The sequence below is a fragment of the Acetoanaerobium noterae genome (genome assembly GCF_900168025.1).
In the GTDB taxonomy this organism is placed as follows: Bacteria; Bacillota; Clostridia; order Peptostreptococcales; family Filifactoraceae; genus Acetoanaerobium; species Acetoanaerobium noterae.
In genome coordinates this window covers 1-45,107 of record NZ_FUYN01000009.1, presented here as the reverse complement: position 1 = coordinate 45,107, position 45,107 = coordinate 1, and the positions used below count along the sequence as shown (strand labels likewise).

49 protein-coding genes and 1 pseudogene are annotated in these 45,107 nt (G+C 36.7%); 41 read left to right on the top strand and 9 right to left on the bottom strand.

The window, feature by feature from the left end; translation table 11 throughout:
• The coding region (locus B5X47_RS12880) for a transposase (RefSeq protein WP_079590636.1) at window positions 1–237 on the bottom strand (237 nt) is incomplete at its 3' end.
• Between the two features lie 72 nt (window positions 238–309).
• Here B5X47_RS12880 and B5X47_RS12875 point away from each other — a divergent pair.
• The 12 genes from B5X47_RS12875 (at window position 310) to B5X47_RS12820 (ending at window position 11,450) form a co-directional block, all read left to right on the top strand.
• Window positions 310–1,347: a recombinase family protein gene (locus tag B5X47_RS12875; protein ID WP_200805125.1), complete on the top strand. Its 1,038-nt coding sequence runs from the start codon at window positions 310–312 to the stop codon at window positions 1,345–1,347.
• A 309-nt stretch (window positions 1,348–1,656) separates the two neighbouring features.
• Window positions 1,657–3,789, top strand: a complete 2,133-nt coding sequence (locus B5X47_RS12870; RefSeq protein ID WP_143215831.1) for a heavy metal translocating P-type ATPase — start codon at window positions 1,657–1,659, stop codon at window positions 3,787–3,789.
• Between the two features lie 272 nt (window positions 3,790–4,061).
• Window positions 4,062–4,271 (top strand): helix-turn-helix domain-containing protein, encoded by a 210-nt coding sequence (locus tag B5X47_RS12865; protein WP_456297815.1) that lies wholly within the window; start codon window positions 4,062–4,064, stop codon window positions 4,269–4,271.
• Between the two features lie 15 nt (window positions 4,272–4,286).
• Complete coding sequence (locus B5X47_RS12860; RefSeq protein ID WP_079590632.1) at window positions 4,287–4,967, top strand: hypothetical protein; 681 nt, start codon at window positions 4,287–4,289, stop codon at window positions 4,965–4,967.
• Between the two features lie 27 nt (window positions 4,968–4,994).
• Window positions 4,995–5,981: a hypothetical protein gene (locus B5X47_RS12855; protein WP_143215830.1), complete on the top strand. Its 987-nt coding sequence runs from the start codon at window positions 4,995–4,997 to the stop codon at window positions 5,979–5,981.
• A 4-nt stretch (window positions 5,982–5,985) separates the two neighbouring features.
• Complete coding sequence (locus B5X47_RS12850; RefSeq protein WP_079590630.1) at window positions 5,986–6,465, top strand: Csac_0668 family 2Fe-2S cluster-binding (seleno)protein; 480 nt, start codon at window positions 5,986–5,988, stop codon at window positions 6,463–6,465.
• Between the two features lie 703 nt (window positions 6,466–7,168).
• On the top strand, window positions 7,169–7,537 hold the full coding sequence (locus tag B5X47_RS12845) for an ArsR/SmtB family transcription factor (RefSeq protein ID WP_003762650.1): 369 nt from the start codon (window positions 7,169–7,171) through the stop codon (window positions 7,535–7,537).
• 126 nt (window positions 7,538–7,663) lie between these two features.
• Window positions 7,664–7,885, top strand: coding sequence for a cation transporter (locus B5X47_RS14120; RefSeq protein WP_079590628.1), 222 nt, complete (start codon window positions 7,664–7,666; stop codon window positions 7,883–7,885).
• A 15-nt stretch (window positions 7,886–7,900) separates the two neighbouring features.
• The gene (locus B5X47_RS12835) at window positions 7,901–9,742 is read left to right on the top strand and encodes a heavy metal translocating P-type ATPase (RefSeq protein ID WP_079590626.1); all 1,842 of its coding nucleotides are present in this window, start codon (window positions 7,901–7,903) and stop codon (window positions 9,740–9,742) included.
• A 122-nt stretch (window positions 9,743–9,864) separates the two neighbouring features.
• Window positions 9,865–10,344: a Csac_0668 family 2Fe-2S cluster-binding (seleno)protein gene (locus tag B5X47_RS12830; protein ID WP_003762641.1), complete on the top strand. Its 480-nt coding sequence runs from the start codon at window positions 9,865–9,867 to the stop codon at window positions 10,342–10,344.
• 42 nt (window positions 10,345–10,386) lie between these two features.
• Complete coding sequence (locus B5X47_RS12825; RefSeq protein WP_003762639.1) at window positions 10,387–10,989, top strand: CadD family cadmium resistance transporter; 603 nt, start codon at window positions 10,387–10,389, stop codon at window positions 10,987–10,989.
• Between the two features lie 146 nt (window positions 10,990–11,135).
• On the top strand, window positions 11,136–11,450 hold the full coding sequence (locus B5X47_RS12820; protein WP_200805124.1) for a cupin domain-containing protein: 315 nt from the start codon (window positions 11,136–11,138) through the stop codon (window positions 11,448–11,450).
• 178 nt (window positions 11,451–11,628) lie between these two features.
• Here B5X47_RS12820 and B5X47_RS12815 read toward each other — a convergent pair whose 3' ends face one another.
• Genes B5X47_RS12815 through B5X47_RS12805 form a run of 3 tightly spaced genes read right to left on the bottom strand, consistent with a single transcriptional unit; the run spans window position 11,629 to window position 13,728 of the window.
• Window positions 11,629–12,636 carry an NADP-dependent oxidoreductase gene (locus B5X47_RS12815; protein WP_079590624.1) on the bottom strand — a complete coding sequence of 336 codons (1,008 nt, stop codon included), beginning with the start codon at window positions 12,634–12,636 and terminating at the stop codon, window positions 11,629–11,631.
• A 22-nt stretch (window positions 12,637–12,658) separates the two neighbouring features.
• Entirely contained in the window at window positions 12,659–13,333 is a 675-nt protein-coding gene (locus B5X47_RS12810; RefSeq protein WP_079590622.1) for a DsbA family oxidoreductase, read from the bottom strand.
• A complete protein-coding gene (locus B5X47_RS12805) occupies window positions 13,333–13,728 on the bottom strand; it encodes a pyridoxamine 5'-phosphate oxidase family protein (RefSeq protein WP_079590620.1) in 396 nt (131 codons plus the stop codon). Before B5X47_RS12805 ends, B5X47_RS12810 begins: the two co-directional genes overlap by 1 nt.
• Before the next feature lie 151 nt (window positions 13,729–13,879).
• On the opposite strand from B5X47_RS12805, the gene B5X47_RS12800 reads away from it, so the two are divergent.
• The 7 genes and pseudogenes from B5X47_RS12800 to B5X47_RS14055 all read left to right on the top strand — a co-directional run bounded on the left by B5X47_RS12800 (window position 13,880) and on the right by B5X47_RS14055 (window position 22,605).
• The gene (locus B5X47_RS12800; protein WP_079590618.1) at window positions 13,880–14,413 is read left to right on the top strand and encodes a TetR/AcrR family transcriptional regulator; all 534 of its coding nucleotides are present in this window, start codon (window positions 13,880–13,882) and stop codon (window positions 14,411–14,413) included.
• Between the two features lie 188 nt (window positions 14,414–14,601).
• Complete coding sequence (locus tag B5X47_RS12795) at window positions 14,602–16,095, top strand: multicopper oxidase family protein (protein WP_079590616.1); 1,494 nt, start codon at window positions 14,602–14,604, stop codon at window positions 16,093–16,095.
• 107 nt (window positions 16,096–16,202) lie between these two features.
• Window positions 16,203–16,667, top strand: a complete 465-nt coding sequence (locus B5X47_RS12790) for a helix-turn-helix domain-containing protein (protein ID WP_079590614.1) — start codon at window positions 16,203–16,205, stop codon at window positions 16,665–16,667.
• A gap of 49 nt (window positions 16,668–16,716) precedes the next feature.
• On the top strand, window positions 16,717–19,149 hold the full coding sequence (locus tag B5X47_RS12785) for a heavy metal translocating P-type ATPase (RefSeq protein WP_278278455.1): 2,433 nt from the start codon (window positions 16,717–16,719) through the stop codon (window positions 19,147–19,149).
• A gap of 24 nt (window positions 19,150–19,173) precedes the next feature.
• Entirely contained in the window at window positions 19,174–19,596 is a 423-nt protein-coding gene (locus B5X47_RS12780; protein ID WP_079590610.1) for a SoxR reducing system RseC family protein, read from the top strand.
• 158 nt (window positions 19,597–19,754) lie between these two features.
• Window positions 19,755–21,437 carry a methyl-accepting chemotaxis protein gene (locus B5X47_RS12775; RefSeq protein ID WP_159446484.1) on the top strand — a complete coding sequence of 561 codons (1,683 nt, stop codon included), beginning with the start codon at window positions 19,755–19,757 and terminating at the stop codon, window positions 21,435–21,437.
• Between the two features lie 112 nt (window positions 21,438–21,549).
• Window positions 21,550–22,605: pseudogene (locus B5X47_RS14055) on the top strand (HD domain-containing phosphohydrolase).
• Window positions 22,606–22,772: 167 nt separating this feature from the next.
• Here B5X47_RS14055 and B5X47_RS12760 read toward each other — a convergent pair.
• A complete protein-coding gene (locus tag B5X47_RS12760; protein ID WP_079590602.1) occupies window positions 22,773–23,075 on the bottom strand; it encodes an ArsR/SmtB family transcription factor in 303 nt (100 codons plus the stop codon).
• Between the two features lie 174 nt (window positions 23,076–23,249).
• Entirely contained in the window at window positions 23,250–24,611 is a 1,362-nt protein-coding gene (locus tag B5X47_RS12755) for an ISL3 family transposase (RefSeq protein WP_079590600.1), read from the bottom strand.
• A gap of 401 nt (window positions 24,612–25,012) precedes the next feature.
• Here B5X47_RS12755 and lgt point away from each other — a divergent pair, with 401 nt between their 5' ends.
• From lgt to B5X47_RS13830, 12 genes are all read left to right on the top strand, one after another.
• Window positions 25,013–25,876 (top strand): prolipoprotein diacylglyceryl transferase, encoded by an 864-nt coding sequence (gene lgt, locus B5X47_RS12750; RefSeq protein ID WP_079590598.1) that lies wholly within the window; start codon window positions 25,013–25,015, stop codon window positions 25,874–25,876.
• Between the two features lie 19 nt (window positions 25,877–25,895).
• On the top strand, window positions 25,896–26,159 hold the full coding sequence (locus B5X47_RS12745) for a hypothetical protein (protein ID WP_079590596.1): 264 nt from the start codon (window positions 25,896–25,898) through the stop codon (window positions 26,157–26,159).
• Between the two features lie 123 nt (window positions 26,160–26,282).
• Entirely contained in the window at window positions 26,283–27,275 is a 993-nt protein-coding gene (locus B5X47_RS12740) for a hypothetical protein (RefSeq protein ID WP_079590594.1), read from the top strand.
• A 9-nt stretch (window positions 27,276–27,284) separates the two neighbouring features.
• Window positions 27,285–27,674 carry a NusG domain II-containing protein gene (locus tag B5X47_RS12735; protein WP_079590592.1) on the top strand — a complete coding sequence of 130 codons (390 nt, stop codon included), beginning with the start codon at window positions 27,285–27,287 and terminating at the stop codon, window positions 27,672–27,674.
• A 196-nt stretch (window positions 27,675–27,870) separates the two neighbouring features.
• On the top strand, window positions 27,871–28,050 hold the full coding sequence (locus tag B5X47_RS12730) for an SHOCT domain-containing protein (RefSeq protein WP_079590590.1): 180 nt from the start codon (window positions 27,871–27,873) through the stop codon (window positions 28,048–28,050).
• Between the two features lie 29 nt (window positions 28,051–28,079).
• A complete protein-coding gene (locus B5X47_RS12725; protein ID WP_079590588.1) occupies window positions 28,080–28,322 on the top strand; it encodes an SHOCT domain-containing protein in 243 nt (80 codons plus the stop codon).
• Between the two features lie 6 nt (window positions 28,323–28,328).
• Entirely contained in the window at window positions 28,329–29,093 is a 765-nt protein-coding gene (locus B5X47_RS12720) for a hypothetical protein (RefSeq protein ID WP_079590587.1), read from the top strand.
• Window positions 29,094–29,128: 35 nt separating this feature from the next.
• Window positions 29,129–29,812: a response regulator transcription factor gene (locus B5X47_RS12715; protein ID WP_079590586.1), complete on the top strand. Its 684-nt coding sequence runs from the start codon at window positions 29,129–29,131 to the stop codon at window positions 29,810–29,812.
• Complete coding sequence (locus tag B5X47_RS12710; protein WP_079590585.1) at window positions 29,812–31,194, top strand: sensor histidine kinase; 1,383 nt, start codon at window positions 29,812–29,814, stop codon at window positions 31,192–31,194. Before B5X47_RS12715 ends, B5X47_RS12710 begins: the two co-directional genes overlap by 1 nt.
• Window positions 31,195–31,265: 71 nt before the next feature.
• Entirely contained in the window at window positions 31,266–31,775 is a 510-nt protein-coding gene (locus tag B5X47_RS12705; RefSeq protein ID WP_079590584.1) for a DUF2318 domain-containing protein, read from the top strand.
• Window positions 31,775–33,049 carry an urease accessory protein UreH domain-containing protein gene (locus B5X47_RS12700; RefSeq protein ID WP_079590583.1) on the top strand — a complete coding sequence of 425 codons (1,275 nt, stop codon included), beginning with the start codon at window positions 31,775–31,777 and terminating at the stop codon, window positions 33,047–33,049. The genes B5X47_RS12705 and B5X47_RS12700 overlap by 1 nt, the downstream gene beginning before the upstream one ends.
• 45 nt (window positions 33,050–33,094) lie before the next feature.
• Window positions 33,095–33,241: an LDCC motif putative metal-binding protein gene (locus tag B5X47_RS13830; protein WP_159446481.1), complete on the top strand. Its 147-nt coding sequence runs from the start codon at window positions 33,095–33,097 to the stop codon at window positions 33,239–33,241.
• A 52-nt stretch (window positions 33,242–33,293) separates the two neighbouring features.
• Here the strand turns inward: B5X47_RS13830 and B5X47_RS12695 are convergent, their stop codons facing one another.
• Complete coding sequence (locus tag B5X47_RS12695; protein WP_079590581.1) at window positions 33,294–33,800, bottom strand: ImmA/IrrE family metallo-endopeptidase; 507 nt, start codon at window positions 33,798–33,800, stop codon at window positions 33,294–33,296.
• Between the two features lie 39 nt (window positions 33,801–33,839).
• The gene (locus B5X47_RS12690; RefSeq protein ID WP_242951059.1) at window positions 33,840–34,247 is read right to left on the bottom strand and encodes a helix-turn-helix transcriptional regulator; all 408 of its coding nucleotides are present in this window, start codon (window positions 34,245–34,247) and stop codon (window positions 33,840–33,842) included.
• A 182-nt stretch (window positions 34,248–34,429) separates the two neighbouring features.
• Here B5X47_RS12690 and B5X47_RS12685 point away from each other — a divergent pair, with 182 nt between their 5' ends.
• The 10 genes from B5X47_RS12685 to B5X47_RS12640 all read left to right on the top strand — a co-directional run bounded on the left by B5X47_RS12685 (window position 34,430) and on the right by B5X47_RS12640 (window position 44,826).
• Window positions 34,430–34,732: a hypothetical protein gene (locus tag B5X47_RS12685; RefSeq protein WP_079590579.1), complete on the top strand. Its 303-nt coding sequence runs from the start codon at window positions 34,430–34,432 to the stop codon at window positions 34,730–34,732.
• A complete protein-coding gene (locus B5X47_RS12680; protein WP_456297813.1) occupies window positions 34,729–36,033 on the top strand; it encodes a recombinase family protein in 1,305 nt (434 codons plus the stop codon). The genes B5X47_RS12685 and B5X47_RS12680 overlap by 4 nt, the downstream gene beginning before the upstream one ends.
• A gap of 216 nt (window positions 36,034–36,249) precedes the next feature.
• On the top strand, window positions 36,250–36,624 hold the full coding sequence (locus B5X47_RS12675) for an ArsR/SmtB family transcription factor (protein ID WP_079590577.1): 375 nt from the start codon (window positions 36,250–36,252) through the stop codon (window positions 36,622–36,624).
• 14 nt (window positions 36,625–36,638) lie between these two features.
• Window positions 36,639–39,233, top strand: a complete 2,595-nt coding sequence (locus B5X47_RS12670; protein ID WP_079590575.1) for a heavy metal translocating P-type ATPase — start codon at window positions 36,639–36,641, stop codon at window positions 39,231–39,233.
• Window positions 39,234–39,476: 243 nt separating this feature from the next.
• Window positions 39,477–40,865: a phenylacetate--CoA ligase family protein gene (locus B5X47_RS12665; protein WP_079590573.1), complete on the top strand. Its 1,389-nt coding sequence runs from the start codon at window positions 39,477–39,479 to the stop codon at window positions 40,863–40,865.
• Window positions 40,866–40,918: 53 nt separating this feature from the next.
• Window positions 40,919–41,428 carry a signal peptidase II gene (gene lspA / locus B5X47_RS12660; RefSeq protein WP_278278450.1) on the top strand — a complete coding sequence of 170 codons (510 nt, stop codon included), beginning with the start codon at window positions 40,919–40,921 and terminating at the stop codon, window positions 41,426–41,428.
• Window positions 41,429–41,460: 32 nt separating this feature from the next.
• Window positions 41,461–41,661, top strand: a complete 201-nt coding sequence (locus B5X47_RS12655) for a hypothetical protein (RefSeq protein WP_143215827.1) — start codon at window positions 41,461–41,463, stop codon at window positions 41,659–41,661.
• Window positions 41,662–41,752: 91 nt separating this feature from the next.
• Window positions 41,753–42,640 carry a DegV family protein gene (locus tag B5X47_RS12650; protein WP_079590638.1) on the top strand — a complete coding sequence of 296 codons (888 nt, stop codon included), beginning with the start codon at window positions 41,753–41,755 and terminating at the stop codon, window positions 42,638–42,640.
• Window positions 42,641–42,668: 28 nt separating this feature from the next.
• A complete protein-coding gene (gene cls / locus B5X47_RS12645; protein WP_079590569.1) occupies window positions 42,669–44,195 on the top strand; it encodes a cardiolipin synthase in 1,527 nt (508 codons plus the stop codon).
• Window positions 44,196–44,346: 151 nt separating this feature from the next.
• Window positions 44,347–44,826 (top strand): Csac_0668 family 2Fe-2S cluster-binding (seleno)protein, encoded by a 480-nt coding sequence (locus tag B5X47_RS12640; RefSeq protein ID WP_079590567.1) that lies wholly within the window; start codon window positions 44,347–44,349, stop codon window positions 44,824–44,826.
• Window positions 44,827–44,978: 152 nt separating this feature from the next.
• On the opposite strand, the gene B5X47_RS14115 is transcribed toward B5X47_RS12640, so the two are convergent.
• Window positions 44,979–45,107, bottom strand: a 129-nt coding sequence (locus B5X47_RS14115) for an IS3 family transposase (RefSeq protein WP_143215826.1), incomplete at its 5' end; no start/stop codon positions are given.

The following is a 45,107-nucleotide window of genomic DNA, read 5'->3' as shown; positions in this document are numbered from 1 at the left end:
ATTTTCCTTTTCAAGTTCCTTGATTTTCTTATTTAAAGCTCGTATTTCTTCACTTGAAGCATTTTTTTCTTTATTATGTGGTTTAATATATTGGCATTCTTCACTGTATTTTTTAATCCATCCTGCTATTGTAGATTTTGCTACTCCATAGGTCTGGTAAAGATTATTTAATGATTTACCATCTAAATATTCTTTAACTAATTCTTTCTTAAAATCTATATCGTAATATGTTTTCATTTGCAATCCTCCTAGTCCGATTTTATTATATATTTTCGTACTAGATGTTACAACTTTATTATACTATTACAGGTGCAAGTCAACCACAATTGGTTTTTAGGCTACACCAAGGACGAAGATGGACGCCTCATCATCGATCAGGAGCAAGCCGAGGTCGTAAAACGAATCTACCGCGAGTACCTAAGTGGCGATGGCTTTTTAAAGATAAAAAGATCACTTGAAGCAGACGGCATTCTAAATGGTGCTGGGCACAAAAAATGGCACGAAACGAATATCAAGCAGATATTAACCAACGAGAAATACATCGGCGACGCACTACTTCAAAAGACGTACACGGTAGACATTCTAGAAAAGAAGCGTGAAGCCAATACGGGCCAGGTGCCGAAGTACTATGTTGAAAATAGCCACGAAGGGATTATTCCAAAAGACATCTTCCTAAAAGTCCAAGAGGAGATTGCACGACGCGCGAACCTCACCAAAGGCAGCACAGAGCGTAGACGAGTTTACTCCGGTCGGTATGCATTATCGGGAATGGTTTTCTGCGTACATTGTGGGGACATATTCCGCAGAATCAAATGGAACAATCGCGGTTGCAAATCTACGGTTTGGCGCTGCACCAGCAGAGTTGATAAAGATGGGCCTGACTGCCCGGCAAGAACCGTTCGTGAAGAAAACCTTCACGAAGTGGTGGTAAAAGCAATAAATGAAGCCTTCCGTGAAAAAGAAAGCATCCTGCCGCTTTTACGAGAAAACATCGAAAGCAGTCTGACAGAGGATGTAACGGATCGCATGGCAGCGCTTGATGAGCAAATAAAAACGCTTCAGCACGAGCTTTTAGCAAAAGCCGATTTGAAGAACCCGGGTGATGACCTTGGCATGGAGGTCAGAAGATTGCGCAATGAAAAGCAAGCACTCCAGGCCGAGGAGGCATCCCATCAGGACCTTAAGTTACGAATAGATGATATGATGACTTTTCTCGATGGTCAGTCTTGCGAGCTTACCGAATACGATGAGCAGTATGTCAGGACACTCATAGAAAAGATAACGGTCTATGATGATTACTTCGTTGTAGAATTTAAGTCCGGAATCGAAATCCAAATAGACGAGTAGTCAGTTATACAATTTTACCCGCCGCTCTTATGAGTTGCGGGTTTTTCTATATGTAAACATTCAATTGTTATTTGAAACCAAATGGTTTATAATTATCTCATTGAAGTATAGAGGCGCTCAACAGTCTTTCAAGTTCACGGAATGTATGATTTTACAAGGAGGCCAATAATGAATAAAAAAGATAACAATCTTAAAGATGGAAATATGGACCACAGTAAGATGGATCACAGCAATATGGATCACAGCAATATGGATCACGGCAAGATGGACCACAGTAAGATGGATCACAGCAATATGGATCACAGCAATATGGATCACAGCAATATGGATCACAGCAATATGGATCACAGCAATATGGATCACGGCAAGATGGACCACAGTAAGATGGATCACAGCAATATGGATCACAGCAATATGGATCACGGCAATATGGACCACAGCAAGATGGACCATAGCAAGATGGACCATAGCAACATGGATCATGATCGTGGTGCAATGGGAGGGCACGCCCACCACCATCATGGTAGTTTCAAGGAGATTTTCTTGAAGTCACTCCCATTAGGAATTGCAATCTTGCTCATTACTCCTTTGATGGATATTCAGTTGCCTTTCCAAATCATCTTTCCTTATGCAGACGTTGTAGCAGCTGTATTGGCAACAATTCTATACATTTATGGCGGAAAACCATTCTACATGGGTGCGAAAGATGAGTTTAATTCAAAAGCTCCAGGCATGATGTCCTTGATTACTTTGGGAATAACGGTTTCTTATGCCTATAGTGTTTACGCAGTGGCCGCTCGATATGTGACCGGAGAACATGTCATGGACTTCTTCTTTGAGTTTGCAACGTTACTTTTAATCATGTTATTAGGACACTGGATTGAAATGAAGGCATTGGGTGAAGCAGGGGATGCGCAAAAAGCTCTAGCAGAATTATTGCCAAAAGACGCTCATGTTGTTTTAGAAGATGATTCGATTGAAACTCGTCCTGTGTCTGAACTTCAGGTTGGAGATGTTATCCGTGTTCAAGCAGGAGAAAATGTTCCAGCTGATGGTATCATTATTCGCGGAGAATCCCGTGTAAACGAGGCCCTCTTAACAGGTGAATCTAAGCCAATCGAAAAGAATGTTAAAGATCAAGTCATTGGTGGATCAACAAATGGTAGTGGTGTCCTATATGTAGAAGTAACAGAAACAGGGGATAAGTCCTTTATCTCACAAGTACAAACATTAATTAGCCAAGCACAAAGCCAACCATCTCGAGCAGAGAATGTGGCTCACAAAGTAGCTAGCTGGTTGTTCTACATTGCCGTTGTAGTAGCTTTAATCGCTCTAGTAGCCTGGATGATCATTGCAGATTTACCTACAGCCGTTATCTTTACTGTGACTACGTTAGTTATTGCCTGCCCACATGCTTTGGGTCTTGCTATTCCCTTGGTAGTATCACGTAGTACTAGTTTGGGTGCAAGCCGAGGATTACTGGTTAAAAATAGAGAAGCTTTGGAATTAACTACTAAAGCGGATGTTATGGTATTGGATAAAACAGGTACTTTAACAACTGGTGAATTTAAAGTGTTGGACGTCACTGTTTTGAGTGATAAATATTCTGAAGAAGAAATTACAGGCTTGTTGGCGGGTATAGAGGCGGGCTCCAGTCACCCGATTGCCCAATCGATTGTGAACCACGCTGAAGCAAAAGGCATTAAGTCAGTTTCCTTTGACTCCATTGAAATCGTTTCGGGAGCAGGAATAGAAGGGGAGGCGAACGGCCACCACTATCAATTAATCAGCCAAAAGGCATACGGAAAAGCATTGCGTATGGATATTCCGAAAGGCGCTACTTTAAGTATCCTTGTAGAAAATAATGAAGCAATCGGCGCTGTCGCATTGGGAGATGAACTGAAAGAAACCAGCAGAAACTTGATCGAGGTGCTGAAAAAATACGGAATTGAACCACTCATGGCTACTGGTGATAACGAGGAAGCTGCACAAGGAGTTGCAGAAGTTCTAGGTATTCAATACCAAGCCAATCAATCTCCGGAAGATAAGTACAAGCTGGTCGAGTCCATGAAAAACCAAAACAAGACGGTTATCATGGTGGGAGACGGGGTCAATGACGCACCTTCCCTTGCCTTGGCAGACGTAGGTATTGCAATCGGAGCTGGAACGCAAGTAGCTTTGGATTCTGCGGATATTATCCTTACTCAGTCTGATCCAGGGGATATTGAATCCTTTATCGAGTTAGCAAACAAGACGACACGTAAAATGAAACAAAACTTGGTATGGGGAGCAGGCTACAATTTTATCGCGATTCCAATTGCTGCTGGCCTCCTTGCTCCTATCGGCATTACCTTGGGTCCGGCCTTCGGCGCCGTCCTCATGTCCTTATCGACCGTTATTGTTGCGATCAATGCAATGCTTTTGAGATTAGACCCGAAATAAAACGAAGCAGGAACAAAAAAACACTGGCTGGTGTGCTGCACAAGGATATACGTACACCCACGGATTTCCGAGAAAAAACAGGACTCCATCATTTTAATCTGGACCTGATTTCAAGGACAATATCGGATAGTAATTCTTAACACAATTTTACCCGCAGCTCTTTTTATTGAGTTGCAGGTTTTCAATTTGTAAACATTCAATTGTTATTTGAAACCAAATGGTTTACAATATTTCTATTGAGGCATGGAGGGACTATTATGAAAACCTCGGACATGATACGACGGCTATGTGAACAAATGAATATCAGTGTCTCCGAACTGGCTAGACGCTTAGGTCAGTCGCCACAGAATTTTGGAAAGAAGCTGAAACGTGAAACCATAACCTTAGAAGAGCTTAAGGCCATAGCAGATGTGATGGATGTTAAGTTTGAACAGTCTTTCATTCTATCTGATGGCAAGGAAATAAAGACTGGAAGCGAGTAAAGGAGGCGGCCTACTATGATGATCAGCCCGGAAGGATACTATGAAGAGCATCTTAAAGGTAAAACGAAAGAGCAGATTATGACCGCTATACGTGGTCTTAAACAAGAAATAGGTCATCTAAAGAATACGATGGAAAGCCCGGACTATGGCAAAGAGCTTATTATGCATCCGAGCGAAGATACGCGCCTCCACTGGACTCGTGAATACTTGGAGCGAGCCAAGCAAGCTTATGCTGAAGCCGGTGGCACTTATACCTTATCTAAATTAGAAGAAAAAGTTGCTGACTTTGATGCAAATATAGATGCCATCTTAAAGATTACTTTCAGCTTTGGCGGTTTCTTTGGCGGCTACCGTAGTTATGTTGTAGAACTATCAGATGGATTGAAGGCCTATACAAAATTATGGGAAGACGAAGAACCACTCGCTCTGATGGATGTTGATAAAGAAGAACCCTTCACAAGAGACACTTTCATGGCTGCTCTTATGGATCTTCATATTGGTGAATGGCGCAGACGGTATTCAACTCAGCGCTTCGGATATACGGTGTGTGATGGTACACAGTGGGAGCTGGAATTTGAATATAGCAATGGACATAAACCGGTAAGAATCGATGGTGACAACTCCTACCCGTATAACTTCAATAAGTTCCAGATGTTATTTGGCATTGACGAAACTGAGGAGGACGAGGATGAGTAAAATTGATTGTGTGAAGGAGGTTCAAAATTGGATACAAACAAATTGAAAGCTTTATCCTATGATGAGCTGCGCGCTTTGTATAGGAACTTCCTACATAGCCAAGACATTTCAAAATTAACAATCGATACTGCTTATAGTGACACCTTCTACCTTTGGAGAAAAGGCAGCAAAGAACTTTTCTGGAATACAGTGATGGATACTGGTTTTGAAAATGTGGCAAAGAATGAACTAATAAAGGCTCTTTCTGAGAACTCGACCGGAAACGTTAAATCGCTTGCGAGTAGTTACTTGTCTCATCTGAGAAGATTCCGTTTATTCTTAGCTTCTGATGGAACTGCAGATCTGACTGCGCCTAAGCAGGAAAAGACAGCAAGACCTACGCATATACGCAAGAAGAAAGTAAGCGTTATCGTCCCCGATCCATCAAGCGATCAGGTTGAGCTTTATCTTAAAAAATGGGATGGCCTTGAGAACTACCGACTTCAGGAGGATGCACTTAATAAACTGTTCTTTGAGCTATGCCCGAAGAATAAAGACATAACTGATATTCTTTTGAAAGCTTCAACACTTAACAACTTTTATAGCACAAACATTTTTTCAATCTATCCAGTAGCAAAGCATATCTGCGCTCTGGATATTGATGCGAGACTTAAAGCCGGTGATGTTACCCTGGTTGGAGATATCCAGTATGTAACAATCGGTGAGACATTGAAGAATTTTTACTCCTTTGCCACAAAATATTGTAGCCATCACAATCCGATCGACTATCCAATTTATGATAGCTACGTGGATGAGGTGCTTCGCTATTTTAGAAAGCGTGATGGCTTTTCAGATTTTCAAGATGTTGATTTGAAGGACTACGCAAAATTCAAAAACATTCTGATTGAATTCCGTGCCTTCTATGGCTTGGAAAAACATAAACTTAAGCAAATCGACCAGTATGTTTGGCAGCTTGGGAAAGAGTACTTCCCGAAGAACTATGGAAAGAAAAAGGAAAAAACAATTGGAGGCTAACTATATGAGTATCAATAATGAATGTTGTTGTGGAAGCAAAACAGAAAAGCCAGATCAAATAAATGGCTATTGTCCTGTATGTAATAATGAAGGCATTTCCGTTAGCAAAGTAACTGTAGAACATCTAGTGGCAGATGATTATCGTAATGCCGTTGACGGAGATCAATATATGATTTGCATGAATGAGGACTGTGACGTTATTTACTATAACCTAGATAAAGAAATAAAATTCTTAAAAGCCCAAGTTAGGGTGCCTATCTGGTTTAAGAAAGATGCAGATCCTAAGTATGCTTGTTATTGCAACAAAGTCACAGAAGATCAGGTAATTGAAGCAGTTGTAAAGCACGGTGCGAAAACCGTTAAAGAAGTAAATGTCATAACTGGAGCAATGAGAAATTCTAATTGTAAAGAAAAAAATCCTTTGGGGGTATGCTGCCATAAGATTATTCAGGAAGCCATTGATAAGGGATTAACCATGAAATGATATGAGTTGATATGTTCTCACGAACAGACAAAACCATTGATATGTTTCCTCATACCCCGAAAACGCTAAAAAGCCGTTGACCTGTTCCCACTAACGTAAGATACGAGAATTGGTAACTGACATCATAAACCTGGACTCGGGCCACGTTGAGAGTATAATTCTGATGACGTATTGTGGTTCAGGGGGAAAAAGTAGGGGTTGACCACAACATATAGTGGTTTAAGGACGGTTTTGGAGCAAAAAAAGAGCGGAAAAACACTGTTTTTTGTCCCCTGTTTTTGAGGTGATTTATAGATGACATAGGGTAAAAAGAGTGCTGACATTATAAAGGTGGAAAAATTGATGGCTCAGAAAGATGGAGAAAAAATCCTCTGGGATGATAAGAATTCTATATAATCTAATGTAGTGGTAGTTGTTTTGAAACAGCTACCACTATAGTTTTTTAATAGTTTGAAATTTTATTTCAAACTATTATAGAACCTACAATAATTGTGTTTTTTAAAAAAGTTTGTATTTAAATCACCCTTTTATGGTACTAAAGTCGTAATAGATGGTTTTGAGATATTTCAAATAATATAAAAAACACTTGAATAAATGCTCATATAACTATTGACACATGAGAAAAAAGATAATATAATAAATACACAACGTATGAATACCTGCTCAAGCATTCAGATGAAATGATTTAAAAAGAGGTGATAATATGACTGAAAAATTTAATTCAATTGAAAGATGTGACTGCAATGTAATTCATGAGGATATTGTAAATCAAGTTAGAGATAAAATGCCTCAAGAAGAAATCCTTTATGATCTAGCAGAATTATTTAAAGTATTTGGAGATTCAACACGAATCAGGATATTATGGGCTTTACATGAAGCTGAAATGTGTGTTTGTGATATCGCTGTATTACTTAACATGACACAATCAGCAATTTCCCATCAGCTGAGAGTTTTAAAGCAAGCTAATTTAGTGAAAAACAGAAAAGAAGGCAAAGTAGTATATTATTCCTTAGTTGATGATCATGTAAGAGAAATATTTGATCAAGGTCTAATTCATATCAACGAAAAGTAGCAATACGGTAGAATAGAATGTTTTTTGAAGATTAGTATTCATATTAGATGAGCAATGCTTCAAGTAAATTTAAAAGACTTGTAGTATGCAAAATAAAATTATAAATGATATTTAGGAGGACTTAAAATGAAAAAGAGATTTAAACTTGAAGGTTTAGAGTGTGGAAATTGTGCAGCAAAAATGGAGAGGGCTATTAATGAGCTTGATGGTGTGAAGGAAGCCACTGTAAACTTTATGACGCAAAAACTTGTTATTGAAGGCGAAGATGAAAAAATGCCTACAATTATACAAGAAGCAGAAAAAATAGTTAAAGATATTGAATCACATGTTATCATGAAAAAGGCCTAAAGGAGTTGAGGTAGCATGAAAAAACGTTTATGGAGAATAATTATTGCTGCATTAGTATTTATTGTAGCACTGCTAATTAATAATATTGAATGGTTGCAGATTGCTATGTTTGTAATCAGTTATATTATTGCAGGTGGAGATATTGTAAAAAGAGCTGTTACAAATATTCTTAGAGGTAAAGTTTTTGATGAGAATTTTTTAATGAGCGTCGCCACAATTGGAGCATTTTTAATAGGTGAGTATCCAGAAGGTATTGCAGTTATGCTGTTTTATCAAGTTGGAGAGCTATTCCAAAGTTACGCAGTTGATAAGTCAAGAAGGTCAATTGCAGATGCTATGGACATACGACCAGATTATGCAAATGTTAAAAGGGGCGATGAAGTTATAAAAATTGACCCTGATGAAGTAAAAATTGGTGATATTATTGTAATAAAACCAGGGGAGAGAGTTCCGCTTGATGGTAAGGTAATTGAGGGAAATTCAATGGTTGATACATCAGCACTTACAGGTGAGTCTGTTCCACGTGAGGTAGAAGTGGGACATGAAATTTTAAGTGGATGCATTAATATTAATGGAGTTATTACTGCAGAAGTTACTAAAGAATATGGAGAATCTACTGTAAGTAAGATTCTTGATTTAGTTGAAAATGCAAGTAGTAAAAAGTCCCAATCAGAACAATTCATTACTAGATTTGCAAGATACTATACTCCAATTGTTGTAATTCTTGCAGTTTTCATTGCTATTATTCCACCTCTTGTTATAGAGGGAGCAACCTTTAGCGACTGGATATATAGAGCATTAGCATTCTTAGTAGTTTCTTGCCCATGCGCTCTTGTAGTCTCTATTCCTTTAAGTTTCTTCGGTGGAATAGGTGGAGCATCTAGAAAGGGTATTTTAGTCAAAGGTAGTAATTATTTAGAGGCATTAGCAGAAACTGAAATTATTGTTTTTGATAAAACTGGAACATTAACGAAAGGTGTATTTAATGTACAGGAGGTTCATCCAAAAGGAGTTTCTAGAGAAGAGTTATTAGAGTTAACTGCATACGCAGAAAGTTACTCAAACCATCCAATTTCCAGTTCTTTAAAACAAGCCTATGGTAAGGAAATTGACAATGGACGTATTTCAGATGTAGAAGAGATATCAGGGCATGGAGTTATTGCAACAGTGGATGGAAAAAAGGTTATGGCAGGCAATATTAAACTCATGAAAAAGAAGAACATTGCATACTTCGACGGAGAGTTGATTGGAACTGTCGTACATGTTGCAGTTGATAACCAATATGCTGGTTACATTGTTATTGCTGATGAAGTAAAGCCAGATTCAGCACAGGCAATAATGGAACTTAAGGCAGCAAATATTAAACAAACTGTTATGTTGACAGGTGATAATAAAAATGTTGGTTCAAAAGTTGCAAAAGAACTTGGTCTTGATAAAGTTTACGCAGAACTATTGCCAGCAGACAAAGTTGAGAAACTAGAAGAATTATTTTTGCAAAAATCTAAAAAGGGTAAACTTGCTTTCGTTGGTGACGGAATCAATGATGCACCTGTATTAGCCCGTGCAGATATCGGAATAGCAATGGGTGGTTTAGGTTCTGACGCTGCCATTGAAGCTGCTGATATTGTAATTATGACCGATGAACCATCAAAAATAGCTACCGCAATTAAAATTTCTAAAAAAACACTAAAAATTGCATCTCAAAACACAGTATTTGCTATTGGAATAAAAATAATTGTTCTTATTTTGAGTGCTTTTGGAATAACTACTATGTGGGCAGCTATATTTGCAGATGTAGGTGTAACTATCATTGCAGTATTAAATGCTTTTAGAGCCTTGAATGTTAAAAATCTGTAGTATTACGAAAATATAGTTTTTTTATCGCCGATTGGGAGTAGAATTCATCTTAATCGGCGAATTTTGATAGCAGGCAGTGTGCATCTTCTTTTAATGCGAAGCAAAGACGAGGAGGATATATAATGAACAATGTTAATGAATGTTGCCATGAGTGCAATACACAGAAAATAGATCAAACTAAGGATAATTGCCCGGTATGCAATAAAGGAGGAATTTCTGTTAGTAAAGTGACCGTTGAGCACTTAGTAACAGACGATTATCTCAAGTTAGTAGATGGGGAGCAATATAAGATTTGCATGAATGGAGATTGTAGTGTTGTCTACTATAACGTTGATAATGGGGTAAGATTCTTAAAAGAACAAGTTAAAGTTCCTGTCTGGTTTAAGAAAGATGCAGATCCTAAGTATGCTTGTTATTGTAGCGAAGTCACAGAAGGTCAGGTAATTGAAGCAGTTGTAAAGCATGGTGCGAAAACCGTAAAAGAAATAAATGCCATAACAGGAGCAATGAAAAATCCTAATTGTAAAGAAAACAATCCGTTGGGGGTTTGTTGTCATAAGATTATTCAGGAAGCTATCGATAAAGGCTTAAAAATGGAATAATTTCAACTGAATGTTAAAAATCTATAGTATAAGGAGAAAATTATGCAAACACTTATTTCAGCGTTACTTGTATTCATTTCTACATCGATTGACTATTTAGTTGTTTTAATAATTCTTTTTGCCAACCAAGGAACCCGAGGGATAAAATCTATTTATATCGGGCAATATTTAGGGACTGGTATATTAGTCGGGGTAAGCCTCATTGCTGCCTATTTCCTCAATTATATTCCTCAGGATTGGATGATTGGGTTTCTAGGTTTGATTCCTTTGGGTTTGGGGATTCGTTCGATATTTGTTGATGAGGATGTGGATGAAGATTCCATTGGAAATCAAATTAAAAACAATCAATCCCAAATTTTTGCTATTACAGGTCTGACTTTAGCTATGGGAGGAGATAATCTTGGGATTTATATTCCATATTTTACAGGAATGAATGTTGGTCAGATTGTTATAGTTCTTGCAGTCTTTATTATTGGCATATTCCTTCTATGCCAGTTAGCTAAAAGATTTGCTACTATCCCAATGATTGGTGGAATTATCGAACGCTATGGGCGTATTATTGTGCCCGTTATCTTTATCGGGTTAGGAATTTATATTCTTGTCGAAAATGGCACAATTAACTACCTGATTTCTTTTTATAATTGACTATATTCTTGATAAGTTCTTATAGTTAGTGTAAGTTTGAAAACCGAGATGCGCCACATTTCTTTTCGGTGAATTAGGTTTTTACAATAAACTCACACGAAAGTCTATAGTTGATTTGTTCCCACATACGTACACCCTTAGTCGATATGTTCCCTCGGAGAGAATTTCAGTCTAAAAAATACAGGCTGCTAATTCTTGACAGCTATCCCCTCCTCTCAAAACATATGGTATTTGGCAAGGAGGAAGGCCTTCCGGAGCATTATTCCAATTCGAATGTGTATATGAATGTTATTCGGGGAAAGCTAAGTATCGGTCTCAATGATCAGGAAGTCCATATATATGAAAAAGGTACTTTGCTGGAAATACCTTATAATACGAAAATGAATGTGGGAAACAAAGATGAAGATGTTTTGGAGCTTGTTGTGGTTAAGGCACCAGCACCGCAGAATTATAAGAAGTAGATATAAGATAAAAAAGATTAAGATGGTCGATAGGGACCTACTTGATCTTTTTTGTTATAAAGATTAGATGGGTATATTTAAATCAGATTTACTTAATGGATCGAATTGAGATAAGAGTAACCATATAATAATCAAATGGCTACTCTTATTGTAGATGTTTTTGAACTGTTATTAATGTTTATCTAATGAGAATAATACGTCCATTCTTGTTAGGACTTTCATTTAATCGATAAGCATTATAAATTTCTTCAGCTGTAAATGAAAAGGCTTGGTTGATTGATATTTGCAGTGATTTTTCTGCAATTGCTTTTACAATTTTACTAAAATCGTCATGGTTAGGATTTGAGATGACAAATTTTGTTCTGATACCACGTTCAATTGTCTTTTCTTGCAAGGCGAATGTAACAATTGATAGGAACATACCACCATCTTTGAGAACTTTGTAACTGTTATTAGCAAGTTCGCCTGGGATACCCGTTTTAAAAGTTCTAGGGTCCATTGCAGCGTCAAAAACCAAGTCAACAGGTTCAGTGATTACTTGTGCAAAGTCTTCCTGAGTATAATCGATGATTTCATCCGCACCCAGTGAACGAACAAATTCAGCATTTTGACCGTTTACAGTTGTTATTACATATGCCCCTTTTGCTTTAGCTAATTGGACTGCAACATGACCGACACCACCAGCACCACCATGAATCAGGACACGTTGCCCGGCTTGCAAATGGCCGTGATTGAATAAGGAATGCCATGCTGTTATAGTAATTGTCGGTGCACCGGCAACTTCTTTGAAATCAATAGAATCAGGGACTAGAGCTAAAAGTTGTTGATCTATTGCTATATATTCAGAATAAGCACCACTTGATATGAGCCCCATAACATGATCGCCAGGCTTAAAAAGTGTTACATCTGGTCCGACAGCACGAACAATACCGGCTATATCATTACCTAACACAAGAGGTAGTGGGGAAGTATTGGATTGAGGTTTGGCATTTTCATCAAGAATTTCATCTACAACATTTGCTTCCATTTGGAACATTTCACCGGTCCGTACTCGTATATCAGCAGGATTAATTGAGGAAGCAAATACTTCGACTAATACTTCGGAACCCTTTATTTCAGGCGTTGGAAGATCTATTTCTTTCAATGTTTCTGGAACACCAAATTTTGTTAATGCAATTGCTTTCATTTTAAACAACTCCTTTTAAAAATTATAATTTACATGTACCACCTGAGCAAGTTACGCCTTTAAGTACATTTTTATCATTAGTTTTATTAATAATTTTTCTAAATGCTTCAACAGGTTGTGATCCATATAGACTATCACTATCATCAAATAGATAATATGGAACGCCACTTATGTTTTTTGCATGACCATCTTTAATATCATGTTGAACTTGTTTTAAATAGTTGTTTGATTCAAGCAATGAGTCAACGGCTTGTTTTGGGATGCCAACACCAGCAGCGAGTTCCTGAAGCACTTTTTTATCGCCGATGTTTTGTCCATTTACAAATATAGCATGATAACTATTCATCATAAATGCATCCTGACAATCATATTCTTGTGCAAGTTGAAGCAATCGATGAGCATTGGTTGTATCCGTCATTTTAACATCATTCATATTAAGGACGACACCGGATTCTTTCCCCATATTTTCAATTAATTCTGCTTTTTTAATCGCCTGTCTATCTGACATACCACCACGCTTTGCAATTTCATAAATGGAAAAAGATTCACCCATCGGATAGTAACCTTGTGGGACAGTTTGATAACTGTGGTAGATGTATTCTACTTGAATATTCTTATCTTTTAATGCTTCTTCTAAATTTAGCTTGCCAATGTAACACCAAGGACAAGTAAAATCGGACCATATTTCAATCTTCATTATTTCTTAATCTCCTTTCGTTCTGTTGGACCTTCATAGATGATTGCCGTCCAATCGGTTAATTCATATACACAGATACCTGGGACATCTTTCATAGCAGGGTTCAATTCAAAATACTTTGTCATTACGCTTTCAGGCACATTAAAATTGGATTTTCCAGTAACTCGAATGCGATGCATAGGAAGTGTCGGATGCATTGCGGCAAGTTCAAAGTGTTCATTGAAATGCAAGTCATTGTATATGTTGCTGCCAATGCCCGTTGAAAGGTAAAGTTGTTCATTATGTTCCATAATAAAACCAACAGGTCTTACGTGAGGAACCTCACCATCATAGCTAGCCAAAAACATTACACCTGCATTTTGTAGATACGTTATTACTTCTGATACATTACTCATATTTTTTCTCCTTTTAGTTCGTTTGTTGTAATTCCGACATTTGTTTGATATTATAATACTCAATAATGTTATTATCATCAATCATCAATATGTTTATATATGTTGGCTTTCCGACATATACACAAAAGTGTTGGAAAAGGAGTCTTGAATCATGGATAGAAGAGTAAGAAAAACTCAAAAAGCAATTATTGAAGCATTCTTGGAGTTGTTGGATAAAAAAGGATTTGAACAGATAACAATTAACGATATTGCGGAACTAGCAGATGTGAATCGCAGCACCATATACTTTCACTATGCCGATAAATATGAACTTTTCGAAAAGTGTATCGAACAGTATTTAGGAAATATATTTGTAGGTTGCAGTAGTGATTCACCAGAGGATTTATTGCTTCATACATTTTCATACATAGCACAGAATAAATATGCTTTTCAATTATTGTTAAGAGAGAATAAAACAGGCTTCTTCCATTCATTTTTAATTGAAAGTATACGACAAAACAGTCATTATAATTTATCATCCGTGGATTCGCTGAAAAGAGAAATACAGCAAGAGTTTCTTATCTCAGCGACAGCAGGTATTTTTGAATGGTATATAATTAATGTAAATAAGTATAAAGTTGAGGATGTGATGCGACGATATTCGGAAATGGTGCTTGAATATAATATTATTAGCAGGCAGGATTAGGCGTTTCCCTAGGTGACTGAAACGAATTTGATAGTCTGTGAATTTGTGTGATTGTTAAAAAGAAAAGTTTTCTGCTATTAATGGAGTATAGATAAAAGTTTCATGGTCATAATTATATCATAATTTTATTATAGTCTGTATACAATGGAAAGCACATTGGATTATCACATTAAATTGGAGTGATTTAAATGTTGAGAAAAGGATATTTTACTATTTTAGGTAGTTTAATACTCGTATTAACGCTTACGAGCTGTAATATAATACCGTCACAGTCTGAAAATATTGCTACAAATGAGCAAGGTAAAGTGGATAATAATGTGACTGAAGATGTAAATGATACGGAAAATAAATATGAAAACTCAGCAATATCTCTACCTATCCCACCAATATTAGAAGACACAAATCCAGATCCTACAGTTGCTGAATATACGTTGACGGCAGATTATGGAACTACAGAAATAATTAAGGGTATCAGTACGGATACTTTAGGCTATAACGGCAATATATTAGGACCGACGATACGTTCAAAAAATGGTGAAAAAATCATTATTCATGTCAATAATAATCTTGAAGACAGCACGACTGTTCACTGGCATGGACTGATTGTGCCGGGAGAAATGGATGGTGGACCCCATCAGATTATTAAAGAAGGTGAATCATGGTCACCTGAGTTTGTGTTGGAACAGCCTGCTCTAACTGCATGGTATCATCCGCACTTGATGGGCGAAACAGCAACTCAAGTTTATCAAGGGCTTGGCGGTCTATGGATTCATGATGATGATATATCTGCTTCTCTTGGATTGCCCGAACAGTATGGCGTGGATGATATACCTGTGATTGTTCAAGATAGAGCTTTCTATAAAGATGGCTCATTATATTATAATTCCAATATGATGGAAGGTGCGGTAGGTAATATCATCATGATCAATGGTGCTGTTGCTCCATATACAGAGGTGCCTTCTTCATGGATACGCTTACGTCTTTTGAATGGAAGCAATGCAGCACAGCATGAAATCAATTTCTCTGATGGAAGAAAATTCTATCAGATAGCATCCGATGGTGGCTTAATGGAGTATCCTGTTGAAATGTCATCGATAAAGCTAGCGCCAGGAGAAAGGGCAGAAATTCTTGTGGATTTACAATCTATGGCTGAGGCGGATTCAGTATCTTTGATGGTGTCAAACATAAAAAGTTTGGAATTGATCAGTGATGGTACGAGCACTAATGAATATGTTTTAACAGATCATTTGGTTGATATTGAAAAATGGAGTACGGACGATATAGTCAATGAGCGGAGCTTTGATCTAGAGGGAATGGCTCATATGGTATCTATCAATGGAGAACGTTTTGATATGGATAGCCTGTCCTTTACTCTGAGCACGGATACTCTTGAAAAGTGGACGGTTTCTAATGTGAGCGGTTCATCTGGCGGTATGGGTATGATGGGCGGTGGAACAGAACATTCCTTTCATGTACATGGTCTCCAATTTCAAGTTATTTCAAGAGATGGAACTTTGCCGCCTGAAGGTGAACGTGGATGGAAAGATACCGTGTTTTTAAAACCGGGAGAAACAGTTGAGATATTAGTTAAATTTACTTTAGAAGGCATATTTATGTATCATTGTCACAATCTTGAGCATGAAGATGCCGGTATGATGGGACAATTTCAAGTGGTTGAATAATTTGAAAACGGTCAATAGTATACAAAGGTGGACAAGAATTGACATATAAGTCTTTACTTGTCTATTTTTGTGTGCTATAATGTACTTAGAAACAGAGGAGGTGCCTTATGGAACAAGAATTCTTAACAATAGATGAAGCAGCAAATATTTTAAATGTCCATCCAAAAACAATTCGGAGATACATTAACAGCGGAAAGATATCAGCCCAAAAAGTTGCAGGCTCATGGCGAATATATCAGGATTCAATCAATGAATACCTTGGATCGTGTGGCGTGCACCATCACCAGGATGATGTTAGTAAAGATGACTTTTGTATTTTCATGGACAGTGATTATTTCAACTCAGAAGATACTATTCAAATATGTACAATCGTGGACTATTTTGTCCAAGATGATCAAGTGAAACAACTTTTAAAGGATGTCATGGATATTGTGGCAGATTATAGTATGGATAAGAAAAAGAGTCGTTTTAATTATGTTTATGACGATACAGATAATAAAATGCGACTAGTATTCTGGGGGACCCCAACATACATGGAAAAAATAGTAAGTGCATTAAAGCCTTATGAATAGAAGTGACAAAAGGAGGCAATATTATGAATAACATAATGTAAGTTTAACAATAACAGGAATGTCCTGTGCTTCCTGCGCAAATGCAGTGGAAAGAGGCGTGTCAAAGGTACAGGGGGTTTCATCCGCCAATGTAAATTTCGCTACTGAAAAATTGACGTTAAATTATGATTCTGAACTTGTAACACTAGATTTGATTAAAGATACAGTAAAAGAAGTTGGATATGGTGTTCTTGAAGAAGAAACTGAAAAAGAAGTGACGATTCCTATTAGTGGAATGACTTGTGCATCCTGTGTGGCACATATTGAAAAAGCTATATCCAAACTTGAAGGAACGAAAACAGTCAGTGTCAATCTTTCAACGGAAAAGGCGCATGTTGTATATGATTCTGGACAAACAAGAATTTCTGAGATCAAGCAGGCGGTTATTGACGCAGGTTATGAACCACTTGAAATAGAAAGCGAAGAAGTGTCTGATGACAACAAGGACCGTCATGAGAAGGAAATGAAGAAATTGTGGAAGAAATTTGTTACTTCTGCCATTTTTGCAACGCCACTTCTTTTCATAGCGATGGGGCACATGCTTGGACTTGATTTACCTGACATCATTAACCCAGAGACGAATCCCTTGAATTTTGCTTTAATACAAATGATCTTGGTAGCTCCATCTATAGCGGTCGGATATCAATTTTATACAGTTGGATTTAAGACACTCTTAAAAGGTTCTCCAAACATGGATTCACTGATTGGAATCGGTACAGGAGCTGCAGTTCTCTATGGTATATACGCCACCATTATGATTGCTGCCGGTCATAACAATTATACAATGGACCTATACTTTGAATCTGCAGGTGTTATTATTACATTGATTCTTCTTGGTAAATATCTGGAATCAATGTCAAAAGGAAAGACTTCGGATGCCATTAAGAAACTCATGGGACTTGCTCCCAAAAATGCTTTAGTACTCCAAGACGGTAAAGAAATCATTCTCCCAATCGAGGAAGTCGAAATTGGTGATATTATCATCGTGAAACCAGGAGAAAAGATCCCGGTAGACGGAACAGTTATAAAAGGGAATACATCAGTGGATGAATCTATGCTTACCGGTGAGAGCATACCCGTTGAAAAGAATATCGGTGATAAGGTTGTTGGTGCAAGTATTAATAAACATGGACTTATTCAGTTCGAAGCAACTCGGGTAGGTAAGGATACAGCCCTTGCTCAGATTATTAAATTAGTAGAAGATGCCCAAGGTTCTAAAGCACCAATAGCTAGATTAGCTGACATTATTGCAGGCTATTTTGTACCTGTGGTCATTGTCATCGCTATTCTTGCAGGACTTGCTTGGTTTATATCCGGTCAATCCGTCGTATTTTCACTCACTATTTTCATAGCTGTTCTTGTAATAGCTTGTCCATGTGCATTAGGTCTTGCGACACCGACTGCCATAATGGTTGGTACCGGTCAAGGTGCTGAATATGGTGTTTTGATTAAAGGTGGACAACCTCTTGAGACTGCTCACAAAATTGAAACCATCGTTTTTGATAAGACAGGAACAATTACAGAAGGGAAACCGGTTGTAACAGATATTATCGAGACCAACGAATGGAACAGTGAAGATATACTCAGATTGGCAGCCTCAGCAGAAAAAGGATCGGAGCATCCATTGGGAGAGGCCATTGTAAGTAAAGCTAAAGAATTAAACTTGAAGTTAGAAGAGATAGATGATTTTTCGGCAATACCCGGTCATGGTATTAAAGCTGCTATTAGTGGCAAGCAAGTGTGGCTTGGAAACCTTCAACTTATCAATAATGAAGGCATAGACAATACGTTGTTGTCTGAATCAGAGCGTCTGGCAGATGAAGGTAAAACTCCTATGTATGTGGCAGTTGACGGAATCTTATCAGGGATCATTGCAGTTGCGGATACAACCAAACCTAACAGCAAAAAAGCTATTGATAAGCTTCATGAGTTAGGTGTCAAAGTTGCAATGATAACCGGAGATAATGAAAGAACGGCACGTGCTATTGCCAAAGAAGTAGGTATTGATCTGGTCCTGGCAGATGTACTGCCAAAGGATAAAGCCAATGAAGTGAAGAAATTACAAGAACAAGGAAAAATCGTTGCAATGGTTGGTGACGGTGTAAACGATGCACCGGCACTTGCACAGGCAGATGTTGGTATTGCTATTGGATCTGGTACAGATGTTGCTATTGAATCAGCAGATATTGTACTGATGAAAAGTGATCTGCTGGATGTAGTGACAGCACTTCAGTTAAGTAAGAAGACGATTCGTAATATCAAACAGAACTTATTCTGGGCTTTTGCATATAATACAGCAGGAATTCCAATAGCGGCAGGACTGCTATATGTCTTTGGAGGACCTAAACTTAATCCGATGATTGCCGGTGCGGCTATGGCATTTAGTTCTGTGTCTGTAGTAACCAATGCTCTAAGGCTTAGAAAATTCAAACCTGAACGCTAGAAGTTAAAGAAAGAAGTGAGAATAATGACAAAATACGGAACAATTGTAGCGTTGAAGAATGGAAAAGCAACACTGCAAGTACCTAGAAGCACTGCTTGTGGAGATAAGTGTGGCAGTTGCAGCAGTCATTGCAATCAAGGAATGATTGAAATTGATGTAAGAAATGATCTACATGCCCATGTAGGTGATCGTGTGGAAGTGGAATCAACCACTCAATTGATTTTGGGAGCAGCTTTTCTGGTATATGTGGTTCCGCTTATAATGATGTTTTTAGGAATAATTCTTACAAATGTAGTTGCCAGTAGAATTGGAATTAGCCCAAATGAACTTGTGGCGGTGATAGTAGGTCTTTTCTTTCTAGCTCTTACCTTTGTAGGCATAAAAATTTGTGATCGTAAGAGAAATGAAGATAGGAAGCAGATTTTCACGATGACAAAAATAATGTAAGATTTAGAATGAACCATACAAAATACTAGAGAGACCGGAAGAAGCAGAATAATTTAACTGCAGCCGGCTCTCTTTTTTTCCAATAGTATGTGTCTGGTCATATTTGTGTCATATTATCACTTTATGATTATCATATTACAGAGTAGAGGAGCGGAATGATGACAGTAAAAGCAAAATTATATTTAGGGTATTTCAGCTTTGTAGTTATAATAGTTATTCTTGGTGTTTTTGGCTTAGTCAAGATGAATGAAATGAATCAGAATATGCAGACCATGTATGAGGTTGATGTTAAAGCAATCGATTATATAAAGTCAGCTCAATACAATTTTGCATTGGTTCAAAGAGCGGAGAAGAATATATTATTATCAAAAACAGAAGAAGAAAAGCAAGAACATTATATGCATTTTGAAAAACGATATAATGAAGATATTTACGGCAATCTAAGTACATTTGAGTCCATAAGCAATACGGATTTAAGTATGCTGATTCAAGAAATCAAAGATTTCCAAGAGCTGCAAGCTCAAGCCATTGAAGAAAGCATAACAGGTGATCAGAGTAAAGCGGTTGAACGATCATTAGGTATTATGGAACAAGCGGATTCAATTAATACGGAATTTGTAAATTTAGTGGATCAACAAATGGGTGAAGTTGAACATCACTATAACATCAGTCTTTCAGAATATGAAACGACGAAAAAAATGGTCTTTATTGCCGTCTTATTAAGTGTATTGCTGAGTGTCCTTATTGGTTATATGATATCAAGATATATTAACAGGCAGCTGAACAAGGCATTGAATTTTTCGAATAATTTAGCACAGGGGATATTCAATAATCCGGTTACAGGTGGTAAAGCAGATGAATTTGGACATCTCTTCAGCAGCTTGAATAAAACATTAACAACGCTAATAGATATGATATCAGGAACAAAAAATATCTCATCAGATTTAGACCAAGATAGCGAACAATTGAATGCTATTGTTATCGAAATGAAGGAAACTTTGAATAGTATTAATGAAGAAGTCAACGAACTTGTCAAACTAAATCAAGTGGTCGAGGATAAAGCGGAAAGCTCAAATGGTCGTATTGAAGTTATGTTGGAAGAAACGGCCTTGATTTCAGGAAATACAGAAGAAGCAAAAGCAACAGCAGATATTTTGAAGAATAAATCAGAAGATTTAGATACAAGTCTTGCCATTGTAAGTGACAAGAATCAATATGTCAGCCATTCAATAAATGATGTTGTTGTATCAGTAGATGCTTTGAAACATGTAGCGGACAGTATTGGAAACATAACAACCATGATTAGAGGCATATCGAAGCAAACATCTTTATTGGCTTTGAATGCTAATATTGAAGCTGCTAGAGCAGGTGAAAGCGGTCGAGGATTTGCAGTAGTTGCTAATGAAATCAAGGACCTTGCAGAAGAATCTTCTGGTGCTACGGATGAAATAGACACTATGGTACGGGAAGTGCAAACAAATATCGAAAAGGTTGTTAGCAGAATTCAAGAAACCAATTATGAGATCAATAGCTCTCATAGTCAATTTGCAGATATGATGAATATCAGCAAAGAGTTGGCTGGTGAGGTGGATAAGGTTGTTGGAAACATCCTATCAGTTAATGAACGAATTGAAGATTTTGTCAAATCCTCAAAGGAAATTGGCGTAAACTCAGAAGAAATTCTGAAGGCAGTTAAATCAAATCATCAGACGACAACAGAAATTCATATGGCCATAGAAAATCAGATGAATACCTTTGAGCATGTCGTTGATACATCAAACCAGCTCAAGAATAAATCGGTCATGCTGACGGAAAGTGTAGAGAAATTTGTTATAGAGTAAACCCAGTATATAGAAGAGCGCATAATTGATAAAAAATTACAGGAAAATCAGTATTGTAGCTTATTTGAATATTCTAATTATAGTTATACTTGAACTGCTTCATGGCAGGCTTATGGAGATTTCAGACTCATTACTGTTCTTCGTATTGATGGTATACGCTGTGTTGAATGGATGGTATGTCCAGAGAGTTTTATTAAAGCAAAAGCGGTATGAAGTTGATTTGGCAGCTGAAAGAAATTTTTCAAACAATATATTAGAGACAACAATGACCGGTATTGTTGTCATATCAGATGAAATAGAATCAATAGAATACATCAATGAAGCAGCCCGTTCTATTTTTGCTTTGGACAAGGATCAAAAGGTGATACTAAAGAAGGTTTTCGGAGAAAAATATGATAGTATAAAAAAATTGTTAAGCACTCAGAAAGAAGGAAAGATACAAAGGAAGTTAAGCCTTGAATTACAAGGAAAGGATTTTATCAAGCATCTAGATATTGAATGTGTTGATTTTAAACATTCAAATAGTGAAAGAAAATTCATGCTTAGTATCGAAGATGTAACAGAGTCCTATGAATTGAATGATCGGATTGAAAAACAATATCTTAATATGTTTAGAAGTTTTGTTAAGTTCATTGATGCCAAAGACACATACACTGGACTCCATTCTTCTAGTGTTACAGATTATGTGCAACGAATATTAGAGCAACTTGAAATAAGTGATGAAGAGAAACAAGATATTATAGTCGCAGCTAATCTGCATGATATAGGGAAAATTGGTGTACCAGAATATATTTTAAACAAGCAGGGAAAGTTGACCGACTAAGAATTCCTTTTAATGAAAGACCATTCGACCATTGGAGAATCTCTTCTCAATGAGATAGAAGGATATGAGCATATATCAAATTTTATCCGTCATCATCATGAAAAATATGATGGCACCGGTTATCCGGATGGCCTAAAAGGGGAAGAAATTCCGCTAGGAAGTCGGATTATTGCAGTTGCTGACGCTTTTGATGCGATAACAACGGATAGAGTGTATCAAAGGAAGCGAACCGTCGAGGAAGCCCTTTCTATAATGACCGCAGTAAGTGGTAAACAATTTGATCCTTTCTTGGTGAAGGTTTTTATTGAGTCAACGATTCAAGACAATGCATTAGAAGCAGGTTAAACAAATTTCTTTTAAGAAATCAGAAAAATAGATATTAAGTCAAAAGAGCAGATAATGATGAATTATCTGCTCTTTTGATTTGAAGATGGATGTGTTTTAATTTATAGTTCAGTGTGGAATGTTGGGGTCTGGTTAGGAAACAAATGCTGTTGATTAATAAAAGCAATTTATAAATCTTGTATATTATGCAAAATATTCTCGACAGCTGGATTGCTTAAACGATAAATGGAATATAATCCCTTCTTTTCAAACTTAACAAATTTTGCTTCAAGCAATGTTTGCAGATGTTGTGATGTGTTAGCAATAGTCATGCCTGATCTATTTGCTATTTTTTCAACTGGTTTAGGACCATCGCATATCAAATCAATAATCAGTAAACGTTTTGGACTGGACAGTGCCTTGCAAACTTTTGATAAATGATTATATTTATCCGGTTTCAATACTGTTGAAGTTGGTGTGTTTGAATCCATATGATGTTCCTCCTTATAACTTAAGAAAATGTTTTATTCTGATTCCATGAATCAGTAGACAATTTTATAATTTTTATTCAATATCTCAACTCTTTGATTTCACTATTAATTATCCTGGATAAATATGGCTCTTCGTGGATAACTGTGGGTGAGTTTCCCCGGTATAGCCAGTGTTTATGCCGATTGAGCTGATTTGGATTTTCTGTTAGATAGTGGTATTACTAAATCAGAGCAAACCAGGTAGACCATATCCAGCATATTCTGGATATTTCTGAAGCCGTATGCCTTGCGCACAATCAGCTTTATCTTGTTGTTGATCGCCTCAATTCTAGCATTACTCATTCCGAGGCGAATCGTATTAAGTATATGCTCCTTATGCCGCCGAATTTTCTTGTTCAGCTCAATGAATGCAGGTATACGACTGTGACTTGCCCACCAAAGCCATTTTTTTAGTTCCTTCTCTGCTTCGTCAATATTTTTGATTTTTAACAGCAACCGAAGTTTTTCTTTCATCAGATAAGCTCTGTAAAGTCGTGGATTAGTAGCTGCAATCATTTCAACCTTCAGTCTCTGATTCTCTGTGAGATTTTCAGGTGCTTTTCCCAGTGCGAAGGTGGAAGTTTTGATTTCTGTTGCTCTCGTTTTAGATTCAGTCACTTTAGCTGAAATTGGATCGTCCGATTTGGGGCGTCCCGGCTTTCTGGGATGTTCTTTAGAGATGTCTTGGGCTTCTGCATATGCATCTCGCCAAGCTTCACGTCTGACTTCATCAAGAGCTGACATGACCCATTCGACAACATGAAAAGGATCAACACACCGTTCGCATTCCGGAGTAAATTCGTTGACACATTCGGTAATCCATCTAGCTCCATCGCCTGTGACTACTTTGATTGAAGACAGCTGTTCAGGTGTCAGGCTGCGATAGAACTGTTCCAATATGGTTTTTCCATGACCCTTTGCAGCCCACACCACGGTGTTGGTATCGTGGTTGACGACAACGGTGATATATTTGTGTCCCTTTTTGTAGCTGGTCTCGTCGATGCCGATGTTTACCAGCCCGTTGAGCCTTCTGGAACGCTCCGGTTCGATGTCGTTTAGGGTTCTGGTGATGCATCTGCCGACGGTTGCCCAATCGATACGCATGTAGTGAGAAACAGTACTTCGTGGAAGATAGGTCGCAAGCCAAGCAACAGTGAGGTCAAAGTCTTTTGTGAACCTGCTTCCCGGGTATGCCCATGGAACATCAGCGGTAGCAATACCGTGTTCGGGGCATATGATACGGTGGGTAGGACATTCGATTTCAACAAGAATACCGCCCCAGTCCAGTCCACGCCAGATTTTGCCGATGGTAGTAGCTTGATCATAGCCAAGGCACTTTCTCCCACAAGTTGGACAAAAATTCTTCTTCCATTTTTTAGGGCGCGCTTTGATTCTGAGGTGTTTAACACCATCTGAGTCTGAATAAAAATCGTGATTTTCGATTACAACGTCATTGACATTTAATAAGTTTTTGCATAAAGTATTAGCTGAAGCCATCTGTGGGTATTCCTTCCTGTGTTTGTGTGAGAACTAATACAATAAAGGAACACAGATGGTTTTTCAATTGTTTTTTTGGGAGCTCTGCCCCAAACCCCGACCTCGGCGGCGCCAGGTCAGCAGGTGTAAACTGCTGACCCATATCAAGGTTCTTGGTGTAATGAGGCTGTCAAGGGTCACGATAAACGAGCTACGCTCGCCCTTGACTTCCGCTAAGTGGTCGGAAAGAATTTCTTATGAATTATGATAAAAGGTGGCAGGGCTTACCCACAATTATGCCCGAAGCCTCATAAATATGACACAATTATGATAAAGTACCTCTTTTTTCATGGTCATAATTCTGTCACAGTTGATTTGTAAAATTCATGTAAGTTATAAAAAATAAAAAGTGAGGTTAATGAATGAAGATATTATTTTCAGTGGGTCCTTTGAATATACATTTTTTTGGTCTTATGATTGCAATTGGTGTAATTGTTGCTATGACAATTATCATGTATGAAGCCAAACAGAAAGGTTTGGATCAGGATAAAGTCAGTAATATTGTTATCTGGGGAATTTTAGGTATTTTTGTCGGTGCGCGTATAGGTTACGTTCTGTTTTACGATCTGCCTTACTACCTCGAAAATCCAATAAGAATCCTTATGATTGCAAATGGAGGTCTCTCTGTTCATGGAGGGATTGTCGGGGGCCTGGTTACAATGGGGATCATTACGGCAAAAAGTAAACGCTATACTTTTAGAGAGTTAGCGGATTTGTTTGCACCACCAATCATTCTGGCACAAGCTATCAGCAGAGTTGGTTGTGACGTTTATGGGAAGGTAATGGAGACTAGTAGATTTTGGACGCTGGAAGTAGGGTCTAGAGGGGTACATCCGGTTCAAATGTATGAGTTCCTTTTGAATTATGCATTTTTTGCCCTTCTCTGGATACTTAGAAAAGACCGCCGTCTAAAAGGAAAGATTTTTGGAATATACCTGATGGGCTTTGCAGTTATAAGAAGTACTGTGGAATTGTTTAGAAATAATCCGGAAGTGTTTGCAGGAATTAGTGTTTCTCATCTGCTCAGCCTGTTTATATTTATTGTGGGCTTAATTTATCTTATTACAGCCAAGAATGACAAAGCAATGGTTGATATAAAGCAAGATGATATGGAAAGAGGTAACCATGACTATACTTTCAAGTCAATTGTCGGAACGCTCATTGCAGTTTTAGCTCTTATGGGCGCATCTGTTGTTGTTTTCTATTATGTACAATTGAATTTCTGATATAAAACAAGGAGAAAGCATGAATAAAAAAGAAGAAAATGATGTTTATCAAATCATAGAAGTTAATACGATGAATGGAAGTGAAGAAATAAATGATGAATCGGCACCACACAATCTTGGAGGCCATATGAAATGGATGATAGCATTGCATGTGTTACCTATTCTTATATTGGTTATTTTAAATTATTTACAAATTGAAGTCGGTAGAATCGGTCAATTTCTGATTTTTATGATTATGATACTCTCTCATATACCAATGATGTTTAATCATAAAAAACAATAAATTTTGATTAAAGGAGAACTTGAAACAATGATAAATATAAACAAGAACAGGCCTAAGAATTTTAGACATTTTAATCCGTTTCTTGCAGGAGTGTTGGGAATTGTAGGTATGCTCCTATTTTAAGTGACTGTCCTTAGCTTTTTTGAATCATTAAAATATGCTTATTCCCAAATACTTGATCTGTGGTATTATATGGTGCCCTTGATTCTTGGTTTTGGAATACAGGTTGGATTGCATCAGTATATAAAGAACTTTACACAAGGTATGGAAAAAATGGTTAGAGGCAAAACGGTGGCAAGTGGCGCTGCATCAGCAGGGACTATGGTGATGTGTTGTGTTCATCATCTGGCAGAGATCTTACCGTTAGTTGGTCTGACAGCATTTACCGGTTATCTGATTCAATATCAGAGGCAATTCCTTTTAATCAGTTTGGCAGTGAATATATTTTTTCTATTCAGGATTCTAGCAGTTATTACCAAACATAGATTATATAAGGACGGCAGTTTTTTTAGTCAGATGAAGCATTGGTCATTTGGGAGAATTTATTCTGTTTTATGGTTAGTGGTTATTGCATTTACCATGATTCAGATTATGCCAGGTATATTGGCGAATAACACTGAAGACTCAACTGAAATACAAGAAGTCTCGGAAGAAAATGTGGATGTCGAGGGACCGGCAGTGGTCACAGATGAAAATGAAAAAATATCAGGAAATACGACCCAAGAGAGCTCAGAGCAGACTGAACACGATATTGAGATTACTTCGGATAGAAAAGTTGGCTTTGAGCAGGATGGTGTCACTTATGATATCACATTCCTCCCGGAAATAAGCACAGAAAACGAATGGATATTCCAGGTTGCTCTTAATACACATTATGTGGACTTGGATCAATTGAATCTTGCGGAGTATCTTACTTTTGCCGGTGCAATTACTTTGAAAGGGGAGGCTGATGGTATTACGGTGAAAAGGGAAGGTTCTGGTCATCATGTATCCGATTACATATATGTGCCGAAAGAGATAACAGGCGTAAAGACTATAGATGTGTCAACCAAAGAAATAGAGATGATTTTCAGACTTAATGAAATTAGTAATAGCCTGACTTGGCAACTAGAGTAGGTAAATGATATGGGTATTACAAAAGTGGATAAAGTTATTATTGCGGTTTTATTAGCTGTGTCAATCGGTGTATTTATTCTAGCTAATATTATTAATGGCGGGAACCGTGTTGCTTCAATTCTGATATTGAGAATAGATGGGGAAGAGACCAGATATGAACTGAATGATGTTGACAGCACAATAGATTTTGAATTTAGAAACGAGAAAGGGCGTCTTATTATAGATAATGGCAGAGTGAGTATGGAAAAAATGTCATTAGAGATTTGCCCAAGACAGATTTGTTCAAAAATCGGCTGGATTGAAAAAGCAGGAGAATCTATTATCTGTTTGCCGAATAGGGTATCAGTTATTCTAGATGGTGATAGTGAAGAAAGAGAAATCGACGCTTTAAGCTCTTGATGTGCCCGTAGTAGTGGCACGATAAAGCAGCAATGCGATCACATATATAATAATAGATATGATTTCAAGATAAAAGAGCAGATAATTATACCATAAACTAGAAAATAAAGTGTAATAGTCATAATTGCGTCATATTGGTATTAGATAATAGGTATATACAAAGGATATAGATATTGATCATAAGGAGGTCAAAGTTATGATGATTATATGGTTCGTAGTAATTGGTGTATTGATTTATTATCTTTTTTTTAGTAAGGATAATGGAAAAGTAAACTTTCCAGGAAGCAAATCACCAGAGGAACAACTTAAGGAACGATTTGTAAAGGGTGAAATAGATGAGAAAACATATCTTCAAATGAAAGAAACAATCAAATAAAATGATGAATGAAAGTAAGGTGAAAGCATATGATGCGAGGTTATAATTGGTTTAATGATGGTTTTTGTTCTTTTGGTTTTGGAAGTAATTTTAGTGTTTGGTATTATTTGATTTTGATTGGATTGGTTATCGCCGTTATTGGAATTATATCAATGAGAAGAAGAAAACACGAATCGGATGGTTCACTGGATGCATTAAAACGGATGTTTGTGAATGGTGACTTGTCAGAAGAAGAATATCTGAAGAGAAAAAGTGTTATAGAAAGGAAGTAGTAGAATATGAAGAATAAAAGTGTATGGATATTGGTATTAGGTATAATATTTATCACCGCAGGTGTTGGTGGTTATGTATTTGCGCAGGATGATACAAACAGTACGGTTAATAATCGAATCAATGGATACAATGAAAACACAGACTTTATTAATAACGGATATTTTGAAATGGGATCTATGATGTCGGGCTATTATCGCAATACTGGGACATCAACAAATGAAGATGTTTATCCGGTTGATGAGTTGACGGACGCAGTTGAGCAATATATATCTGGTTATGATACAGAACTTGTTGTCAGTGACATCTTCGTTTTTGCAGATAGTGAATACTATTATTCAATTATTGAAAAAGACACCGGAAAAGGTGCGATGGAACTACTCGTTAATCCTTATACAAAAGCAATCTTTCCTGAATACGGTCCGAATATGATGTGGAATCTGAAATACGGAATGCACCAATCGGGTTATATGGGCCGTGGTATGATGGGATATTATTATGATGAAGATGATGAATATTATAGTAATGATTTCTCAGATCAAAATGATTTAACATATGAAGAAGCGTATAATAATGCTGTGGAGTATTTAGCAGACAATGGCTCTGAATTATCAGTTGGAGATGAATATCATGACTTTTATGGATATTATACTTTTCATGTAAACAAGAGTGGTGAAACGGTTGGTATGCTAAGTGTTAATGGATTTACCGGAACTGTATGGTATCATGATTGGCATGGTGAATTAGTAGACATCATTGAAGGACATGAATAAGAAAATTTATAAATTATGAAAAGAAGGTGGAACGAATGTATAAAATTTTAGTTGTAGAAGACGAATCAGAAATCAGCTCAATCGTTATAAAATATCTTCAAAAAAACGACTTTGAATGTTTTCTGGCAGAAAATGGATTGGAAGCACTTGAAACGTTTTCGAAACATTCGTTCCATCTTGTTATTTTAGATATTATGATGCCAGGAATTGATGGATTTGAAGTTTTACAGAGAATACGTGAAATATCAGAAGTACCTGTTATTATGCTGACGGCGAAGCAAGAAGAAGCGGATAGGTTAAAAGGTTTCAAAGAGGGTGCTGATGATTATGTAGTTAAGCCATTTAGCCCAAGAGAATTAGTGGAACGAGTAAAAGTCTTTATGAAAAGAATATACAATATCGGAGATGAAATCATCCTTACTTGTGGTGATTTTAGATTGTACACATCATCCATGAAATTGACTAAGCAGAAAGAGACCATAGATTTAACTTCCACTGAATTTAAGTTACTGTATGCTTTGATTAGAAATATTAATCAGATTTTATCTAGAGAACAGTTGATTGAGTTAGCTTTTGGTGTTGGTTATGATGGTTTTGATCGAAATATTGACAGTTATATCAAACGCATTCGGCAAAAGATTGAAACTGATCCGAAAAACCCTCAATATTTGAAAACAAAGTATGGGCAGGGCTATGTGTTTGATGGAGGTGATCGTTAATGTCTCTGAGAAAAATATGGCTTTTGATTCTTATTGTTGTTTCTGTAACTGCTATTTCCGCAAATACAATTATATTAACTTTCCTAACAGACCGCTATTTTTCAGATTATCTTAACGAAAGTTATGAACTTCACGTCGGTCAGCTTACTGACTACACAACTAAGGCATTATCATCAGAAGAAATTTCATACAGTCAGATGGCGATAGAATTGGAATCTCATATCAATGACCCCATTATCGAAATAAAACTATATGATCCATCCGGTCAATTGATTATTGATGTTGGTGGTGAAAATTATATGACTTCATCGATGATGAATAATATGATGGGAGGATGGATGATGGACCAAGTCATGGATCTTTCATCTCAGGAAACACGGCAAATTGAAATATCATCGGATAATCAAACATTAGGAATTATAAACATAACGATTCATAGCCTGGCAGAAAATTCGTTTATAGCAAGACGTTTCAAGTCTGCTTTATTAATTAATAGTATGTTTGCCATTGGTATAGCTATCATAGCAGCGGTAATAATTGGTATGATAATTAGCAGGAAAATGAGCAAATCACTAAAAGAAACAGAAAAATTGGCTAGTGATATTCAGCTGGGGAAAGAGGTTAAACTTTTTCCTAGTGGTATAAAAGAAGTTAATGGTATCAGGGAAAGTCTCATGGAATTACATGCACGTTTAAGGATGAAACAAACCACTAGAAAATCATTAATTGATCAACTGGTGCATCAAACGAGGACGCCGTTGACAATTCTCCAAACACATTTGGAAGCAATAGAAGACGGTATAATTGAGGCTAATACCAATGAATTGAATGTTTGTCAGAATCAGATCAAGGATATAAAATCCATTATTTCCAATATGAGTTCGATGATAGACGCCGGTTCTGATATAGATGAACTTAAGATTGAGCGTTTTGAACTATATCCCTTATTGAGGCAGATTCAACAGGGACTGATGGCTCAGTTTAAAAAGAAACAAATACAATTAGAATTATTATCTGATGAAAAGATATGGATGAAAACAGATAAATATAAGCTAAGTCAATCCATTTATAATATAGTAACCAATGCTTATAAGTACACAGGTGAAGGAGGGATTGTTCGGATTAGTTATATATTATCAAACGGAATGCTGATTATAAAAATTCAAGACACGGGAATCGGTATAGCACATCATGAAGCTGATAAAGTGTTTGATGCGTATTATAGAAGTAGTATTACTTCAAATATTCAGGGAAATGGACTGGGACTTTATATAGTAAAAGAGAATATTGAAAGCATTAAAGGTAAAGTAATGCTTCAATCGCAACTCGATGTGGGAACGACATTTTCTATTGAATTACCTCAAGAAATCCTCAAGAAATAAGATATGAAAATTAAAACATTCTAAAAATAATGTGTATTAAAATAAATTAATCGAATTTTGAAGGAGAAAACATGAAAGCAGCCTCAAAAAATACTAAAATGAACAAGAAAACTATATTCATTATATCAGGAAGTATTCTGGCAGTGCTAGTACTTGCAATTTTAACGTTTACCACAGGTGGAACAAATACACCTGAAGCTGTTGAAGTGTCATCCGGTGGTGAACTCATCATCAACAAAGAAGATATCACAAAAACAGCTTCATTTTACCCTTATGAATCAAACGGAACTTATATGGAGATTATTGCAGTTAGGGCTAATGACGATACAGTTAGGACGGCACTGAATACCTGCCAGGTATGTTATTCATCCGGCAGAGGCTATTATGAGCAACTAGGTGATGTCCTTATATGCAATAATTGTGGTAATCAATTTACAATTGATCAGATCGAAAAAATCAAAGGTGGATGTAATCCAGTTCCGATTCTAGATGATATGAAGACTGAAAATGATGATCAAATTGCAATTAACGCAGAATCACTTGCTGCATTTGAGCCTCTTTTTGCAAATTGGAAAAGATAATGATGGAAACAAAGATCTTTGTTCAGGGGATGACCTGTGGTCACTGTGAAAAAAAGATAAAAATGGAACTTGAAAAACTGGATTCGATACAATCGGTGCAAGCAAATGCGTCAAAGAATCATGTAATTATAGTGCATGAACGAACTTTAGACGATTCTTTAATTGACGCTAGATTGAAAGCTATCGGATATTCGGTGGTTGAAAAAGATTCGTTTCGTAAACTCAAGTTAGCCATTACGCTTTTATCTATGGTGATCTTGACTTATATGATACTAAGATATGGTAATAGTCTGAAATTCGATTTTTTACCAAATATCCGACAAAACATGGATTATGGTGCACTATTTATTGTTGGTCTTCTAACATCTGTACACTGTATTGCAATGTGTGGCGGTATTAATATCACTCAATGTAATAGATATAAGCATCTGAAACCATCATATCCAAGTTTACTTTACAATTTGGGCAGAGTGACCTCTTATACAATCCTGGGTGGCATTGTTGGAGGGCTAGGATCAGTATTAAGCTTTTCCGGTCAGATACGAGGCTATGTCACCATTGCTGTAAGTGTTGCTATGATCCTAATGGCTGTTAAAATGCTCAAGATTTTTCAGCTTAACTTACCGACTTTTAGGTTATCTGATTTCATAAAGAAACCACTACTGAAACTCTCATCAAAAGGGCCTTATTTCGTTGGAGTGGCTAATGGGTTTATGCCATGTGGACCGTTGCAATCCATGCAACTCTATGCACTGGGTACAGGAAGTGTTATTAGCGGAGCATTATCAATGTTCTATTTTAGCATCGGTACGTTTCCATTAATGTTTGCCCTGGGGTTTATCAGCTCATTGTTGGAACATCGCTTCTCGAAGCATATCATGAAGTTTAGCGGTCTACTTATTTTTATATTAGGACTTGCGATGTTTTCGAGAGGTGCAGCTCTTGCAGGTGTGATTATACCATTCCAATCAGACGGGTCAGTGACAATAGCAACACTGGTTACAAATGATCTTCAAGAGGTGAGTTTTGATTTACAGGCAAATGAATATGAGCCAATACAAGTTCAAGTTGGTATTCCGGTAAAACTGATTATCAACGCTGATGTAGAGAATATGAATGGTTGTAATAATCCACTAGCAATACCCTCTTTGGGGATAGAGCAGACCCTATATCCCGGTGAAAATGTTATAAACTTTACCCCTACTGAGAAAGGTAAGATTGCATATACTTGTTGGATGGGTATGATAACCAGTTATATTGAAGTTGTTGAGTAACTCTCAAAATTATTGAGTGGACCAGTGAAGAAAGGTGGAATGACGATGTTGAATAAAATAAAACGCAAATGGAAAAAATTTCTTGAAACATTAGCTGATCAAAATAAGAGTACTTATGGAGAAGGCGGATTAAATTGCTGTGAGCTTAAATCGGTGACAGAAAATACTACAAAACGCGAAAATAAAAGTTAATAATAAACAAAATGACAGCAGCAAATCATTAGCTTTAATGATTTGCTGCTGTTTATTTTAAAAAATCGCTTTTTAAATCTTGAGGTAGAATATACTTGAAGTTATTTGAATTAGTCATAGTCATAAGTTTAATTGCTAATAAATTCGGATCAGTTGCCAGAAACTTTGCGGTTTCATAGAAGTTGTAATCTTGCCTAAATAGAGAAAGTATATCTTCGTCAGACAGCAATAATGATGAGGCGAACACATTTGCCTCATATTCCGGTTTACATGTCATATCATAAATGGCAAACTCTTGAAGCGCATAATTTTTTGAAAGATGCCTGTGAAGCTGATCATGTCCTAATTCGTGGGCACATACTATTTTCTGTAATGGTTCAGAAATGCCTTCATTGATGACAATAAACCGGTTATGCCCATCTCTCTTATAAAAGCCTTTCAGGTTGCCAAGGTCCATAAACAGAATATTGATATTCATATTACCGGCGATTTCAAAAGGGTCTCTAGTCGCATATTTTTTAACAAGTCTTGTTGAGCGTTCTATAATGTAATTGTTCAAATAATTCCCCCTTGCAGAGTTTCAAAGAAATTACTTTTCTTAGTCTCGATATTTTTTCGGAGTATATTTTTTGTTTTTTTCCTTCGACAACCAATATATTTCGGTGATTGCTTTGAAGACCTTATCTTGGTCATCTTCACTCAATTCTCCACCGGCAAAGAGTAGAGCTGTATCGTTAATAAACGATTCAGCTTTTTTTTTACCTCGATATCCATACTTTTCTTTTGCTTCTATTAAGAACGCATCGTTATCGGATAATAGATAATCAGTAGAAACACCAAATAATTCGCAGAGTTTCATAATTATATCCTTCTTGGGCTGCCTTTCATCATTTTCATAATAAGCAACAGTACGAACGGTAACACCTAATTCAGTAGCAAGATCAGGTTGGGTCATGTTACGTTCGCTACGTAGAAGCTTAACTTTACTTCCTAATGTCATAGTCATAGTACACACCTCTTCTAAAAACATGAGTTATAAATTTTGTAAAATATCATAAATATTGACATGAACAAATGGTTCATGTATAATGAACAAACAGAACGTGTGTTCGCATAAAATAATAGCATAAAATATTGCAGTAAGTCAACAAAAACAGCAGAGAAATCAGTAAAAGAGGTGAGGTTTAAATGGGAAAGACAACGAACGGACTTGAGAGATTAATGAACTCTTTCAAGGTTTATGATGAGTTTGATGAAAAGGTATATCATGATGCTCATTTGCTTCTTGATATATACTCAGACGTCTTATGGGGCATGAACAATAGCTATACGAATATTGTTCGTGAGTGTAAAGAAATATATGGCAATTCTTCAATTATGGTATTGGATGTCATTACAGAGTTTGGTTCGGATTTGAAAGCGAAGCTGCTGCATGAACAGCTTGACCATTACAAACCAATACAAAGAAGCGTGATGAGTTCAACCGCATGATTGAGGACAGCATGAAAGGTAAAATCGACATGATTATTACCAAATCCATCAGCCGTTTTGCTCGAAACACCCTGGATTGTTTGAAATTCATTAGACAGCTCAAAGACAAGAATATTCCTGTTTTTTTCGAGAAAGAGAATATCAATACTATGGACTCCAAGGGAGAGGTTATGCTAACGATTATGGCATCCCTGGCCCAACAGGAAAGCCAATCGCTCAGCCAGAACGTAAAGCTTGGCATTCAGTATCGCTATCAGCAAGGAGAGGTTCAAATCAATCATAATCGGTTCTTAGGCTATACCAAAGAGAATAAGCGGCTGGTTATTGTCCAGGAAGAAGCTGAAGTGGTGAAACGCATCTACCGCGAATATATTGAGGGTGCAAGTCTTCTGCAAATAGCACGAGGTTTGGAAGCTGACGGAATTCTAACGGCGGCAAATAAAGCGAAGTGGAGACCGGAGACACTCAAGAAAATTTTGCAAAATGAGAAGTATATCGGGGACGCCCTGCTGCAGAAGACCTATACCGTCGACTTTCTATCAAAGAAGCGTGTGGTCAACAATGGCATTGTTCCGCAATATTATGTCGAGAACAGCCACGAGCCTATAATCCCGCGTGAAATTTTCATGCAGGTGCAGGAAGAGCTAGTACGACGCGCAAATCTCTATACTGGGAAGAATGGCAAGAAAAGAGTCTATAGCAGCAGATATGCGTTATCAAGCATTGTTTATTGCGGTGAATGTGGAGAGATCTACAGGAGGGTGCATTGGAACAATCGAGGATGCAGGTCCATAGTCTGGCGATGTGTTAGCCGCCTTGAGGAGAAAGGCTCGGATTGCTGTTCACCAACGGTAAATGAAGAAACTCTCCAAAATGCAGTTATCAAAGCAATTAACGAGGCGCTTGGTAGTAAGAATACCTTCCTTGAAACTTTGCAAGTGAACATTTCTACTGTGCTCAATGAAGAAGACGACAAAGCCACCGATGATTTTGATGAGAAGCTGGAAGAGTTACAAAAAGAACTTTTAAATCTAGCAAATTCCAAGGCTGACTATAACAACGTAGCTGATGAGATTTACCGATTGCGGGATTTAAAGCAAAATACCCAAGTGCAAAATGCTGAGCGCCAAGGCAAGAGACAGCGTATTGAAGAAATGGCCGAGTTCCTTAAAGAGCAGACTGGTGAGCTGATTGAATACGATGAGCAGCTGGTCAGAAGGCTTATAAAGAAGATAACGATCTTCGATAACAAGGTTACAGTAGAGTTCAAGTCCAGCGTTGAAATAGATATTGAACAATAAAATATATGGTGACCGCCAGCCGAGGAAAGGTATTCTTCAGCTGGCGGTGTTTTAATCGTTAAAAACCTCAACAAGTATAGAATGACAATAAATTGCTTGTTCACTTGAATGATTATTCAAGTATCTATTGACATCTTATTACCTCGGCGTTAAAATATAAATATACATATGAAAGGCTGTTCAAGTGTTCAGTTGAATAATATCGGAGGAGATAATATGGCAATAAAAATACAACCAGCTGAAAGATGCGACTGTGATGTTATACATGAGGATACTGTTAATCAAGTTCGAGAAAAAATGCTTCAAGAAGTAACTCTATATGATCTTGCTGACTTATTTAAGGTCCTAGGTGATTCAACAAGGATTAAGATTCTTTCGGCTTTAGGTGAAGCTGAGATGTGCGTTTGCGATATTTCATTCTTATTAAATATGACCCAATCAGCAATTTCACATCAACTAAGAGTCTTAAAACAGGCTGAATTGGTAAAAAGCAGAAGAGAGGGAAAGATTGTATTCTACTCACTTGAAGATGAACACGTAAAGCAAATATTTGATCAGGGATTAATTCATATTTCAGAAGGAAGAAAGTAAAGGAGGAGTAAGGAATGTTAAAGAAGGAAGTAATTTTAGAAGGCTTAGATTGCGCGAATTGTGCAGCTAAAATTGAAGATGAGGTTAATAAAATAAATGGAGTCAAAGCTTACATGAATTTCATGAACAAGACATTGACTTTAGAAACTGAATCAGAGAAAGAGTATAAGAATACATTACAGAAAGTTGAAACCATAGTGCACAAGCACGAACCTGATGTTGTAGTGATAGAAAAAACTGTTAACAAGAGCAATAAAAAAGTATTAATACTTGAAGGGCTTGGATGTGCGAATTGTGCTGCAAAGATAGAAGCTCAAACGCAAAGCCTTGAGGGGGTAAATAGTGCGACTGTTGATTTTGTATCTAAGAAGCTGACAATTGAAGCAGTCAATAAAAAGGAATTTGGTAAAATTCTTGGAGAAGTAACAGCCATCATAAATAAACTTGAACCGGATGTTAAAATAATTGATACCGATAAAAATAAGGGTAACAATACAACAATAATGCTTGAAGGACTTGGATGCGCAAATTGCGCAGCAAAAATCGAGACAGAAGTGAGTAAGTTAGAAGACGTAAAATTTGCATCAGTTGATTTTGTATCAAAGAAACTTACGTTGGAAACTAATACAGGCATCAATATTTCTTCACTAAATGAAACAATAGAAGGTATAGTAAAGAAAATAGAGCCAGATGTTAAAGTTGTTTTTGAGGGGAATACATCCAAGGCTAATACAAAAGAAAATGATGATGACGATGAAGATAACAATAAAAAAGAAATAGCAAGGCTGATAATCGGCGGAGCAATATTTGCAGTAGGCATGATATTTAATTTCCAGAATTGGCTGGAACTAACCTTGTTTTTAATCAGTTACATTATAGTAGGTGGACCCGTTGTATTAAAAGCAATCAAGGGAATTGCAAGAGGTCAGGTATTCAGTGAACATTTTCTTATGAGCGTAGCGACCATTGGCGCATTCTTCATTGGCGAATATCCAGAAGGTGTTGCAGTTATGATGTTCTATCTAGTTGGTGAATTGTTCCAAGATCTGGCCGTGGGTAATTCCAGAAAATCGATCAGTGCATTGATGGATATACGACCTGACTATGCAAATCTTAAAATTGGTGATGAAATTAAAAAAGTGTCACCGGAAGAAGTTAACATCGGAGATATCATCGTTGTAAAACCAGGAGAAAAAGTTCCACTCGACGGAAAAGTCCTAGATGGAACATCAATGGTAGATACAGCAGCATTAACCGGTGAATCTATTCCCCGCGAACTGGTACCTGGCAGCGATGCTTTAAGTGGATTCATTAACAAGAATGGTGTATTAACGGTTGAAGTTACAAAGGATTTTGGTGAATCTACAGTATCAAAAATTTTGGATTTGGTACAAAACGCAAGTAGTAGAAAAGCTCCTACAGAACAATTTATAACAAAATTTGCCCGTTACTATACTCCGGTTGTTGTATTTGGAGCGTTGGCATTGGCGATTATACCACCATTAGTAGTGCCAGGAGCCACATTTTCAGAATGGATTTATAGAGCTCTGGTGTTTCTGGTTGTATCCTGCCCTTGTGCTTTAGTAATTTCAATACCGTTAGGATTCTTCGGTGGTATTGGCGGAGCTTCGAAGAGGGGTATTCTTGTAAAAGGCAGTAATTATCTAGAGGCTTTGAACAATGTAGAAATGGTTGTATTTGATAAGACGGGTACATTAACCAAAGGGGTTTTTGAGGTTGTAGAAGTCAATGCTCAAATTGATTATACAGACGATGAATTGATTGAATATGCAGCATATGCTGAAAGTCATTCAAGCCATCCGATTGCGTTATCCATCTTGAAGGTTTATAAGAAAGAGATTGATTTCAGTAAAATAGATGATTATAAAGAAATCGCAGGTCATGGTTTAAGTGTTAAGCTTGCCGATAAAGAGGTTCTTGCCGGTAACGCCAAATTAATGGTTAGTGAAAATATTAAATATCAAGAAATAGAAACAATTGGCACCGTGGTACACATTGCAATAAATAAAAAATATGCGGGTAATATCGTAATCTCAGATGAGGTCAAGGAAGACTCGGCAGAGGCAATTAAAGGATTAAAAGCACTTGGTATTGGGAAGATCGTTATGCTAACCGGTGATATGAAAGCCGTTGGAGAAAAGATTGGAAAACAGTTAGGGCTGGATGAGGTTTATTCGGAATTGCTGCCAGCAGACAAGGTAGAAAAGATAGAATTCTTAGATGCTAACAAATCAAAAAGGGGTAAGGTTGTATTTGTTGGCGACGGAATAAACGATGCACCTGTGCTTGCAAGGGCAGATATTGGTATGGCTATGGGAGGATTAGGCTCGGACGCGGCCATTGAAGCCGCTGATATTGTTATTATGACAGATGAACCATCCAAGATTGTTACAGCAATTAAAGTTGCTAAAAGAACAAGGAACATTGTCATGCAGAATATTATCCTTGCGTTAGGCGTTAAGGCAATATTCCTTGTACTTGGCGCGTCAGGCGAGGCAACAATGTGGGAAGCAGTGTTTGCAGACATGGGAGTTGCGATCATTGCAATTTTAAATGCTATGAGAGTTATGAACACTAAAAGTATCTAAAAAGCATTTAAGAGAGCTCGAAAGTCAAGGGATGCAGGTTATATTATTCTGCATTCCTTGTGCTGTAATATTTTTTATTATTTATGGTTTATTGAAAGGCTAAGAGCAACATTTACTCTGTAGTAATTGTTTATTTATATGTATAAGTTGTAGGCGAACAAATATTAAAGAAGAAGTTCAGTCTTTTGAGTAAAATCTTTCATTTAAATTGAACAAATTTTCGTGGTGATAGGAAGGATATTTATGAACGTATATGATAAATACAAATTATCTTTAATAAATACAATGATTCATATTCATCAGATGAAAAAATCCGAAGCCATGAATCTGGAACAGCTAAAATCTTTACAGCGCAAGCGATTTATAAAATTACTAAAACATGTTGTTAGATATTCTGAATTTTATAAAAATTACTATCAAGAATATGGCATTAACATCGAAAGGATAGATCAGCTAGCTATAGAGGATTTACCTATAATAGATAAAAAAATTATGATGGAGAATTTCAACCAGTTAGTTTGTGACAAAAATATAAAAAAGGATGAAATAGAAAAGTTTATCAATGACCCTGACATGATGGGCAGAAAATACAAAGGCATATGTGAGGTGATTCATACTTCTGGTTCTTCAGGGAGAATAGGCTTTTTTGTCTATGGCCCCAACGATTGGTCCATACTGAAGGCTTTAGTGTTTACCAGAGTATCTAAAAACAAACTCCATATTTTTAGAAAGACAAAACATGCGTTTATTGGTGCGATAGATGGACATTTTGCAGGCATAAGCCTTGCAAAGGATGCACCGAGGCTATTATTTGATTTTCTTCCGGTAGACATAAACAGGCCAATTCAGGAATCAATTACTGATCTGAATCTATTCATGCCGGATAGCCTTAGCGGATATTCTTCTGGAGTGTATCTTTTCGCGCTTGAACAGTTAAAAGGCAACTTAAAAATCAGACCAGAAAGAATTTTATGTTCTGCAGATCATCTTACAGACAGCATGGTTGAGGTTATATATAAGGCATTCGGTGTTAGGCCGATAAATTTCTATGCAGCCACGGAATCTATCGGGATGGCTGCACAGTGCGATTTAAATGAAGGATTCCATATGTTTAATGATTGGCACATTTTTGAAGTCGTAAAGCAAAATGGGGAGCCGACAGAACACGGAGAATTGGGAAATCTAATCGTCACAAACCTTTATAACTATACGCAGCCGCTAATTCGCTACAGGATGGACGATGAAATAATGATTGAGGAAAAGCAATGTCCCTGCGGATGGGCATTCCCTCTTTTTAGTAAAATAGCAGGACGTGAAGAAGAGTTTCTCATTTTTAAGGACCCAGAAGGAAATATTGAGTTTATCCATCCAGTAGTTTTTGTAGAGTTTATCGTAGGTGGTCTGGAAAAGTTTCAAGTTGTTCAAGTTGACAAGAATAATTTGAGGTTAAATGTAGTAATTCGTGGAGACAAGGATTCCATAACATCAAGAATCAGAATCAGGATGGATGAAATATTGAAAAAGAAGAAATTGATAGACTTTGTAGGATATGAAATAAATGTTGTAGATGATATACCGAACGACCCTAAAACGGGGAAATATAGGCTGATAATACCTTTTAAGGAAAAATGATAGACAACGGTATTAGAAAAGGATAAAAGCTCATCTATACAAAAAACTTTAGTGTGATTAGGTCAGAGCTTAAATCAAAAAATTACTTTCAGGAGGGAAAAATGTTTTATATACTTTCAATCGTTCTTATACTAATAATTGATCAGTTTAGTAAATATTTAACTGTTTTATACATAAAACCAATTAATTCGTATCCTCTTATTAATCAAGTTTTTCATTTGACCTATGCAGAAAATAGGGGAGCTGCATTTAGTATCTTTAGTGGAAAGCAGATGCTGCTTATTATAGTAACCGCATTGATTATTACCTTACTTGGATGCTATTTTGTAAAAGTAAGGAAATCAGGCCAAACTTTATTAAAAGTATCACTTTCCTTGATAATAGGTGGGGCTATGGGTAATTTAGTAGACAGGTTAAGACTTAACTATGTGGTAGATATGTTGGATTTTACTCTTATAAATTATCCGATTTTTAATATGGCTGATGTATTTGTTGTTACTGGTGCTATTTTACTTTCATACTATATGCTGAAAGACACTAAGGTTTCATTAATTAAGGGGTAGATAGATTAATATTGGCGATATTGGCTGTTGATATGTTCCCACCTACCCTTAGTTCAAAAAATGCCATGGATATGTCTCCGAGATTGGAGATATTACATCGTTGTACAAATCTAGATCTATTACTAGGAGTAATAGATAAATATATAAGTTATTTCGAGATTGATTACATTAAGATTGATTTGATACCCTTCGGTCAGCAAAATGGATTAACCGCCCGTGAAATTGCAAATTAACTGGGAATGAATGGGGTACGCTATGGCTATTTCTATCAAGGCCTTGGTTATGCACAAGGCTATTATAAAACAATACATAGGGGGATTAAATATGTCTGATTATGTTTTAACTTGTTGTTCTACAGCAGATATGCCATATGATTATTTTGAAAAAAGGAATATACCATTTGTTTGTTTTCATTACAATATTGATGGAATAGAATATCCTGATGATTTAGGAAGAACAATGTCATTTGAAGAATTTTATGCTAGAATTTCGGAAGGATCAATGCCTATTACTTCACAGGTAAACGTTGGGCAGTTTATAGATTTTTTTGAATCATATTTAAAAGAGGGTAAAGATATTTTACATGTTTCATTTTCTACGGGTTTGTCAGGTACTTATAATTCGGCTTGCATTGCAAAGGATGAACTTTTATTAAAATATCCGAATAGAAAAATTTTATTAGTAGATTCGTTAGGTGCATCATCAGGTTATGGATTACTTATAGACATGGCGGCAGATATGCGAGACATTGGTACAACAGTTGAAGATGTATATGCGTGTTTAGAAGAAAACAAGCATAATGTACACCATTGGTTTTTTTCAACTGATCTAACACATTATAAACGTGGAGGACGTATATCACCAACAGTTGCAACTGTTGGAAATTTGCTTAACATATGCCCATTAATGAATATGAGTCATGATGGGAAACTCGTTCCTCGCATGAAAGTCCGCGGGAAAAAACATGTGATAAAAGAAATGGTTCATCAAATGGAAACGCATGCAAAGAATGGTGTAGACTATTCTGGCAAGTGTTTTATATCCAATTCAGCATGTTATGACGATGCACGCAAGGTTGCTGATTTAATAGAGGGGAAATTTACGAATCTCAATGGTCGCGTTTTGATTAATAGTGTTGGCACTGTAATAGGTGCACATACTGGCCCTGGTACTGTAGCACTTTTCTTTTTTGGAGATAAGCGAGTAGATTGATTTCATTATAGGTGAGGAGGTGAATCAAATGAGCCATAGGCGGATGAAGGTATTATCTTGGCATCGTGTTATGGTGATTTTATTGATTGCGCTTCAGATAAGTATTTTGGTTTTTGTGATTTCTGGTTACAGCAAAAAAATAGATCTGATTAACTTAATTTTAATAATAACGAGCTATTGTGTTGTTTTATATATTATCAGCAAAGATGATAAATCTTCTTATAAATTAACTTGGACAATTCTAATACTTTTATTTCCAGTGTTTGGCGGCTTACTCTATCTTTTGTTCAATTTGCAGTTCCCTACTGCAAAAGTGAGTAGAGTAATAGCTAAAATAAAGTTTGAAAGTCAGTCTTTGTTTGCCCCTAAGGAAAATATCTTGCCTATAATCGCCGAGGAAAATGCGGAAATTCTTCCACTGGTAAAATACTTACAAGGATATGCCGGCTTCCCTGTTTATCAAAATACACAAACTGAATACTTAACACCTGGAGAACTCATGTTTAAAAGATTAATCGAAGAGTTGAAAAAAGCAGAACATTACATTTTTCTCGAATATTTTATTATTCAAGAAGGTTTAATGTGGAATTCGATTCTTGAAATTCTACAAAAAAAGGCAAAACAAGGCATTGATATTCGTGTAATATATGATGATATTGGGTGCTTTCTTTTATTGCCAAAAAATTATCAAAAAACTTTGGAGAGTATGGGAATTCACTGTGTAGTTTTTAATGCGGTTCACCCAATAATTGCCACCATTCAGAATTACCGTGATCACCGCAAAATAGCAGTTATTGATGGGAAAACGGCATTTACAGGAGGCATCAATTTGGCAGATGAATATATAAATGCAGTTGATAAGCATGGACATTGGAAGGATGCTTCCATCATGATCCGTGGTGATGCAGCTTGGAGTTTTACATTGATGTTTTTACAGATGTGGAGTCTATGCAAAAATACAATCGAAAACTACAATAAATACCGTCCGCAGCAAACCCAAATTTTGTCTGATGGATATGTACAACCATATGCGGACAACCCTATTGATAGCGAAAACGTGGGTGAAAATATTTATTTAAATATTATAAATAATTCAAAAAAGTATGTGTATATAAATACTCCTTATCTTATTCTTGATGATACAGTGGTATCCGCATTAAAGCTGGCAGCAAAAAGCGGTGTAGATGTCAGAATTGTTACACCACATCATTGGGATAAATGGTTTGTGCATATGGTAACACGCTCATATTACAGAGAGCTTATTCTTGTTGGAGTTAAGATTTATGAATATTCAAAAGGGTTTGTACATTCTAAAACTTTTGTTTCCGATGACAAGGTGGCAACGGTCGGGACTACGAATTTAGATTTTAGAAGTCTCTACCTCCATTTTGAATGTGGTGTATTGCTTTATGACAATCATTCTGTTATTGAAATCAAAAAAGATTATCTTGATACTCTGGAAGTTTGTCAGGAAATCACAATGATAGACTGTGAGTACAATTTATTCACAGAGCTTATTCAGAAAATACTACGAATTTTTGCACCACTAATGTAATGATTTCATTAAGTATGAAAGCAGGAATTTGGGATTTTATTTTTGTACTATTGTCTTCAGACATGTAAGGCGATAATGACTATTGGCAGAAGTATTAAATGGTTTACCAAGTTTAATAAAGACACTATAATGTAGAGTGGATGTTAATAATATGAACACTATTAATGAATGTTGCTGTGAATGCAATACACAAAAGTTAAATCAAAATAAGGACAATTGCCCTGTCTGCAATAATGAAGGGATTTCTGTAAGTAAAGTAACAGTTGAACACTTAGTGTCAGACGATTACCTCAATGTTGTCGCAGGCGATCGATATAAGATCTGCATGAATGAAAGTTGTAATGTTGTCTATTATAATGTTGATAATGGAATAAAATTCTTGAAAGACCAGGTTATAGTTCCTATATGGTTTAAGAAGGATGCAAATCCAAAGTATGCATGCTATTGCAGCAAAGTTACAGAAGGACAGGTAATCGAAGCTGTAGTTAAGCATGGTGCGAAAACAGTACAAGAAGTGAATGCTATAACTGGTGCTATGGAAAATTCCAACTGCAAAGAGAATAACCCGCTTGGTGTTTGTTGCCATAAGATTATTCAGGAAGCTATAAATAAAGGCTTAAAAATGAAATGATTCAAGTCGATATGTTCCCTTGAACGTCGATTTTCAGAAAAACAGCAAAAAAGCCATTGATAAGTTCCCGCGAACGTAAGGGGCTAATGACATCAATGCTGTCCACTCGAGCTGTAATGGTCAAGCTTTTTTGTAACACTAAGTACGGTTTTTTAAGCCAAATTTCGCGCCTCGAAAGGTGTTAATCCACCATTATATGAATGAGGTCTAATGTGGTTGTACCAAACATGTACATATCTATTTACAGCTTCATCTAATTGATCTTCAGTATTAAATTTATT

Excerpts from the sequence above, each read along its gene's own strand:
- B5X47_RS12870 (WP_143215831.1), top strand. The coding sequence starts at position 1,657 with ATGGATCACAGCAATATGGATCACAGCAATATGGATCACAGCAATATG.
- B5X47_RS12865 (WP_456297815.1), top strand. The coding sequence starts at position 4,062 with ATGATACGACGGCTATGTGAACAAATGAATATCAGTGTCTCCGAACTG.
- B5X47_RS12860 (WP_079590632.1), top strand. The coding sequence starts at position 4,287 with ATGATGATCAGCCCGGAAGGATACTATGAAGAGCATCTTAAAGGTAAA.
- B5X47_RS12850 (WP_079590630.1), top strand. The coding sequence starts at position 5,986 with ATGAGTATCAATAATGAATGTTGTTGTGGAAGCAAAACAGAAAAGCCA.
- B5X47_RS12845 (WP_003762650.1), top strand. The coding sequence starts at position 7,169 with ATGACTGAAAAATTTAATTCAATTGAAAGATGTGACTGCAATGTAATT.
- B5X47_RS14120 (WP_079590628.1), top strand. The coding sequence starts at position 7,664 with ATGAAAAAGAGATTTAAACTTGAAGGTTTAGAGTGTGGAAATTGTGCA.
- B5X47_RS12835 (WP_079590626.1), top strand. The coding sequence starts at position 7,901 with ATGAAAAAACGTTTATGGAGAATAATTATTGCTGCATTAGTATTTATT.
- B5X47_RS12830 (WP_003762641.1), top strand. The coding sequence starts at position 9,865 with ATGAACAATGTTAATGAATGTTGCCATGAGTGCAATACACAGAAAATA.
- B5X47_RS12825 (WP_003762639.1), top strand. The coding sequence starts at position 10,387 with ATGCAAACACTTATTTCAGCGTTACTTGTATTCATTTCTACATCGATT.
- B5X47_RS12820 (WP_200805124.1), top strand. The coding sequence starts at position 11,136 with ATGTTCCCTCGGAGAGAATTTCAGTCTAAAAAATACAGGCTGCTAATT.
- B5X47_RS12815 (WP_079590624.1), bottom strand. The coding sequence starts at position 12,636 with ATGAAAGCAATTGCATTAACAAAATTTGGTGTTCCAGAAACATTGAAA.
- B5X47_RS12810 (WP_079590622.1), bottom strand. The coding sequence starts at position 13,333 with ATGAAGATTGAAATATGGTCCGATTTTACTTGTCCTTGGTGTTACATT.
- B5X47_RS12805 (WP_079590620.1), bottom strand. The coding sequence starts at position 13,728 with ATGAGTAATGTATCAGAAGTAATAACGTATCTACAAAATGCAGGTGTA.
- B5X47_RS12800 (WP_079590618.1), top strand. The coding sequence starts at position 13,880 with ATGGATAGAAGAGTAAGAAAAACTCAAAAAGCAATTATTGAAGCATTC.
- B5X47_RS12795 (WP_079590616.1), top strand. The coding sequence starts at position 14,602 with ATGTTGAGAAAAGGATATTTTACTATTTTAGGTAGTTTAATACTCGTA.
- B5X47_RS12790 (WP_079590614.1), top strand. The coding sequence starts at position 16,203 with ATGGAACAAGAATTCTTAACAATAGATGAAGCAGCAAATATTTTAAAT.
- B5X47_RS12780 (WP_079590610.1), top strand. The coding sequence starts at position 19,174 with ATGACAAAATACGGAACAATTGTAGCGTTGAAGAATGGAAAAGCAACA.
- B5X47_RS12775 (WP_159446484.1), top strand. The coding sequence starts at position 19,755 with ATGACAGTAAAAGCAAAATTATATTTAGGGTATTTCAGCTTTGTAGTT.
- B5X47_RS12760 (WP_079590602.1), bottom strand. The coding sequence starts at position 23,075 with ATGGATTCAAACACACCAACTTCAACAGTATTGAAACCGGATAAATAT.
- B5X47_RS12755 (WP_079590600.1), bottom strand. The coding sequence starts at position 24,611 with ATGGCTTCAGCTAATACTTTATGCAAAAACTTATTAAATGTCAATGAC.
- lgt (WP_079590598.1), top strand. The coding sequence starts at position 25,013 with ATGAAGATATTATTTTCAGTGGGTCCTTTGAATATACATTTTTTTGGT.
- B5X47_RS12745 (WP_079590596.1), top strand. The coding sequence starts at position 25,896 with ATGAATAAAAAAGAAGAAAATGATGTTTATCAAATCATAGAAGTTAAT.
- B5X47_RS12735 (WP_079590592.1), top strand. The coding sequence starts at position 27,285 with ATGGGTATTACAAAAGTGGATAAAGTTATTATTGCGGTTTTATTAGCT.
- B5X47_RS12730 (WP_079590590.1), top strand. The coding sequence starts at position 27,871 with ATGATGATTATATGGTTCGTAGTAATTGGTGTATTGATTTATTATCTT.
- B5X47_RS12725 (WP_079590588.1), top strand. The coding sequence starts at position 28,080 with ATGATGCGAGGTTATAATTGGTTTAATGATGGTTTTTGTTCTTTTGGT.
- B5X47_RS12720 (WP_079590587.1), top strand. The coding sequence starts at position 28,329 with ATGAAGAATAAAAGTGTATGGATATTGGTATTAGGTATAATATTTATC.
- B5X47_RS12715 (WP_079590586.1), top strand. The coding sequence starts at position 29,129 with ATGTATAAAATTTTAGTTGTAGAAGACGAATCAGAAATCAGCTCAATC.
- B5X47_RS12710 (WP_079590585.1), top strand. The coding sequence starts at position 29,812 with ATGTCTCTGAGAAAAATATGGCTTTTGATTCTTATTGTTGTTTCTGTA.
- B5X47_RS12705 (WP_079590584.1), top strand. The coding sequence starts at position 31,266 with ATGAAAGCAGCCTCAAAAAATACTAAAATGAACAAGAAAACTATATTC.
- B5X47_RS12700 (WP_079590583.1), top strand. The coding sequence starts at position 31,775 with ATGATGGAAACAAAGATCTTTGTTCAGGGGATGACCTGTGGTCACTGT.
- B5X47_RS13830 (WP_159446481.1), top strand. The coding sequence starts at position 33,095 with ATGTTGAATAAAATAAAACGCAAATGGAAAAAATTTCTTGAAACATTA.
- B5X47_RS12690 (WP_242951059.1), bottom strand. The coding sequence starts at position 34,247 with ATGACTATGACATTAGGAAGTAAAGTTAAGCTTCTACGTAGCGAACGT.
- B5X47_RS12685 (WP_079590579.1), top strand. The coding sequence starts at position 34,430 with ATGGGAAAGACAACGAACGGACTTGAGAGATTAATGAACTCTTTCAAG.
- B5X47_RS12680 (WP_456297813.1), top strand. The coding sequence starts at position 34,729 with ATGATTGAGGACAGCATGAAAGGTAAAATCGACATGATTATTACCAAA.
- B5X47_RS12675 (WP_079590577.1), top strand. The coding sequence starts at position 36,250 with ATGGCAATAAAAATACAACCAGCTGAAAGATGCGACTGTGATGTTATA.
- B5X47_RS12670 (WP_079590575.1), top strand. The coding sequence starts at position 36,639 with ATGTTAAAGAAGGAAGTAATTTTAGAAGGCTTAGATTGCGCGAATTGT.
- B5X47_RS12665 (WP_079590573.1), top strand. The coding sequence starts at position 39,477 with ATGAACGTATATGATAAATACAAATTATCTTTAATAAATACAATGATT.
- B5X47_RS12655 (WP_143215827.1), top strand. The coding sequence starts at position 41,461 with ATGTTCCCACCTACCCTTAGTTCAAAAAATGCCATGGATATGTCTCCG.
- B5X47_RS12650 (WP_079590638.1), top strand. The coding sequence starts at position 41,753 with ATGTCTGATTATGTTTTAACTTGTTGTTCTACAGCAGATATGCCATAT.
- cls (WP_079590569.1), top strand. The coding sequence starts at position 42,669 with ATGAGCCATAGGCGGATGAAGGTATTATCTTGGCATCGTGTTATGGTG.
- B5X47_RS12640 (WP_079590567.1), top strand. The coding sequence starts at position 44,347 with ATGAACACTATTAATGAATGTTGCTGTGAATGCAATACACAAAAGTTA.